Genomic DNA, 56,696 nt, shown 5'->3' with positions numbered 1-56,696 from the left:
GCCGCCCTCCGCCATCCGGCCGGCCTCCAGCACCAGGCCGACCGCCTCCTCGATGGTCATGAAGAAGCGCGTCACGTCGGGGTGGGTGACGGTCACCGGCCCGCCGCTGCGCAGCTGCTCGGCGAGCACCGAGAGCAGCGAGCCGCGCGAGCCCAGCACGTTGCCGAACCGAACGGCGGAGAACACGCCGGTGCCGAGGTTGCGGGCGTCCCGGGCGTTGGCCTGGACGATCAGCTCGGCGAGCCGCTTGGACGCGCCGAGCACCGAGGTCGGGTCGGCCGCCTTGTCGGTGGAGATCAGCACGAACCGCTCGACGCCGGTGGCCAGCGCCGCCTCGACCAGGTTGTCGGTGCCCAGCACGTTGGACTTCACCGCCTCGCTGGGGTGGCGCTCCAGCAGCGGCAGGTGCTTGTGCGCCGCCGCGTGGAAGACCACCTCGGGCTTGAGGTCGCGGAAGATCTGCTGGATCCGCGGCCGGTCCCGGATGTCGGCGATCACCAGCGAGTCGTCGGTGAGCAGCGCCTCGCCCCAGATCTCCAGCTGGAGGCGGTGCAGATTCGATTCGTCGTGGTCCAGCATGTAGAGCTCGGACGGGCCGAAGGCGTGGACCTGACGGCAGAGTTCACTGCCGATCGAGCCGCCGGCGCCGGTCACCAGGACTCTCCGCCCCTCGATCACCGCGCGGACGTCCGGGGAGACCACGTGCACCTCGTGCCGGCCGATCAACCGGTTCACGTCCAGGGTGCGCATGTCGGAGCCGACCACCTCGCGGCGGAGCGCCGACAGGAAGGACGGCAGGTAGCGGACGGCCACCCCGGCGGCGGCCGCCGAGGTCGCCAGCTCCCGCACCTGCTGGTGCGGGAGGCCGGGGATGGCGAGCACCACGACCTGGGCGCGGTGCGCGACGGCCAGGTCGGTGAGCTCGGCCAGCCGGCCGAGGACGGGTACGCCGGCGATCTCCAGGCCGGCCTTGACGGGGTCGTCGTCCAGGACACCGATCGGGCGCAGCCCGAACTCCGGTGTTCGGCCCAGGTCGCGGACGAGGGCGGACCCGGCGGCGCCGGCCCCGATCACCAGGGTGCGCAGGCCGGTCGGGCCGTCCGGCTGTCCGGGAATCCGTGTACTGATCGAATTCAGGCGTGCGGCAGTGCTGTTCGGCGACATCTGTCCTCCGGTATCCCTGACCTCACGGATTCGGTACCCGGCCGGCGCGCGGACTCAGCCGACGCCCGGGCCCGCGGTCGAGGCGACGGTCGATGGGGCGGTTGAGGCGACGGTGGAGCCCGCGGCCGGGGAAGCGGAAGCGGGAGAGGGTTCGGGTGTGGTGGTAGGGGGGTCGGAGGGGGCGATCCCCGCCCGGCGGGCCACGGCGACGGCCGCGAGGGTGGAGTGCACCCCCAGCTTGCCCAGGACGTTCTGCATGTGGGTGCGGACGGTGTGCGGCGAGAGGTAGAGCCGCTCGGCGACGGCCTGCCGGCCGAGGCCGGCGACCATGCACCGCAGCACCTCCTCCTCGCGCGGGGTGAGTGCCGCGACCAGCCGCTCGCTCTCCGAGCGGTCCCGTCGGGCGGAGGTCAACTCCCGCACCACGCCGGTGAGCAGGGCGGGCGGCAGGTGGGTCTCGTCGCGCAGCACGCCGCGGACGACGGCCATCAGTGCGGTGAGCGAGCTGTCCTTCGCCACCCAGCCGCAGGCGCCGGCCTGGAGTGCGCGGACGGCGCGCTGCGGGTCGTCCGCGGCCGCGAGCACCACGGCGCGCAGCGCCGGGTGGGCACGGCAGACCCGGGCGAGCGCGGCGATGCCGTCGACGGCGGAGTGGATCCGGGCCGCCGGGACGGGCCCCGCGGCGGGCGGCGGCGGGGTCGGGCCGACGGGCGGGGCCGCGCGGCGGGGCTGCGGGACCGTGAAGGCGGTGCGGCGGGGCTCCGGTACGAGGGGCCGGCGGTGCGGCGGGACGGGGCCGGCGCCGAGGTCGGCGTCGATCAGCACCACGTCGTACGGGCGGTGTTCGGCGGCGGCGCGGTCCAGGGCGCGTTCGGCCGCGACCGCACTGCCCGCGGCACCGACGTCCACATCGGGCTCGGCGGCGAGCGCCGTGGCCAGTGCCTCGGCGAAGATCCGGTGGCCGTCGACCACCAGGACGCGAATCCGCCCCATCGTCACTTCCCCCCTGCTACGGCCCGACCCCCACCGGTGCCGGACTCAGCGTACGGGCGGACGGGGCGACGGCGTGGGGGATTCGTGAAGTTCCCGCAAGCGACAAATGGTTCGAGCAACCACAACAGGGGCGCGTGGGGGATCGTCCCCACGCGCCCCTGGCGAAGGCCGACTTGGACCTACAGGCGGCGTGCTCCGGCCGCCGGCGTGGCCGCGAAGGTGCGGGGCGCGGCGTAGCCGGCCCCGGCGAAGGCCGCGGTGACGGCGTCGGCCACGGTGTCGAGCAGGTCGGCGGCGACCAGGGCGATGACGGAGCCGCCGAAGCCGCCGCCGGTCATCCGGGCGCCGAGGGCGCCGGCCGCCACGGCGGTGTCCGCCGCGAGGTCGGTCTCCGGGCAGGAGACCCGGTAGTCGTCCCGCAGCGAGGCGTGCCCGGCGGTGAGGATCGGCCCGATCCCAGCCAGGTCGCCCGCGTCCAGCAGCCGGATCGCCTGCTGGACCCGCCTGTCCTCGGCGACCACGTGCCGCACCAGCGGACGCAGTTCGGCCGGCAGCCGGCCGAGCGCGGCGTCCAGGCCGTCGGCCGGCAGGTCCCGCAGGGCGGGCAGCCCGAGCAGTTCGGCGGCCCGCTCGCAGCCGGCCCGCAGCTCGGCGTACGCCCCGTCGGCGAGGTCGTGCTTGACCCGGGTGTCGATCACCAGCAGGCGCAGGCCAGCGCCGGCCAGGTCGATCGGCACCTGGCGCTGCCCCAGGTCACGGGTGTCGAGCAGCAGGGCCGACCCCTCGGCGCAGCACATCGAGGCCATCTGGTCCATCACCCCGCAGGGCACGCCGACGAAGTCGTTCTCCGCCTTCTGCGCGAGCAGCGCCAGCTCGGGCGCCGAGAGCCCCAGCCCGTACAGGTCGTTGTACGCGACGCCGACCGCGCACTCCAGGGCGGCGGAGGAGGACAGGCCGGCGCCGGTCGGCACGTCGCTGTCGAACCACAGGTCGGCGCCGCCGACCCGGTGGCCGGCCTGCCGGAGCGTCCAGACCACGGCGGCCGGGTACTTGGCCCAGCCCGCGACCGTGCCGGGGGCGAGCCCGTCGAGGCGCAGCTCGACGACCTCGCCGTCGCCCTGGGCGCTCCACAGGCGCAGCACGCCGTCGTCGCGGCGCCGGGCCTCGGCCCGGACGTGGTGCGGGAGGGCGATCGGGAGCACGAACCCGTCGTTGTAGTCGGTGTGCTCGCCGATCAGGTTGACCCGGCCGGGCGCCGCCCAGGCCCCTTCCGGGGCGGCGCCGTACACGGTCTGGAAGTCGTTCATCAGGCTCGGTGCTCCAGGGTGAAGTTCCAGGCGTCGGCGACGATGTCGTCGAGCGAGGGGCGGCTGGGCTGCCAGCCGAGCGCCTGGTGGGCGCGGGCGGCGGAGGCGACCAGGACGGCGGGGTCGCCGGGGCGGCGCTCGGAGACCACCACGGGGATCTCGCGGCCGGTGACCCGCTTGACGGACTCGATCACCTCGCGGACCGAGAAGCCGCTGCCGTTGCCGAGGTTGCAGATCAGGTGCTCGCCGGGCTTGGCGGCCTTCAGGGCGAGCAGGTGCGCCTCGGCGAGGTCGGCGACGTGGATGTAGTCGCGGACGCAGGTGCCGTCGGGGGTCGGGTAGTCGTCGCCGTAGACGGCGATGTGCGGGCGCTGCCCGAGGGCGGCCTGGAAGACCAGCGGGATCAGGTGCGACTCGGGCTCGTGCCGCTCGCCCCAGGTCTTGTACGCGCCGGCCACGTTGAAGTAGCGCAGCGAGACGGCGGCCAGGCCGTGGGCGACGGCCTCGCTGGTGATCAGGTGGTCGACGGCCAGCTTGGTGGCGCCGTAGGTGTTGGTCGGCGCGGTGCGCGCGGTCTCCGCGATCGGGACCTCCTCCGGCTCGCCGTAGGTGGCGGCGGTGGAGGAGAACACCAGCTTGCGGACGCCGGCCTTGCGCATCGCGGAGATCAGCTCCAGCGAGCCGGCCACGTTGTTGCGCCAGTACTTCTCCGGGTCGGCGACCGACTCGCCGACCTGCGAGGAGGCGGCGAAGTGCAGCACCGCCTCGTAGGAGGAGTCGAGGACCTCGGCGGCGTCCTGGATCCGGCCGCGGACGAACTCGGCGCCGGCCGGGACGCCCTCCAGGAAGCCGGTCGACAGGTCGTCGAGCACGGTGACCTGGTGCCCCGCCTCGAGCAGGTGGGCGGCGACGACGCTGCCGACGTAGCCGGCACCGCCGGTGACCAGGTACTTGCTCATGATGCAACCTCCCGCAGGCGCTGTGCCGCCGCCTCCGGCGACACATCGTTGACGAACGCGTCCATGCCGGACTCCACGCCGGCCAGGAACTTCAGCTTGCCGACCGTCCGCCGGATCGTGAACAGCTCCAGGTGCAGGGCCAGTTCCTCACCGTGGAGGGTGGGTGCCTGGTGCCATGCGGCGATGTACGGCGTCGGGGCGACGGGAGTATTGTCCCCCGGCTCCGTGAAGAGCCGGTCAAAGCGGCGGAGAAGTTCCAGGTAGACCTCGGGGAACTCGGCCCGTTCGGCCTCGTCCAGGCCGGTCAGGTCGGCCACCCGGCGGTTGGGGTAGAGGTGGACCTCGTACGGCCAGCGGGCGGCGAAGGGCACGAAGGCCGTCCAGTGCTCGCCCGCCAGGACCACCCGGACGGGGTCGCGGCGCTCGGCGGCCAGCAGGTCCTCGAAGAGGTTGCCGCCGGTCCGCCGCCGGTGCTCGGCGGCGGCGGTGATCATCTTCGCGGTGCGCGGGGTGGTGAACGGGAAGGCGTAGATCTGGCCGTGCGGGTGGGCCAGGGTGACGCCGATCTCGGCGCCCCGGTTCTCGAAGGCGTAGACCTGCTCGATGCCGGGCAGCGCGGAGAGCTCGGCCGTCCGGTCGGTCCAGGCGTCCAGCACCAGGCGGGCCTTGGCCGGGGTGAGGTCGGCGAAGGAGGCGCCGTGGTCGGCGGTGAAGCAGACCACCTCGCAGCGCCCGGCGCCGGCCGCGATCACGTGCAGCGGGTCGCCGTCCCCGACCGGGGCCGGGGCGCCGGGCGCGAGCGAGGGGAAGCGGTTCTCGAACACCGCCACGTCGTACGCGTCGGCCGGGATCTCGCTGAGCCGGCCGTCGGCCGACGGGCAGAGCGGGCACTCGTCGGCCGGCGGGTGGTAGGTGCGGCCCTGGCGGTGGGCGGCCACCGTGACCCAATCGCCGGTCGCCGGGTCCCGGCGGATCTCGGACAGGCTCGCGGTGGGCTCCAGCGGGCGCAGGTCGGCGGAGTCCCGGACGGCGGACTCGTCACGGTCGAAGTAGATGAGTTCGCGGCCGTCCGCGAGCTTGGTCACGGTCCTCTTCATGTCCGACAGTTTCAAACACACCCACACAATAGTCAACACTCCCGGACATGGCGGCGCTCCCGGAGGACGGCGGGGGCGCCGCTGGATCCGTGCGGGGGCGGTCAGCCCCGGCGCCAGCCCGGGTCGCGGCCGGTCAGCGCGATCAACCGCTCGAACGGCGGGGCGTCCGGCCCGGTCGGGACGGGCTCCGCGAACATCCCCATCTCCCGGCCGGTCGGCGCCAGCTCCGTCGTCAGCGGCACCAGGTGCCCGACCGCCGCCGGATCCGGGGCGAACGCCACGCCGAGCGCCGCCGCCAGGTCCCAGATGTGCACCGTCAGGTCGAGCAGCACCATCCCGCCGACCCGGTCCGCCGGCATCCCCATCCCGCCGGTCACCCCCTCGACCGCGGCCGGCTCCGACCACGCCGCCGCCAGCCGCTCGCCCTCCCGCACGAACCGCTCCCGCCAGTCCCCCGCCAGCCAGTCCCGGCTCTCGGCCCAGTCCACCGGCCGCTTCTCGGCCAACTCCTGGAAGTTGACCACCACCTGCATCAGGTGCCCGAGCAACTCCCGCACCGTGTAGTCGCTGCACGGCGTCGGCAGCTCCAACTGCTCCTCCGCCACCCCGCGCACCACCGGCGCCGCCTGCCGCAGCGCCCCGTCGATCAACCCGCCGATCATCGTCGTCATACCGGCCACGCTAGGCAGCGCGCCGCCCCCGGGGCTTGAAGAAACGCGACAGTACGATCGGGCCATGGCACCCAGGCGGGACACCCGCGGCATCCTCGACGCCGCCGGGCTGCTCTCCCTGGTCCGGTTCCGCCGCCGCGAGGCCGCCGAGCCGCTGCGCCGGTACGTCGAGCACTACTGGCTGATCGACTGGGACCTCCCCCGGCCGTACACCACCCGGGTGCTGCCCCACCCCTCGGTCAACCTGGTGCTCCAGCGGTACGGCGACGCGCCCGCGTACGGCGAGCTCACCGGGATCGCCCCCGGCGTCTTCCGGCAGCGGCTGACCGGCACCGGCCGGGTCTGCGGCGTCCAGTTCCGGCCCGGCGGCTTCGGCCCGTTCGCCCCCGGCCGGCCGGTCTCCCACTGGACCGGCCGGCGCGTCCCGCTGCCCGAGGCACTGCCCGGCACCCCGCCCGCCGCCGCCGTCACCGGGCCCGCGGACGAGGACGACCGGGTCGCCGCGCTGGACGCCCTGCTGCTGGGCCTGCGGCCCGAACCGGACCCGGACACCGACCTCGCCGTCGCGCTCGCCGAGCGGATCCGCACCGACCGGGCCCTGCGCCGGGTCGCCGACCTCGCGGCGGACGCCGGGCTGTCGGTCCGCGCCCTGCAACGGCTGTTCGCCCGGCAGGTCGGCGTCGGCCCGAAGTGGGTGATCCTGCGCCACCGGATCCACGAGGCGATCGAACGCGCCGAGACCGGCACCGCCGTCGACTGGGCCGCCCTCGCCCACGAACTCGGCTACAGCGACCAGGCCCACCTCACCCGCGACTTCACCGCCACCCTCGGCGTCCCGCCCACCGCCTACGCCACCGGCTGACCGACGGCTAGCGCAGGCGGTCCAGCAGGCCGGTGCGGGCGGCCACCGCCGCCGCCTCCAGGCGGGAGCGGGCGCCCAGCTTCATCAGGACCCGCTGCACGTGGGTGCGTGCGGTGCTCGACGCGATCGCCATCCCGGCGGCGATCGCCGCGGTGTCCTCGCCCTCGGCGATCCGCACCAGCACCTGCACCTCCCGCCGGGTCAGCACCCGCAGCAGCCGCAGCGCCTCGTCGTCCGGCTCCGCCGCCGGCCACAGCAGGTGCTCGAACGCCGTCCGCAGCACGTCCACCGCGACCGCCGCCTCCCCGGCCCGGACCCGGCCGATCGCCCGGTCCACCAGGTCGATCCGCTCGTCGCCCCGGACGTAGCCGGACGCCCCGGCCGCGAACGCGCCGGCCACCCGGCCCGGCACCCCGAGCGGGCCGAGCACCACCACCGCGACCTCAGGCCGCTCCCGGCGCAGCCGCCGCAGCGGCGCGTACGGGTCCTGGTCCGGCGGGTGCCCGCCGACCCCGAACAGGCAGACGTCCGGCCGGCGGCCGGCCATCAGCTCCACCGCCGCACCCGACGGCGCGCCCACCGCCAGCACCCGGTGGCCGCGCTGCTGCAACGCGGCCGCCAACGCCTCGGCGAGCAGCCGGTGGTCGTCCACCACCACGAGTCGCGCACTCAACGCCCAGCAACCCCCGTCCCCGGCTCCGCGACCGGCTGACGCACCATCACAGCGCATCCCCACCGCTCCCGCCAGAGCCCGGACAGCACGAAGGCCCCCCGCCAGTGGCGGGGGGCCTTCGGTCCTCTGAGCCCCCATGCGGAATCGAACCGCAGACCTTCTCCTTACCATGGAGACGCTCTACCGACTGAGCTATAGGGGCCGGCTCCGGGCTTTCGTCTTTCCTGCCCGTCGCAACGAGGAAGACATTACATGGTCAGCGAGCCGGTTGGGAAATCGTCGCGGCACCGCTCCTCGGGGTCAGGTCGCCGCCGCGGGTCTCGGGCAGCGCGGCGAGGCAGGCCAGCGAGACCAGGCCCAGGGCGGCGAGGTACCAGCCGACCGGCTGGGCGGTGCCGTAGTGCGCGGTGAGCCGGGTCGCGGCGATCGGCGCGGTCGCCCCGCCGACCACACCACCGAGGTTGTAGGCGAGCGCCGCGCCGGTGTACCGCACGGGGGTGGGGAACAGCTCCGGCAGGTGCGCGGCGATCGGCCCGAAGAGGGCCCCGAGCACCGCCATCGACCCGATCAGGGCGAGCGCCGCCCAGCCGGTCCGCCGGGTCTCCAGCAGCGGGAAGAGCAGCACCGCCCAGCCGGCGGCCGCGGCCGCGGCGGCCTGCAGGGTGCGCCGCCGCCCGTACCGGTCGGCCGCCCCGGCGCCGGTCCAGCCGGTCGCGGCCATCACCACCGACCCGGCCATCAGCAGTCCGAGCACCGGGCCGCGTCCCAGCCCCAGCTCCCCGGTGGCGTAGGCGAGGGCGTAGGTGGTGGTCACGTAGAACAGCCCGTACCCGACCACCAGCGTGCCCGCCCCGAGCAGCACCGCCCGCAGGTGCCGCCGCAGCACCTCGGCGAGCGGCACCCGCACCGGTTCGCCGGCCGAGCGGAACAGCGGCGTCTCGGCCACCCGCAGCCGGACGAACAGCCCGACCGCGACCAGGGCCAGCGAGGCCAGGAACGGCAGCCGCCAGCCCCAGCCGCGGAAGTCCGCCTCGCCGAGCGTCCGGGCGAGCAGCAGGTAGGCGCCGGTGGCGAGGAAGAAGCCCGTGCAGGGGCCGAGTTGGAGGTACCCGCCGTACCGGCCGCGCCGCCCGGGCGGGGCGTACTCGGCGAGCAGCAGCGCCGCCCCGCCCCACTCGCCGCCCAGGCCGAGGCCCTGGCAGAAGCGCAGCGCGGTGAGCACCGCCGGCGCCCACAGGCCCCACTCCCGGTAGCCGGGCAGCACTCCGACCGCCGCCGTGGACAGGCCCATCAGCAGCAGCGACGCCACCAGGGTGGCCCGGCGGCCGAGCCGGTCGCCGAAGTGCCCGAAGAGCACCGCGCCGAGCGGCCGGGCGAGGAAGGCCACCGCGTACACCGAGAAGGCGGCGAGCAGCGCCCCGGCGCCGCCCAGGTCGGGGAAGTACACGGCGGGGAAGACCAGGGCGGCGGCGGTGCCGTAGATGAAGAAGTCGTAGAACTCGATGGCGGTACCGGTGAGCGCGGCCGCGGCCACCCGGCGCAGGTCCGTCGCCGACGGGGTGTCAGGGGTCATGCCGCCCACGATGTCCGGTCGCTGACCTGCGCGGACAGCAGGCGGCAGGGTGATTCGGGAGCGTACCGATCCGGGTGCGCCGCGGGTGGTGCGTCCGGGCGCCGGCGGCGGTATGGTGACCGCTCCCGGCGCGGAAGGGGCGGACGCATGAGGGATCTCTTCGACGAGAACGGGGTGTTCGACCGGGTCGTCGCGGTCGCCTGTCTCGGCCTCAGCCTGCTGCTGCTCGACCTCGGTGTCGGCCAGGTCCGGCAGGGCGGCTCACCGGCCTGGGCGATCACCGGCGGCGCCCTGGTCCTGGCCTCCGGGTGGGAGACCTTCCGGCGCTTCCGCCGGCCCCGCTGAGCAGGGGCCCGCTGACTAGACTGGGCCGCAGCACTCCCGTCCAGATCGGCGCGTGATCCCTTGTCAGCCCCCGGCCGTCCGACCGCCTGGTGGGCGCGCGCCGCCCGGCCGGCCCGGCCGCCGCTGCCGCGGGCGCTGATGGTGCGCGGGGCGCTCGGCATGGCCGTCCCGCTCGGCCTGGGGCTGCTGCTGGACCGTCTGGACCTCGCCACCTTCGCCGCGCTCGGCGCGATGCACGCCACCATGAACGACCGGGTCGAGCCGTTCCGGCTGCGGGCACCGCGGATCGCGCTCGCGCTGGCCGCCTCCGCGGCCGGCATGCTGATCGGCTCGGCCCTGCAGCACCACGGCGCCGCCACGCTGACCGCCGCGCTGGTGCTGACCGCCGTGGCGTTCGCCTCCGGCGCGCTCAGCGCGACCGGTCCGCGCGGGTCCTCCGCCGGGATGCTGCTGCTGGTCTCCGCCTCGCTCGGCGGCGGGATGGCGCTGCCCGACCCCTGGTGGGCGGCCGCGCCGATGCTGCCGGCCGGCGCCGCGCTGGTGCTGCTGCTCGGCGTCCCGTACCGGCCGAGCCCGAGCACCGACCCGCGCACCCGGGCGCTGGCCGCCGCGTACCGGGCGCTGGGCGGGATGCTCGCCGCGCTCGGCACCCCGCGGGGCGCCGAGGCCCGGCGGCTGCTGACCGCCCGGCTCAACCAGGTGCAGGACCTGCTGCCGCACCCGCGCCCCGGCCGGCCCGAACCGGCCCGGCTGCGGCGGCTGCGCCGACAGTACGAGGCCGCGCTGGCCGCCACCGAGGCGGCCAGCGGCCTGCTCTGGGCCTGGCGCCCGGTGCCGCCCGAGGTCGCCGAGGTGCCCGCGGCGCTGGCCCGCGCGATCACCGGCGGCCCGCCCGTCGACTACCCCGACTGGCGGCCCGACACCCCGTCCCGGCAGGCCTTCGACGCGGCGCTGCGGGCCGCCGCCGACACCGTCGCCGGACGGGAGGCGGCGCTCGGCACCGCGACCGCCCCGCCGCCCGACCCGTGGCGGCTGCGCGCCCGGCTGCTCTCCCCGGCCTCGGTCCGGTACGGCCTGCGGGTCGCGCTGTGCATCGCCGTCGCCGGGGCCGCCACCGCCGGGCTGCCGCTGAGCCGCAGCTACTGGGTGCCGATGACGGTGGCGTTCGTGCTCAAGCCGGACCTCGGCTCGGTCTTCCTGCGCGCGGTCAGCCGGGCGGTCGGCACGGTGCTGGGCATCGTGGTGACCGCCGGGCTGCTGCTCGCCACCACGGACCCGTGGGTGCTGTCCGCGGCGGCCGCGCTGGGCGTGGCGCTGCTGCCGTACTCGACCGCCGCGCACTACGGGCTGAACACCCTGGTGATGACGCCGGTCGCGCTGATCCTGGTCCAACTCGGCGGGGAGAGCGGCACGTCGGTGTTCTGGCCACGGCTGCTGGACACCGTGCTGGCCGGCGCCATCGTGCTGGTCTTCGGCTACCTGCTGTGGCCGGAGCGCCCGCCGCACCGGATCGAGCCGCGGATCGTCGCCGCGGCCGGCGCGCTGCGCGCGTACCTCGCCTCGGTGGTGGCGGAGCGGCCCGCGCCGGTGGCGGAGGTGTGGCTGCGGCGCACCGCGTACCGGGCGCTGGCGGACGCCCGGGACGAGGTCCGCCAGGGCCTCGCCGAGCCGCCGCCGGCCGGCCGGCTGGCCGAGCAGTGGCTGCCCGCGACGGCCGCGCTGGAGCGCCTCAGCGGCGCCGTCGCCGCGTACGCCGCGCAGCTCCGGTACGGCACGGTGGCGCCCGAACCCGGCGACGTGGAGCGGGTCCTCGGCTCCCTGGACCGGCTGACCGGCGCGGCCCGGGCGCACCGGCCGCCGTCCGGCCGGGTGGACCGGCCCACCGGCCCGCACGACCCGGCCCGCAGCGCGATCACCCGGGCCGCCGACGAGCTGGACGCCCTGCTGGGCTGACTCGGGGACACCGGCGGTACGGCAAAAGGCGGTTGTTGTCGTCAGTGGCGGGTGCCACACTCCTTCTCGGCTCGGCGGCGACCCCGCCGTCGGCCGTCCGGTCACCACTTCTTGGGGGAAGAAGCATGACGTTCAGCCTGCCCACCCGCCCGCTCGCCCGGTCCGCCGCGGGTGTCGGCCTCGCCCTGGCGCTCGCCGCCGGGACGACCCTGCTCACCGGATCCGCCGCGCACGCCCAGACCGTCACCAGCGGGTCGCTCGCCTTCTCCGGCGACCCGGGCGACTGGATCAGCGGGGGCCAGTCCTACAGCTACTCCACCGCCGACCAGGACCGCCTCGACGTCACGGCGAACCCGGAGCACACGGCGATCAGCGTCTCGCTGAGCGGCGCCCACGGCGACTGGTGGTACCTCGACCTGGCCGCGCCGGAAGGCCAGACCCTGCACGCCGGCACCTACACCGGCGCCACCCGCTCGCCCTTCAACGGCCCCGCCGAGCCCGGCCTGAGCCTGTCCGGCGACGGCCGCGGCTGCAACACCCTGACCGGCTCCTTCACCATCACCGACGTGGTGTACGGCCCGAACGGCTACGTCCAGACCCTGGACGCCTCCTTCGAGCAGCACTGCGAGGGCTGGTCCGCGGCCGCCCGCGGCGAGGTCCACCTCAGCAACCCGGCGCCGCCGGCCGAGCTGGCCCTGGGCGTCGGCGTCGCGGTGGACGGCAAGGCGAGCACACTCAACGGCAACGCCACCGTGCACGGCACCGTCACCTGCAACAAGCCCGTCGCGGTGAACGTCAGCAACCGGGTGACCCAGGTCAGCCACCGCACGCTGATCCGCGGCAGCTACGGCACCACCGTCAACTGCACCCCGGGCGCGCCGGTCGCGTGGAGCGCCTCGGTCACGCCGGAGGGCACGGTGCCGTTCCAGAAGGGCGACGTGGAGGTGGCCTCGACGGCGACCGCCCTCGACCCCGACTACCAGGTGAACGTGACCGCGACGAAGACCGTCGCGGTCCACCTCACCAAGGGCTGAGCCGCGCCGCGGGCCCGGGACGGCGTCCCGGGCCCGCGGGGGCGGCTCAGACCTCCTCGGCCAGCTCCAGCCAGGCCATCTCCAGCTCCTCCTTCTCCTCCTTGACCTTGCGCAGCTGGGCGTCCAGCTCCGCGACCTTGGAGAAGTCGGCGGCGTTCTCGGCGAGCTTGGCGTGCAGCTTGGACTCCTGGTCGTCCAGCTTGGCGATCTGCCGCTCCAGCTTCTGCATCTCCTTCTTCGCCGCGCGGGTGTCCGCCGCGGGCTTGGCGGCGGCCGCGGGGGCGGGCGCCTGCGGGGCGGCGGCCTCGGCCATCGCGGCGCGACGCTCCAGGTACTCGTCGACGCCGTTCGGCAGCATCCGCATCCGGCAGTCGCCGAGCAGCGCCTGCACGGTGTCGGTGGTGCGCTCGATGAAGAAGCGGTCGTGGCTGATCACGATCATCGAGCCGGGCCAGCCGTCGAGCAGGTCCTCCAGCTGGTTGAGGGTCTCGATGTCGAGGTCGTTGGTCGGCTCGTCCAGGAAGAGCACGTTCGGCTCGTCCATCAGCAGGCGCAGCAGCTGCAGCCGCCGCCGCTCGCCGCCGGACAGGTCGCCGACCGGCGTCCACTGCTTGTCCTTGCCGAAGCCGAACTGCTCGCAGAGCTGACCGGCGCTCATCTCCCGGCCCTTGCCGAGGTCGACCCGGCCGCGCACCTGCTCCACGGCCTGCAGTACCCGGGTGGCCGGGTCCAGCTCCGCCACCTCCTGGGAGAGGTAGGCCAGGCGGACCGTCTTGCCGACCTTGATCACACCGGACGCGGGCTGCACGTCGCCCTCGGTGGCGAACGCCGCCTGCATCGCCCGCAGCAGCGAGGTCTTGCCGGCGCCGTTCACGCCCAGCAGGCCGATCCGGTCGCCCGGGCCGAGCTGCCAGGTGAGGTTCTCCAGCAGCAGCTTCGGACCGGCCTTGACGGTCACGTTCTCCAGGTCGAAGACCGTGCGGCCGAGGCGGGCGTTGGCGAACTTCATCAGCTCGGACTTGTCGCGCGGCTCCGGCACGTCCGCGATCAGGGCGTTGGCCGCCTCGATCCGGTAGCGCGGCTTGGAGGTACGGGCCGGGGCGCCGCGGCGCAGCCAGGCCAGCTCCTTGCGGGCCAGGTTCTGCCGCTTCTGCTCCTCGGTGGCCTCGATCCGGGAGCGCTCGGCGCGGGCGAAGACGTAGTCCGAGTAGCCGCCCTCGTACTCGCGGACCTCGCCGCGCTGGACGTCCCACATCCGGGTGCAGACCTGGTCCAGGAACCACCGGTCGTGGGTCACGCAGACCAGCGCGGAGCGGCGGTTCTGCAGGTGCTTGGCGAGCCAGGCGATGCCCTCGACGTCGAGGTGGTTGGTGGGCTCGTCCAGGACGACCAGGTCGGGCTCGCCGAGCAGCAGCTTGGCCAGCGCGATCCGGCGGCGCTCGCCGCCGGAGAGCGGGCCGATCACGGTGTCCAGGCCGTCCGCGAAGCCCGGCAGGTCCAGGCCGCCGAACAGACCCTGGATGATGTCGCGGATCCGGGCGTCGCCGAGCCACTCGTGGTCGGCCCGGTCGGCGATCACCTCGTGCCGGATGGTGGCCTTCGGGTCGAGCGAGTCGTGCTGGGTGAGGACGGCCATCTGCAGCCCGCCCGAGTGGGTGATCCGGCCGCTGTCCGGCTCCTCCAGCTTGGCGAGCATCCGGATCAGCGTGGTCTTGCCGTCGCCGTTGCGGCCGACCACGCCGATCCGGTCGCCCTCGCTGACGCCCAGGCTGACGGCGTCCAGCAGGGCCCTGGTGCCGTAGACCTTGCTGACGGACTCGATGGTGGCGAGGTTGACGGCCACTGCTGTGTTACTCCCTGACTGGACACCCGGGCTCCCCGCCCGGTACGTCCAGCCTAGTGGCCGCCGCCGTCGGGCCCGCTCAGCGCCGGGACTCGTAGGCGGAGACCGCGTCCTCGACAGCCCCGGCAAGCGGCCGCATCCGGTCCACCAGCCGCTGCGCTCCGGTGGCGCGCCCGTCGGCCCACTGACCGAGGCCGACCACCAGCGCCCGGCCGGAGGCGCCGAAGGCCTGGACCATGAAGCTGTCCGGGGGGAGCGTGCGAAGTCCCGATTCCGGCGGCGGGGCCTGCGCCCCGACCTGGAAGTCGTCGTAGGCCACCGACAGCCGGGAGATCAGGCGGACGGTGTCCACCGGGTCCGCCATGGTGAAGACGGCCACGTTGTACTGGTTGCCGTCGGCGTCCCGGTAGAGCGCGATCTGCTCGCCGACGCAGCCGTCGCTCCCCTCGATCATCTCGATCAGTCGGGGCCCGACCGAATCCGGCTCGGTGCAGGAGTCCATGGTGGCGGCGGCCACCTTGCTGAAGACCACGCCCGATTCCGCCCGGACCTCGGCCGGGAAGACCTGGTCCAGCGGGACCTGCGGCCGGTCCGGGTCCGCGACCCGCGTCGGCGTGGCGGACGGTGCCGGCGTGGCGGACGGTGCCGGCATGGCGGAGCGCGCCGCGGTGGGGACCGCCGGCCGGGCCCGGTCGGCCTTCTCGTACGTGGACGGCAGCACCGCCTTGACCACCACGAAGGCCAGCCCCACGGCCCCGAGCGTCAGCACGAGCTTGCGCTGCAGGGCCCGGGGGACCAGCGGCGGCCGGTACGGCTCCTCCTCGGCGAAGGGCTCGGGCGGGACGAAGCCGTCCTGGAGGCGGTCGTCCCACTGCTGGTAGCCGTCCGGCGGGCGCGGCCCGGAAGGCGAATCACCGTTGTGCATGCCGCCCAACCGTAGTGATCGCCACCGGACCGCTGAAGATCACCTGGTCACATCTCGATCACCTTTGCCGGTCAGCGGGCCTCGTCCAGCCGGGCGCGCTGCTCGGCGGTCAGCTCCAGGTCGACCGCGTCCAGCGACTCCTGCAACTGCCCGGTCGAGGATGCGCCGACCAGCGGGATCACCGGGACGGCGCCGCCGAGCAGCCAGGCCAGCACCACCTGGTTGGGCGTCGCGCCGCAGTCCTTCGCCACCTCGTGCAGCGCGGCCAGCCGGGCCGGCGTGCCCGCGTGGTCGAAGGACGGGCCGAGCGGCTTGTCCTGGCGCACGTACCCGCCGCCGAGCAGCGGCGAGTAGGCGATCAGCGCGAGCTCCGGGTTCTCCCGGACGTACGCCAGCAGGTCGCCCTGGACCGCCGCGTTGTCCCCGCCCTCGGAGACCAGCCCCGGCAGGTCCGCGCGGCGCCGCAGGTAGCTGTGCCCGTACTGGAGCACCTGGTACCCGGGCAGTCCGGCCCGCTCGGCGATGTTGCGGGCCCGCTCCACCCGCCACGACCAGTGGTTGCTGACCCCGAGCAGCCCCACCGTGCCCTGCTCCACCAGCTCGCCGAAGGCGTGCACGGTCTCCTCCAGCGGCACCTTCGGGTCCTCGATGTGCGCGTACAGCAGGTCGAGCTTCTCCACCCCGAGCCGCTTGCGGCTGGCCTCCGACTGCTCCCGGATCACCTCCGCGGAGAGCCCCTCGCCGTTCTCCACGAAGCCCGTCCCCGGTGCCTTCGGCCGCGCGCCGAGCTTGGTGGCCACCACCACCTCGTCGGTGATCCCCCGGCTGCGCCGCCAGCGGCCGATCACCTCTTCGCTGATCCCGCCCTGGCTGTCGTCCAGCCAGTACGCGTAGTTGTTGGCGGTGTCGACGAAGGTCCCGCCCGCCTCGACGAACCGGTCGAGGATCGCGAACGAGGTCGCCTCGTCGGTCAGCGTCCCGAACAGCATGGCGCCCAGGCTCAGCACGCTGACCTCGCGGCGACCCCGCGCGTCGGTGCCGATGGTGCGGTACTTCATGGTGACTCCCCTCGTCAGCGGCCCGTCGGTTCCGGCCGCTGACAAGGAGTCTGGATTCTGGAGCGCACTCCAGGTCAACCGGTCCGGACCACCGCTCCCGGGACCGGGCCGTGGGTGGCGTGGGCGGTGCGGCAGGTGCCGGAGGCGCGGAGGGCGGCGGCGACGTGCGCGGCGGTCTCGGCGTCCTTGGTGAGGAAGGCGCAGGTCGGGCCGGAGCCGGAGACGAGGGCGGCGAGGGCGCCGGCGTCGGTGCCGGCCCGGAGGGTGTCGGCGAGGGCGGGGCGCAGCGAGAGGGCGGCGGCCTGCAGGTCGTTGGCGAGGGCGTCGGCGAGGGCGACCGGGTCGCCGTCGGCGAGGGCGGCGAGCAGGGCCGGGTCGGCGTCCGGGGTGGGGACGTCGGTGTCGGTGAAGCCGGTGCCGGCCTCGGAGCGCAGCCGGTCGCACTCGCGGAACACGGCCGGCGTGGACAGCCCGCCGTCGGCGACGGCGAACACCCAGTGGAAGGTGCCGGCCACCGGCAGCGGCTCCAGGATCTCGCCCCGGCCGCGGCCCAGCGCGACCCCGCCGAGCAGCGCGAAGGGCACGTCGGAGCCGAGTTCGGCGGCCAGCTCCAGCAGGACGGGGAGCGGCGTGTCCAGGCCCCACAGCGCGTCGCAGGCGACCAGCGCGGCGGCGCCGTCCGCGCTGCCGCCGGCCATGCCGCCGGCCACCGGGATCGCCTTGGTGATGTGCAGGTGGACGCCGGGGTCGGCGAGGCCGTGGTGGGCGGCGAGCAGCCGGGCGGCGCGGGCCGCGAGGTTGCTGTCGTCGAGCGGGACGACGTGCGCGTCGGGGCCCTCGCAGCTGAGCGTCACGCCTTCGCCGGGGGTGGCGGTCACCTCGTCGGCGAGCGCCACGGCGAAGAAGACGTTGGCCAGGTCGTGGAAGCCGTCGGCGCGCAGTCCGCCGACCCCGAGCTGGGCGTTGACCTTGGCGGGGACGCGGACGGTGACGCTCACTCGGAGTCCTTCGCGGGCTTGTGCTCGGCGATCGCGGCGAACTGCTCCACGGTCAGCATCTCGCCGCGCAGCTTGTGGTCGATGCCGGCGGCGGCGAGCGCCTGTTCGGCGGCGGCGGGCGAGCCGGCCCAGCCGGCCAGTGCGGCGCGCAGCGTCTTGCGGCGCTGGGCGAACGCGGCGTCGACCACCGCGAACACCTCGCGCCGGGTGGCCTTGGTGACCGGCGGCTCGCGGCGGATCAGCGAGACCAGGCCGGAGTCGACGTTCGGCGCGGGCCAGAAGACGTTCCGGCCGATCGCGCCGGCCCGCTTCACGTCGGCGTACCAGTTGGCCTTCACCGAGGGGACGCCGTACACCTTGTTGCCGGGCTTGGCGGCGAGCCGGTCGGCGACCTCGCTCTGCACCATGACCAGGGTGCGCTCGATGCTGGGGAAGGTCTCCAGCATGTGCAGCAGCACCGGCACGGCCACGTTGTACGGAAGGTTGGCGACCAGCGCGGTGGGCGGCGGCCCGGGCAGCTCGCGGACCTCCATGGCGTCGCTGAGCACCAGGTCGAAGGCGTCGGCCTTGGCGGGCATCCGGGCGGCGATGGTGGTCGGCAGGTGCTGCGCGAGCAGCGGGTCGATCTCGACGGCGGTGACGTGCCGGGCGACCTCCAGCAGTGCCAGGGTCAGCGAGCCGAGCCCGGGCCCGACCTCCACCACCGCGTCCTCGGCGGTCACGCCGCCGGCCCGGACGATCCGTCGCACGGTGTTGCCGTCGATGACGAAGTTCTGCCCGCGCTGCTTGGTCGGCTTCACGCCGAACGCGGCGGCGAGTTCGCGGATGTCCGCGGCGCCCAGCAGGTGGCTGTCAGTGGTGGGGTCGGTGCTGCTCACCCGCCCAGGATACGGGCCCCTCAGTAGCCGAAGGCGCGCGCCGTGTTGGCGGCGATCGCCGTGGCGAGCTCGTCCTCGGCGAGATCCAGGTGGGCGGCCATGGCCCGGACGGTGACCGGGATCAGGTACGGGGCGTTGGGCCGGCCGCGGAAGGGGTGCGGGGTGAGGAAGGGGGCGTCGGTCTCGACCAGGACGCGGTCGAGCGGGGTCGCCGACAGGGCCTCGCGCAGGACGTGGTTGGCCTTGTAGGTGACCGGGCCGGCGAAGGAGAGGTACCAGCCGTGCTCGGCGCAGGTCTTGGCCATCGCGGCGTCGCCGGAGTAGCAGTGGAAGATCGTCCGCTCGGGCGCGCCCTCTTCGAGGAGCAGGGCGATGACGTCCTCGTGGGCGTCGCGGTCGTGGATGACCAGGGCCTTGCCGTGCCGCTTGGCGATCTCGATGTGGCGGCGGAAGGACTCCTTCTGGATGTCCACGCCCTCGGGGCCGGTGCGGAAGTAGTCGAGGCCGGTCTCGCCGACGGCGAGCACCTGCGGGAGGGCGGCGAGCGCGTCGATCTCGGCGAGCGCCGCGTCGAGGGCGGCGGCGCCGCCGGGTGCCCGGTGCTGCCCGGACCAGCCGTCGGGGTCGCCGAGGAAGATCCGCGGGGCCTCGTTGGGGTGGAGCGCGACCGCGGCGTGCACCTGCTCGAACTCGGCGGCGAGGTCGGCCGCCCAGCGCGAGCCGGGCACGTCGCAGCCCACCTGGACGACGGTGGTGACCCCGACCGAGGCGGCCCTGGCGAGGCCTTCGGCGGGGGTGCCGGACTGCATGTCCAGGTGGGTGTGGCTGTCGGCCACCGCCACGGCCAGGGGTTCCGGCAGCGGCGGCGGCGTCGAGCGGTCTGCGTCCTTGGGAGCCATCAGCTCGCGGGCTTCTCTTCCAGGCGGGGGAACAGGATGTCGCCCTTGACGACGGTGGAGCCGGCGGGCAGCCGACCCCAGTCGGCGACGGTGGCGATCGTCTGCGAGGCGAGCGAGCCGAGCGAGGCCTCGGCGCCGAGCGACTCCCAGAGCTTCTCGGAGGTGCTGGGCATCACCGGGTTGAGCAGCACGGCGGTGGCCCGCAGTGCCTCGGCGGCGGTGTACAGGATGGTGGCGAGCCGCGCCTGGCCCTCGTCGGAGGTGTCCTTGGCGACCTTCCACGGCTCCTGCTCGGTGAGGTAGCCGTTGACCAGCTTGACGAACTCGAAGATCGCCGCGATGCCGCCGGCGAAGTCCAGCTCCTCGCCGATCTTGCGGTCTGCCTCGGACACCGCCTTCGCCAGGCCGTCGACGACGGCCTGCTCGGCCGGGCCGGCGGCGGTGGCGGCGGGCAGCGCGCCGTCGAAGTACTTGCCGACCATGGCGGCGACCCGGGAGGCCAGGTTGCCGTAGTCGTTGGCCAGCTCGGAGGTGTACCGGGCGGTGAAGTCCTCCCAGGAGAACGAGCCGTCGGTGCCGAACGGGATGGCCCGCAGGAAGTAGTAGCGGTACGCGTCCACGCCGAAGTGCGAGGTCAGGTCGGTGGGCGAGATGCCGGTCAGGTTGGACTTGGACATCTTCTCGCCGCCGACCATCAGCCAGCCGTTGGCGACGACCCGCTTGGGCAGCGGCAGCCCGGCGGCCATCAGCATCGCGGGCCAGATCACCGCGTGGAAGCGCAGGATGTCCTTGCCGACCAGGTGCACGGACGCGGGCCACAGCTCGGCGAAGCGCTCCGGGTCGGAGCCGTAGCCGGCGGCGGTGATGTAGTTCTGCAGCGCGTCCACCCACACGTAGAGCACGTGCTTCTCGTCCCAGGGCAGCGGGACGCCCCAGTTGAAGGTGGAGCGGGAGATCGACAGGTCCTTGAGGTCCTGCTCGACGAAGCGCAGCACCTCGTTGCGGGCCGAGGCGGGCTGGATGAAGTCCGGGTTCGCGGCGTAGAACTCCAGCAGCTTCGGGCCGTACGCGGAGAGGCGGAAGAAGTAGTTCTCCTCCTCCAGCCACTCGACCGGGCGCTTGTGCACCGGGCAGAGCTTCTCGTCGTCGGTGGCGCCGGGGAGCAGCTCACCGGGGAGCTTGTACTCCTCGCAGCCGACGCAGTACGGGCCCTCGTAGCCGCCCTTGTAGATCTCGCCCTTGTCGAACAGGTCCTGGACGAACTCCTGGACCCGGTCGGTGTGGCGCTTCTGGGTGGTGCGGATGAAGTCGTCGTTGGCGATCTCGAGGTGCTGCCAGAGCGGCTTCCACTCCTCCTCGACCAGCTTGTCGCACCACTGCTGCGGGGTGACGCCGTTGGCGTCGGCCGTGCGCATGATCTTCTGCCCGTGCTCGTCGGTACCGGTGAGGTACCAGACGTTCTCGCCGCGCTGGCGGTGCCAGCGGGTGAGCACGTCGCCGGCGACGGTCGTGTACGCGTGGCCCAGGTGCGGGCGGTCGTTCACGTAGTAGATCGGGGTGGTGACGTAGTACGCCGAGCGCTGCGCCTCGGTGCTGGTGTGGTCTTCAGTGGCCGCCATACGACCGAATCTTAGTCGCGCGAAGGAACCACCCTCGACCGTGTTTCACGGCGGGGGCGGTTCCCGCGCTCCGGCAGCGGCCCGGTCCGGGCGGCCCCGCGGTCCGATCGGCCCGGGTCGGTCGGCCCGGTCAGTCGGCCCGGCGGGAGAAGAAGCCGAACCAGCGTCGGCGGGTCGGTGCCGGCACCACGCCGGGCCCGGTCAGGTCGGCCGGCTCGGCGTGCGCCGGGTACCCGGGGGCGTGGTGCCAGAGCTCCTCCGCCGACGCCACCCGGCCCGCCCGCATGATCCGCACCTTGTGCCCGCCGCACCCGGGGCAGGTCGGTTCCTTCAGCGGGGACGGCACCCGGACGCCGTTCGCCTTGTACTCGAAGAGGATGTGGCCGTCGCGGGCCACGTGGTGCTCGATGTCGTAGGCCTGCTCCCAGCCGTAGCCGCAGCTCAGGCAGGCGAACGAGTAGGCCTCCCGGACCGTCTCGACCGCGGAGCGCGGCCGCGAGGTCACCCCGAGGCCGCTCGGTGCGTTGCCACTCGGAGAGCTACCGATCGTGTCACTCATAGCCGGCTCCCAGCGCCCGCCGGACGTCCGTCCGGCACGGGTCTTTCCATCCCAGGGAATGCCCGGGGACACCACCCCCGCCACCCGGCTTGCCAAGTCTTGGGCCCGAATTGGTGAGGCCTGGAGGAATCCGAGGCCGAAGCTTCGCCGACCCCGGGTTTACGGAGTGCTTCTCTCCAACGTACGCGCGCCGGGGCCGGGCGGCACGCGCGGTCACCCTGCGTGCTTGGCCGCCACCACGGCGTCGAACACCTCGCGCTTGGGCAGGCCGAGTTCGGTCGCGACGGCGGCGATCGCCTCCTTGCGGCGCTCCCCCGCCTCCTCGCGGACGGCGACCAGCCGGGCCAGTTCGGCCGGGGTGAAGTCCTGCGGCGCGGCCGGCGGGGCGCCCGCCACCACCACGGTGATCTCGCCCTTCACGCCGTCCGCCGCCCAGGCGGCCAGCTCGGCGAGCGGGCCGCGCCGGACCTCCTCGTAGGTCTTGGTCAGCTCGCGGCAGACCGCGGCCGGGCGGTCCGCGCCGAACGCCTCGGCCATCGCGGCCAGCGTCTCGGCGATCCGGTGCGGCGCCTCGAAGAACACCATGGTGCGGGGCTCGGCGGCGATCTCGGCCAGCTGCCGGGAGCGGTCGCCCGCCTTGCGGGGCAGGAAGCCCTCGAAGGTGAAGCGGTCCACCGGCAGCGCGGACAGCGCCAGCGCGGTGAGCACCGCGGACGGGCCGGGGACGGCGGTGACCTTGAGGCCCTTGGCCACGGCGGCGTCGACCAGGCGGTATCCGGGGTCGGAGACCGAGGGCATGCCGGCGTCGGTGACCAGCAGCACCCGCGCGCCGCCCTCCAGGGCCTCGACCAGCTCGGGCGTCCGGGCCACTTCGTTGCCCTCGAAGTAGGACACCACCCGCCCGGCCGGGGTCACCCCCAGCGCCTGGGTCAGTCGGCGCAGCCGGCGGGTGTCCTCCGCGGCGATCACGTCCGCGGCGGCCAGCTCCGTGAGCAGCCGCGGCGGCGCGTCCGCGACGTCGCCGATGGGGGTCCCTGCGAGTACGAGCACACCAGTCACCCCCACATCCTCCCCCACGACCGGGGGCGGCCGCGCAAGGGCGTCCGGCGGGAGCAGATCCCCGCTCCCCTGTCGGCGCCGCGGGTTGCGCCCCTACGATGTGGCGCGTGAGCGGCGACCTGGAACGCATGGACAGTGGTATGGACCACCCCGAGCAGGGCGGTGTGTCCGTGCTCGACCCGGCCAAGGGCCGGGCGGCGGTGGTGCCGGCGCAGCGGCTGGTGCCGCCGATGCCGGACGGCCCCGGGGTGACGCCCGAGGACGTCCCGGCCTCGCCCGCGCTGGCCCGGCTGGGCATCATGCTGCCCGCCCCGCTGTGGGCCTGGCTGTGCCGCTGGTCCGGCTGGCTGGGCCCGGTCGCGGTGGCGGTCTTCGCCGGCGTGCTGCGCTTCTCCGGGCTGGGCACGCCGAACGCGCTGATCTTCGACGAGACGTACTACGCCAAGGACGCGTACTCGCTCTGGCGCGGCGGCTACGAGACCTCCTGGCCGGACGACGCCAACGGCCAGATCATCGCGCCGAACCCGAACATCCCGTTCCGCACCGACCCGGCGTACATCGTGCATCCGCCGGTCGGAAAGTGGATCATCGGTCTGGGCGAGCAGCTGTACGGCATGAACCCGTTCGGCTGGCGGTTCATGACGGCGGTGCTCGGCACCCTGTCGGTGCTGATGATCGCCCGGATCGGGCGGCGGCTGTTCCGCTCCACCCTGCTGGGCTGCGTGGCGGGCCTGCTGCTCGCGGTGGACGGCCTGCACTTCGTGATGAGCCGGGCGGCGCTGCTGGACCTGGTGGTGATGTTCTGGTTCCTGGCCGCGTTCGGCTTCATGCTGCTGGACCGCGACCGGACCCGGGCGCTGCTGGCGAAGCGGCTGGCGGACGGGATGACCGGCGACTGGCTGTTCCTCGGCTGGCGCCCCTACCGCCTGGCGGCGGCCGCCTCCCTCGGCCTGATGACCGCCACCAAGTGGAGCGGCCTGTACGGGCTGCTGGCCTTCGCGCTGCTCGCCGCGTGCTGGGACGCCTCGGCCCGGCGGCTGGCGGGCAGCCGCAACTGGCTGCTGTGGGGCCTGTGGGACGCGTTCCTGGCCGGCCTGGTGATGGGCGTGGTCACGCTCGGCGTGTACCTCTCCTCCTGGACCGGCTGGATCCTCAGCTCGACCGCGCCGGGCAAGGGCGGCTACTACCGGGACTGGGGTCTGACCCACCCGGGCTTCGGCCCGGACTGGCTGCGCTCGCTGTGGCACTACCACGTGACGATGGAGGAGTTCCACGTCAACCTGCACAGCCCGCACACCTACCAGTCCAACCCGTGGAGCTGGCTGCTGCAGGGCCGGCCGGTGTCGTTCTTCTACGAGTCGCCGAAGAACGGCCAGGCGGGCTGCCACGTCGCCGAGTGCGCCCGCGAGGTGCTGGGCATCGGCACGCCGCTGCTGTGGTGGGCGGGCATCGTCGCGCTCGGGTACTGCCTCTACCGCTGGCTGATGCGCCGGGACTGGCGGGCCGGCGCGATCCTGTGCGGCCTGGCCGCCGGGTACCTGCCCTGGTTCTTCTTCCAGGACCGGACCATCTTCCTCTTCTACACCGTGGCGTTCGTGCCGTTCGTGGCACTCGCGGTGGCGATGATGATCGGCGCGATGATCGGGCCGGCCGGGGCGACCCAGGACCGCCGCTCGGTGGGCGGAGTCGGAGCGGGTCTGCTGATTCTCGCCGTCATGTGGAACTTTCTGTACTTCTACCCCCTCTATACAGGGCAGACGATTCCGATGGAGGACTGGCGGGCCAGGATGTGGTTCACCAGTTGGATCTGATGCCCTTGGTCTACCGTGGGCTGGCCGGATCCGTCGGCATACAGACCCATGGGGGATGACAGCGTGAACAAGGGCGCGAAGATCGGTGTCGCCGCCGTCGCCACGGCCATGCTGGCCGTGGCCGGCTACGGCGCGTACAACATCGCCGGTGCGTTGACCGGCTCGGACGAGGCGAGCGCGGCCAAGCCGCGGACGGTGGTGGCCGAGCCGCCGACCGCCGAGCAGGCGGCGGCGGCCGCCAAGGACTTCCTGGACGCCTGGGCCAAGGGCGACGTGATGGCAGCCGGCAAGCTGACCGACGCGCCGGACGCGGCGACCGCCGCGCTGACCGCCTTCCAGGACAAGGTGAAGCCGAGCGCGGTCCACCTGACCGCGGGCGGACCGACCAGCTTCCCCTCGCCCTCGGCGTCGGCCGGCGCCAAGTCCTCCGCCCCCGCCTCCCCCTCGGCAGCGTCCCCGACGGCCGCCGCGCCGACCGGGGTGCCGCTGTCCTTCAAGGCCAGCATGGAGTTCGCCGAGAGCGGCACCCCGTGGGCCTACGACGGCGTGCTCGGCCTGGTGAAGATGAGCGACGGCAAGGCCGCCGTGCACTGGACGCCAGCCGTGATCCACCCGCACCTCGGCGCGGGCGAGACCATCGCCGTGAAGCCGGTCTACGGCACGCCCGGCACGGTGACCGACCGCAAGGGCAAGCCGCTCGGCAGCTTCCCGTCGCTCACCGCCGCCATGGAGCGGTTCAAGACCCAGGCCCCGCAGGGCGGCTCCCCGGAGGACGCCGGTTCGGGCGTGCTGATCAGCCCCGACTCGGGCAGCGGGACGCCGGAGAAGCTCTTCACCATCAAGGAGCCCAAGCCGGTCCCCGCGCTGAAGCTCACCCTGGACGCCACCCTCCAGGCCGCCGCCGAGGCCGCCGTCGCCGAACAGTCCAAGGGCGGCACCCGACCCGCCTCACTGGTCGCCATCGAGCCCAGCACCGGCTACATCCTGGCCTTCGCCTTCTCCCCCTCCACCGGCCAGAACCGGGCCTTCTCCGGCGCCACCGCCCCCGGCTCCACCATGAAGGTGGTCACCACCGCCGCGCTGCTGGAGGCCGGCGTCACCCCCTCCACCCCGGTGGCCTGCCCCTCCACCACCATGGTCACCGGCCGCCCGGTCGCCAACGACTTCCCCGACGCCCACCCGAACAACACCTTCGCCGACGACTTCACCGAGTCCTGCAACACCGCCTTCATCGAGAAGGGCGCCGCGGTCCTCAAGCCCGACACCCTCCCGAAGATCGCCAAGGACGTCTTCGGCCTCGGCCTGGAGTGGAAGACCGGCCTGTCCAACTTCGACACCAAGATCCCCACCGAGTCGAACATGGCCGGCGCCGCCACCGAGTTCATCGGCCAGGGCAAGGTGCAGACCAACCCGCTCGGCATGGCCTCGGTCGCCGCCACCGTCCAGAGCGGCGTCTTCAAGATGCCGATCCTGGTCCCCGGCATGGAACAGAAGCCCGCCGCCCGCCAGCTCTCCAACGACGTCCTGACCAACCTGCGCGCCCTGATGACCCAGACCGCGAAGAGCGGCACCGCCGCCGAGCCGATGGCCGGCATCCCCGGCGCCGCCGCCAAGACCGGCACCGCCGAGGTCGACGGCGGCAAGCCCACCAACAGCTGGTTCACCGCCTACCGCGGCAACCTCGCCGTGGCCGCCGAGGTCGAGGGCGGCCTGCACGGCGCCCAGTCCGCCGGCCCGGCGGTCGCCAAGCTGCTGCGGATCGGCAACGGCTGATCCGACGGCCGGGCGTCAGCCCTTGCCGTAGACCGCCTGGACGTTGTCGGCGGCCGGGTGCGCCCGGCCGCACGGGCCGGCGGCGAACGCCCGCAGCAGGTTCTCGGTGACCCTGCGGGTGAAGTCCCCGGCCCGGCCGTCCAGCCCGTGGTTGCCGTTGCCGCCCGGCCCGGTGGCGTCCAGCGACTCCACCCAGCGCATCGTCCCGGTCGCGAACAGGCCCGCCCCGCCGGGCGCCGAGTGGTACGCGGTGTCCGCGAAGCTCTTCCGGCCGTCGCAGACCACCGGCGAGTGGGAGAGCACCTCGATCGGCCGCGGCGTCGGGAAGGCGGTGTTCACCCGGTCGTACTCGACGCCGACCAGGTGCGCGAAGGAGTCGCCCGCCTTCGCGCCGGTCCCCTCGTACAGCCAGTGGCCGGGTTCGGTCACCACGTACGGCGCGTCGACCGGGTAGCCGTCGTAGATCACGCCGAGCAGCGAGCTCTCCGGGTCGGCACCCGGCGGGGAGCGGAAGTCGGTGGTGGCGGGCTTGCCCTGCTTGTACCCGGGGTCCTCCTGCCAGGCGCCCTTGTAGCAGACCACGATCCGGTCCGGCCCGAGCTCGCTCGGCTCGTAGCGCACCCGGCGGTAGCAGCAGTTGGCGCCGAGGACGGCCAGGTTGGTGCCGGCGTCCCGGGCGGCGGCGACGTGCGCGCGCTGCTCCGGCGACCAGTACTCGTCGTGCCCGGGCGAGAGCACCGCCGTCGCCCCCGCCAGCAGCCCGGGGTCGGCGGCCAGGTCCACGCCGGTGGTGTACGCCAGCGGGATGCCGAGCCGTTCGGCCAGCGCGATCAGCGGCGCCTCGTACACCAGGAACAGCCCGGCGCCGTCGGCGTAGGCGTACGGCCGGTCGAAGGTCACCTGGAGCGACCGGGTCGGCAGGCCGCCGGTCGGGCCGTTGTAGAGGTTGTGACCGCCCCACTCGTTGTAGGCCTGCCAGGTGGCGACGGCGTTCACCACCACCGTGCGGCCGGCGGTGGAGCGGGAGCGCACGGTGATCGGGACGTAGCGCTGGCCGGCGCCGCCGTCGGCGTCCAGCCGCAGCAGGTAGCTGCCCTCGGGCCAGCCGGCGGTGTCCACGGCGGTGGTCCGGGGCCAGTCGGTGCGGACCATCCGGGTGCCGGGGTCGACCGTCGGCGCCTTCTGCCGGACGCCGGCCAGCGGACCGGACTGCCAGACCAGGCGGGCCCGGGCACCGCCGTACCAGCCCATCCGGTACGCGGAGACCCGGAAGCCGGGCGCGGTGGTCGACACGTGCAGCCCGAACGACTCGCCCGGCAGCACGCTCACCCGGTCGGCGAAGCCCTCGATCGCACCCGAAGGACCGGCGTTCGTCACCCGCCAGTCGGCGTTGCCGGGCCGGGAGCCCTCGTCCCGGGCGGCGCTCGGGGACGGGCTCGGGCTCGCCGTCCCGGACGGGTGGTCAGTGTTCGGCGGCGGATCAGTCCGGGCCGGGCCACACCCCGTCAGACCGGCCGCCGTGCCGACCGCCAACCCCAGAAACCGCCGCCGCCCGTTCACCGCTCGATCCTACGGTCCGGTGCTCGGGGGAGGCGCTGCGCCGGGCGAGCCGCGGCCAGATCACCAGAACGGTCGGCAGCGCGAGGTAGCCGAACCGGCCGGCCGGGGCGAGCGTGAAGGCGACGGTGAGCCCGGCGGCGAGCAGGTCGCAGGCGGCCACCGCGGAGGTCGGCGGGTAGGCGAGCAGCCAGAGCGCGACGGCCAGGCCGCCGACGCAGAGCAGGCTGAGCGAGATGGTGTGCCCGATCGGCCCGAGCCCGGCCAGCACCTTGCCGGGCAGCGGGCTGCCCGCCGGGGTGTGCACGGCCGTCATGCCGAGCGGGAAGCGCACCACCTGCTCGCGCAGCTGCCGCAGGTGGCCGGCCGCGATCGGGAGGATCACCGCCAGGCTCACGCCGACCCCGATCAGCGCCGCCTCGGCCGCCCGCCGGCGGCCGTACAGCCGCCAGAGCATCAGCACCGCGACCGGCATCGCCGGCCACGCGGTCCACTTGAGCGTGCAGGCGAAGGCGAGGACCAGCCCGGCGCCGGTGGCGCGGCCGCGCGCGGCAAGCGCCATGGCCAGGCAGCAGACGCCGATCAGCGGCAGGTCGACCCCGCCGACCACCAGGGCCATCGCGATCAGCGGCGAGCTGGTGAGCACCGCGAGCGGCAGCACCGGGGTGCGGGCCAGGGTCGGCTGCAGCAGCCGCCAGCCGGCCAGCAGGCAGACCAGGAAGGTGAGGGCGAACCAGATCCGGGCGTCCCCGAGCACCCGGCTGACCGGCCCGGCGCTGCCGAGCACGGCCCGGGGCAGCCCGAAGACCGCCATCGCGGGCAGGTAGGGGTTGTAGTCGGTGACCTGGGCCGGGTCGGGCAGGTACGGGCTGCCGGTGCGCAGCAGCAGGCCGGCGGCGCGTTCGACGACCATCACCTCGGACTGGTGCTGCCCGTGCAGGGCCAGCCGGGCGAGCGGCGCGACGACCGCGCCGAGCGCGGCGGTGGCGGCGGCCAGCCGGGGCGCGATCCGGGGCGGCAGGGTGAGGCACAGGACGCCGGCCAGCAGGTAGGCGGGGGCGGCGACGGTGCCCCAGAAGACCTGGTTGCGCAGGTCGGAGACGAGCGGGAAGGCGGCGGCCCAGCCGGCCGCGACCAGGCAGCCGGCCGCCTGGACGACCGGGTTGGCGGCCCACCGGGCGGCGGCGGGGCGGGGCCCGCGCTGGCGTGGGACACCGCCGCCGGCCGTTCGTCCCGGGTGCCCCTGCACGGCGCATACCGCCTGCTCGGTGCGGTGCTGGGGTCGGGTGCTCGCCATGCCTGGAAGGTTAGGCGTGGGGAGCGTGTGCTGTCCCGGGACTCGGCGTGCTTGTTCTGTGGAGCTTCCTGACACCCCGTCTCACAAGGGCTTTCGTGGAACGGGGTGTTCCGGGAAGTTCCGGGCGTCTCAGACCTTGGTCACGTCGGCCTGCGGCTGCGCCAGTCGGGAGTGCTTGATGCTGTAGCCGAAGTACACCAGCACGGCCACCGCCAGGCTGACACCGAAGGCGATGAAGGTGTCCCGGTGCAGGCCGGTGATCAGGTAGATGCAGAAGCCGACGCTGGCCAGCGGGACGACCGGGTACAGCGGGACCTTGAAGCCGCGCTCCAGGTCGGGCCGGGTCCGGCGGAGGATGATCACGCCGACGCTGACCACGGTGAAGGCGACCAGGGTGCCCAGCGAGGTCATGTCGGCGAGCAGCTTCAGCGGGAAGAACGCGGCGAGCAGCGCGACGGCCGCGCCGACCACCCAGGTGTTCCAGACCGGCGTGCCGGTGCGCGGGGAGAGCCGGGCGAAGCGCTCGGGCAGCATGCCGTCGCGGCCCATCGAGTAGAGGATCCGGGTCTGGCCGTAGATCACCACCAGGGTGATCGAGAAGATCGACACGATGGCGCCGAGCGCGAAGACGATGGCCGGCCAGCTCTGCCCGGTGACGTTCTGCAGGATCTGCGCGAGGCCCGCCTCCTGGCCCTCGAACTGCTCCCAGGGCTGGGCGCCGACGGCGGTGATCGCGACCGCGACGTAGAGCAGGGTGACCACGACCAGCGAGATCACGATCGCCAGCGGCATGGTGCGACGCGGGTTCCGGACCTCCTCGCCGGCGGTGGAGACCGCGTCCAGGCCGATGAAGGAGAAGAAGATCGAGGAGGCCGCGACCTGGACGCCGGCCATGCCGAGCGGCATGAACGGGGTCAGGTTGCCGGAGGAGAAGCCGGTCAGGCCGACCACGACGAAAAGCACCAGGATGGCCAGCTTGATCGCCACCATCACGGCGTTCACCTTCGCCGACTCGCTGACGCCACGGACCAGCAGCACCACGCACAGGGCCACCAGGACCACCGCGGGCAGGTTGACGTAGCCGCCGTCGCCGGGCGGCGCGGTGACCGCCGCCGGCAGGGTGAAGCCGAAGGCCAGGTCGAAGAACTGGTTGAGGTACTGCCCCCAGCTGACCGCGATCGCGGAGGCCGAGACGCCGTACTCCATCAGCAGGCACACGCCGACGCCGAAGGCGACGACCTCGCCCATGGTGGCGTACGCGTAGGAGTACGAGGAGCCGGAGACCGGGATGGCGGAGGCCATCTCGGCGTAGCAGAGCGCGGTCAGGCCGGCGGTGACCGCGGCCAGCACGAAGGACAGGATGACGGCCGGTCCGGCCTCCGGGACGGAGGTGGAGAGCACGAAGAAGATGCCGGTGCCGACGGTGGCGCCGATGCCGATGGCGGAGAGCTGTCCGAGGCCGATGGAGCGGCGCAGGTGCCCCTGGCCCGTCCCCTCCTCGGCCGCGCCGCTCTCGGCGATCAGGGTGTCGACGGGCTTGCGCCTCAGCAGCCGCGCGCCGAGGGACTGGGTGGTGCTCACGAGGGTGGTTCTTTCTTGGTGAGGGTTGATCAAGCACGGACAGTACCAAACCTGCAGATGACTACTGATCAGCCGCCGAGCACGGCCTGCATCACCGACCGGGCGATCGGCGCGGCCAGGCCTCCGCCGGTGACGTCGGTGGCGTCGCTGTCGGCGATCACCACGGCCACCGCCACCGGGGGGACGTCGTTCGACCCGGCGGGCTTCGCCCAGGAGATGAACCAGGCGTACGGGACGCCGCTGTTGTCCACCCCGTGCTGGGCGGTGCCGGTCTTGCCGCCGACGGTGGCGCCGGCGATCCGCGCGTTGCGGCCGGTCCCGTTCTGCACCACGTCCACCATCAGCTGCTGGACCTGCCCGGCGACCGAGGGGCTGAGCGCCTGCCGGTAGGTGGCCGGGTGCATCACCTGGACGCTGGTGCCGTCGCTCTTGGTGAGCCTGTCCACGAGCTGTGGGTGCATCACCTTGCCGTTGTTGGCGACGCCCGCCGCGACCATCGCCATCACCAGCGGGGTGGCGGCGGTGTCGTACTGGCCGATCGAGGAGAGCGCCACCTGCGACTGGTTCATCGAGGTGTCGAAGTTGGACCGGGCGGCGCGCACCGGGACGTCCAGCCGGGCGTCGTTGAAGCCGAAGCTCTCGGCCGTCGAGACCATCCGCTCCAGTCCGACCTGCACGCCCAGGTAGCCCATGACGCTGTTGCAGGAGTTGACCATCGCCGCCTCCAGCGACTGGTTCGGCTCGTTGCAGGCCGAGGTGTCGTTGTTCAGCGGCGTGGTGGTGCCCGGCATCACGTACGGGTACGGGGCGCCGGTCGGCGCGTCGACGTCGGTGACCACGCCGCTCGCCAGCGCGGCGGCGGCCGTCACCACCTTGAAGGTGGAGCCCGGCGGGTAGATCTGGCGCAGCGCCCGGTTGAGCATCGGCTGGTTGGTGTCGGCCTGCAGCCTGTCCCAGGCCTGCTGGTCGGCGGCCGAGGAGCCGGCGAAGGTGCCGGGGTCGTAGGACGGCGTCGAGGCCAGCGCCAGGATCCGCCCGGTGGCCGGCTCGATCGCCGCGACCGCGCCCTGCTGGCCGCCCAGTCCCTTGATCGCGGCCTGCTGGGCGGCCCTGTCGATGGTGGTGTACACGTCGCCGCCGGGCTGCTGCCGGCGGGCGACCTCGTCCCACACCGCCCAGCTCGCCAGCCGGGGGTCGGTGCCGGAGAGCAGGTCGTCGTAGATGCCCTCCAGCTGGGTGTTGCCGTAGGTCTGCGAGGAGTACCCGGTGACCGCCGCGTAGGTGGGGCCCGCGGTGTAGGTGCGCTTGTACGCGTACTTGCCGCCGGTCGGGGCGGAGCCGGTGATCGGCTCGCCCGCCACCATGATGTTGCCGCGCGGCTGGGAGTAGCGCTCGATGGTGAGGCGCTGGTTGGCGCTGTTGTGGTCCAGCGCCTTCTTCTGGAAGACCTGCACCCGGGTGGCCTGCGCGGCCAGCACGACGATCAGCACCAGGCAGAAGGTGCCGGCCCGCCGCCCGGTGGTGGAGATGCCCGGCAGGTCCTGCGGCCCGCCGTCGGCGGACCGTTCGCGGGTACGGCGCCTCATGACCCCTCCGGTACGGCCTGGGCCGGCACCTCCGGCGCGGGCCGGCGCGCGCTGTCGCTCATCCGCACCAGCAGCGCCACGATGATCCAGTTGGTCACCACCGACGAGCCGCCCTGGGCGACGAAGGGCAGCGCCATGCCGGTCAGCGGGATCAGGTCGAGCACCCCGCCGGCCACCACGAAGACCTGCAGGCCGACGATCGAGGCCAGGCCGATCGCCAGCAGCCGGCCGAACGGGTCGCGCAGCGCGATCCCGGTCCTGAACCCCCGCGAGACCAGCAGCGCGTACAGCATCAGCACCGAGACCAGGCCGACCAGGCCGAGCTCCTCGCCGATGGTGGCCAGGATGAAGTCGGACTTGGCGGCGAAGCCGATCAGGATCGAGTGGCCGAGCCCGAGGCCGGTGCCGAGCAGGCCGCCCCAGGCGAAGGCGAACAGCGACTGGGCGATCTGGTTGGGCCCCTGGCCGGCGGCGATCGAGCCGAGCGGGTCCAGCCAGTCGGTGACCCGGCTGTGCACGTGCGGGGAGAGCCAGCCCACCCCGACGGCGGCGACCGCCGCCAGGAAGAGGCCGATGGCGATCCAGCCGCTGCGCGCGGTGGCCACGTACAGCATGATCACGAAGAGGCCGAAGAACAGCAGCGAGGTGCCGAGGTCGGTCTCCAGCACCAGCACGCCGACGAACGCCGCCCAGATCAGCAGCACCGGTCCGAGCACCCGCCCGTGCGGCAGCTGGAACCGCCAGATCCGCCGCCCGGTGAGCGCCAGCGCGTCCCGGCGGACCGCCAGGTACTCGGCGAAGAAGATCGCCAGCAGGATCTTGGCCAGCTCGCCCGGCTGGAAGGAGAGCGGGCCGAGCTGGATCCAGATCCGCGAGCCGTACACCGGCGGGAAGAAGATCGGCAGGATCAGCAGCACCAGCGCCACCAGGGCGCCGATGTACGCGTACCGCCGCAGCACCCGGTGGTCGCGCAGCAGCACCACCACCGCGATGAACAGCGCGACGCCGAGCGTCGACCAGAGCAGCTGGGTGGGCGCCGCGGAACTGCCCGGGGTGGCCAGGTCGAGGCGGTAGATGACGACCAGTCCGATGCCGTTCAGCAGCACCGCGATCGGCAGCGGCAGCGGGTCGGCGTACGGGGCGCGCCAGCGGACCACGCCGTGCGCGACCAGCGCCAGCGCACCGAGCGCGGCACCGTACCACGCCGTGTCGGGCGGTACGGTGCCGTCGGTGTTGACGCCGACCTCGATGTAGCCGAAGACCGCGATCAGGACGGCGGCCAGGACCAGGGCAAGTTCGGTGTTGCGCCGGGTCCTGACCGGCCGCCGGGCGGGCGCGCCCGCCCTGACGGTCGCCGAGGAATTGGCCACTGAGGGTGGCGCTCGGTCAGACGCCGGCCGGCTGGGCGGCCTTGGCGATCTCCTTGAGGTGCTCCTCCTCCTCGTGGCTCAGCGAGGTCTGGATCAGCCGGCCGCCGAAGGCCGCCACCGCCGGGACCACCTTGTCCGCGGTGGCCCTGCGGACCAGCGCGAAGACCGCGGCGCTGCCCGGTTCGAGCTGCTCGCCGACCTGGCGCATGAAGTTGTCGTCGACACCGGTGTCGGTGGACGCGCCGATCGCGGCGCCGGTCGCGCCGCCGACCGCCGCGCCCAGGAACGGCATGAAGAACAGCAGGCCGATCACCCCGCCCCAGAGCGCGCCCGAGGCAGCGCCGACACCGGTCGTGGACACCGCCTGGTGCAGCTTGATCTTCCCGTCCTCGCGGCGCTCGACCACGACGACGTCCTCCAGCTCGATCAGCTTCTGCTTCTGCAGGCCGACCAGCTCGTCGCGTACCTTCTGCGCGGTGGGGAGATCCGGGTAGGAGATGGCGAACAGGTTGCTCACGGCGGGGTCCTTCCGACTCTGCGGGCGTGGCGGTCTTCCAGCACCCTAGCCATGGTTTGCCATATTTATTCTTGTTCGTGTCGGTGTGTCCGATTTTTTGGCGCTTAAGGGATGATCTGCCGGTCGGACAGGCGTGTTGCCGAAGGATTTTCGGCATACCGCTGGAAAACCCGAAAGTTCTGCCCTCTTCTCAGCGGGGCCGGCATACGGCATGATCCCCGGCGGTGCCCCTCGACCCCCCAGGAGGAGTCTTGCCCAGGCTCGCCCTCGCCGCCGCCGCCGCGCTCACCGCGCTGGCCGGCCTCGCCACCCCGGCGCTCGCCAAGCCCGCCCCCGGCGGACCCGTGACGCCGGTCGGCAGCGTCTTCATGGTCAACCCGGTGCAGTCCACCGGAAACGAGTCCCTCACCGACACCAAGGACGCCGCGACCGACGTCCCCGCCTCCGCCTACGCCGCGGTCGCCCTGCGCGGCCTCGACGGCAGCGGCCACCTGACCGGCCGGTGGGCCGCCGTCCGTTCCGAGACCGGCGCTCCCGCGTACTCGGCCACCGGCGACTACCGGTACACCCGCGACGACGACCGCTTCGAGCAGGTGATGGCCTACTTCTGGGTCAACGAGGCCCAGGAGTACCTGCAGTCGCTCGGCTTCGGCAGCGAGCTGCCCGGTGCCAACAACCGGGTGCAGAACGTCCGGCTCAACCAGTGGGGCTCCGACAACTCCTTCTTCACCGACAAGAAGGACGAGATCCGCTTCGGCAAGGGCGGGGTCGACGACGCCGAGGACGCCGAGGTGATCGTCCACGAGTACGGCCACGCCGTGCACGAGGCCCAGGTGCCCGGGTTCGGCAGCTCGCCCGAGGCCGGCGCGATCGGCGAGGCCTTCGGCGACTACCTCGCCGTCGAGGTCTCCAATGCCGCCGACGCGCGGTACGGTTGGCCGCGTCTGACCCCCGACGCCTGTGTGGCCGACTGGGACTCCACCGGCTACACCGCCGGCCCGGTCCACTGCCTGCGCCGCCTCGACACCGGCAAGACCTACGCCGACGTGGTCGGCGAGGTCCACGCCGACGGCGAGATCTGGTCCCAGGCCCTGTACGACATCCGCAAGGCGCTCGGTGCCCGCACCGCCGACCGGATCATCGTCAACGCCCAGTTCTCCTTCGCCCCGGACACCACCTTCAGCGCCGCGGCGCTGAAGACCGTGGCGACGGCCCGGCAGATGTACGGCGACGGCGCGGCCGAAACGGTCCGCCACGCCTTCACGGACCGCCGGATCCCGGGCCTGTAGGGGCCCGGAACCCCAGGGGTCTGTGCACGCCCCCCTGCCTGCGCAGGCCCTACTCCTGGCGGCGGCCGACGAGCAGTGCGGCCGCCGCCAGGGCAGCACCCGCGACCAGCAGCGCCTCCGGCAGCGCCAGGACGGGCAGGTGCAGGCCCTCACGGCGCGAGGCGCCGATCAGCGCCCGCAGCACCAGGTTGGCCGGGGTGCCCGTGGTGACCAGCGCCAGCGTCGCCGCCGCCAGACCCAGCGGGATCCCGTACTGCGCGCCCAGCACCACCGGACGGTTGAACAGCGTGCCGACCGCCGCGCCCGTCAGCACGCAGACCGCGGTGACCAGCAGGCCCGCCGGCGCCGTCCACGCCTTGTCCGACCGCGCGTCCCCGGACATCAGCAGCACCGCCGCCAGCCCCAGCGCCCCGAGCGCCGAGGAGACCAGCAGCGCCGCCAGCAGCGCCCCCAGGTGCGTCCGCACCGGGCCCGCCGCCGCCACCACGCAGGACCGCGCCGCCGCCGGCTCCGCCGTCACCGTGCAGCGCACCAGCCAGGCCGCCACCGGCACCAGCACCGCCCCCGAGAACGCCAGCGCCCCGAACGCCTCCTCCCCCGCGGACATCCCGACGACCAGCAGCAGCACGTACGCGAGGACCGGCGGCAGCCAGCGCTGCGACCGGAGCAGCAGTTCGACGTAGTAGGCGACCAGGGCGCCGAGCGGGGCGCGCGACCCCGCCGCGGCGACGCCCGCCGGTGAGGCCGGCCCCGGGTCGAAGGACGCGGCCCCTGGGGCTTCCGCCGCCGACCACACCGGCCCCGGGCCGCCGTCCGACTCCCCCACCGCGCGGATGTGCGCGGGCGGATCGATCGTCAGGAGCCGTCGCAGCAGCGCGTCCGAGTGGCGGGCGTCCACCTCCAGCAGCGTCGCGCCGTCCGCCAGCGGCTTGCGGGCCGGGGCCCCCGGCAGCCACTCGGGCACCGGGCCCTCGGCCTCGATCCGGACCAGCGGCCCGGCGGGCCCCTGCTCGGCGAGCTCGGCGGCCCGCAGCGCGCCGTCGACGACCGCGTACGCCGCGGTGGTCATCCCCGCGAGCCGGTTGGGGTCGTGGTCGACGAACAGCACCTGCCCGCCGCCGGCCGCCCGTTCGGCGACCGCGGTGTCGAGTTCGGCGCGGGCCACCCGGTCGAGGCCGGTCCAGGCCTCGTCGAGGAGCAGCACGTCCGCCTCGGCGAGCAGCGCCTGCGCGACGGCGACCTTCTGGCAGGTGCCCTTGGAGAGGTGGGCGATCGGCGTCCCGCTCCGCCCGGCGATGCCGAAGCGCTCCAGCCAGTAGCCGGCCCGCCGGTCGGCCTCGTCCTTGCGCAGCCCGTGGATCCGGCCCAGGTGCCGCAGGTAGCCGTGCGCGTGGAAGGGCAGCGCGGGCGGGAACCGCTCGGGCACGTACGCCCGCCGTCCGTCCACCACCACGTCACCGGTGTCGGCCCGCTCGATCCCGGCGACCAGCCTCAGCAGGGTCGACTTGCCACTGCCGTTCGGGCCCTCGATCCGGACCAGTTCACCCGCCCCGACGGCGAGTTCCGCGTCGCGCAGGATCCAGGGCGTGCCCCGGCCGTACCGCTTCCCCACCGCACCGAGCCGCATCCGTCCCCCTCGTCCCGTCCGGCCCCAGTGTGCCCCGGTGGCGGTAGGCCCGGAGTAAGGCGGTGGACTGATGCTCCATAGGATGCGGCCGTGATCACGACGAAACGACGATGGCCGGTCCGACCGGCGAGCCTGCTGGGAGCTCTGGCGATCACCGCCGGTGCCGTCCTCGCGGGCCTGCCGGCCCACGCCGACGAACCCGGCGCCCCGGCGGCAGCCGCCGAACCCCCCAAGGTCGACCTGGTCCTGGACGTCAGCGGCTCGATGCGGGCCACCGACATCCAGGGCAAGAGCCGCCTGGCGGTCGCCCAGCAGTCCCTGAACGAGGTGATCGACGCCCTGCCGGCGGAGACCGAGTTCGGCATCCGGACGCTGGGCGCGACCTACGCGGGCGACAACAAGACCGAGGGCTGCAAGGACACCAAGCAGCTGTACCCGGTGGGGAAGACCAACAAGGTCGAGGCGAAGACCGCCGTCGCCACCCTGCGGCCCAGCGGCTGGACGCCGATCGGCCTGGCCCTGCGCGGCGCCGCCCAGGACCTGGGCACCGGCCCGACCACCCGCCGGATCGTGCTGATCACCGACGGCGAGGACTCCTGCGCCCCGCCGGACCCGTGCGACGTGGCCCGCGAACTCGCCGCCCAGGGCATCCACCTGGTCGTCGACACGCTCGGCCTGGCGCACGACGACAAGACCCGCCAGCAGCTGCTGTGCATCGCCAACGCGACCGGCGGCACCTACACCGACGTCCGCACCCAGGAGCAGCTGACCCAGAAGGTCAAGCAGCTGGTCGGCCGGGCCGGCGAGACCCACACGGTGACGCCCGCCAAGACGACCGGCACCGACAAGTGCGAGACCGCCCCGCTGCTCGGCCCCGGCGTCTGGACCGACCGGGAGAAGTTCTCCGAGCACCGGGTCTACCGGGTGCCGGTGAAGCCCGGTCAGGAGCTGCGCGCCTCCGTCTCGGTCACCCCGGACCGGGCCGTCGCCCGGGACTACGGCGTGCTGCTGCAGGCCACCGACACGCACGGGCAGGAGCTGGTCCGCGGCACCGACGCGGGCAGCGGCCGCACCGACGTCGCCTCCACCGGTGTCCGCTGGTCCGCGGCGGACGACGACGGGGCCTCCGCCTCGCCGACCGGCACCGCGGCCGCCGGCACGACGGTCTGCCTGATCGTCTCCAACTCCTTCGCCGGCCAGGCCGGCGTCCAGGCCGACCCCGGTCTGCCGCTGGAGCTGACCGTGGACGTGGTCGCCGCCTCGCCCGCGCCGGACGGCCCGGCGATGGGCCTGGGCCGCGGCTGGATCCTGCTGCTGGTCCTCACCCTGGCCGGCCTGCTCACCGGCCTGCTCTTCGGCTGGGTGGCACGCTGGCGGATCGCCGTCTGGCGGGAGAACTGACGATGCGTACTTCTATCCGCGCCGCCCTGCCCGCCCTGGTGCTGGGTCTGACCGCGCTCACCGCCCCGGCCGCCGTCGCGGCCTCGCCCTCGCCGTCCCCCTCGGCCTCCGCCTCCGGCGGCTCCGCCGCCAAGGCGCCGCTGAACTCGGCCGGGACCAGCTTCCTGACCGCGACCACGCTGGCGCCCGGTCAGGACGCATCCGTCGCCGCCTCCACCGGTGACTACCTCTACTGGGCGTTCGCCGCCTCGGAGGGGCAGACCGACACCGTCCGGGTGGACGTGGAGCTCCCGCCGTCCGCCGACCGGCACGGCGCGCAGACCTGGACGGTGGAGCTGTTCGACGGCCTGCGCCGCCGGCAGTCCTGCACCGCCGGGCCGCAGAACGCCACCGCCGAGCAGAGCGCCGCCACGGTGACGGTCGCCTGCACCCTGCGGCAGATCCGCTCCTGGGCCGAACCGTGGTCCGGCGACCCGCTGCCGGGCACCTACTACGTCCGGCTCTCGGTGGGCGACGTGCCGCAGTCCGACCTCGGCCTCGCCGCGCAGGTGAAGCTGCACGTCGGCGCCAAGGGCGGCGCGGACGACGCGCAGCCCGAGGGCGGCTCGCTGAAGGCGCCGCTGGTCCCGCCGGTCAACCCCGGCTCCACCGCCGCCGCCTCCGCCCCCGCCACCGGCGCGTCCGCCGCCCCGTCGGCCGGCGCCTCGCACGCGGCGGCCCCGGCCGAGCCCGAGTCCCACTGGTACTCGGACCTGTTCTCCGGCTGGAACACCCGCTGGTGGTGGACGATCGCCGGCGGCGCCCTCGCCGCACTGGCCGGTGTCGCGGGCTACCGCCTCACCCGCCACCCGCGCGGCGGGCGGCCGACCGGCGCGCCGATCCCCCGCCAGGCCGCCCCGGCCCCCCAGCCGCCGGCCCCGGCGCCGTACGACCCGTACCGCAACTGACGGCCGACCCTTGACCGGCCCGGGAGCATCCCTGCTCCCGGGCCGGTGCCGTACCCGGGCTCAGCGCGCGGCGGCGGCCAGGTCCGCGAGGAGGCGGGCGGCGGAGGTGCCGAGGCCGGACGGGGCGCCGACGGCCGGGCGGGGCGGGGCCCCGGCGGAAGTGCGGTGGCCCTCCAGCTCGGCGTCCGGGTAGCGGAGGGTCTGCCGGTGCCAGGTCAGGACGGCGGCCATCCAGTCCTGCAGCTCGCCCAGGTAGTCGTCGAGGGCCTGCCGGGCCTCGGCGCCGAGCATGAAGTCGTCCTTGAGCAGCGGAAGCTCACCGCTGATCAGGTGCTCGAACTGGCGCATCCGGGAGTCGATCAGGTCGGTGACGATGTGCAGGGCCTGCGGCTGCTCGCAGCCGAAGAAGTTCTCCACCACCCGCACCAGATTGTGGAACTCGCCCTCGAACTCGACCTCCTTGCGGTACGAGAACACGTCGTTGACCAGCCCGCCGTGATCGGCAGCGGCGTGCTCCAGCGCCTCCACGGTGCCGCTGGCCAGGACCGCGTCCGGCAGGGCGTCGCCGTGGCCGAGCCGGGCCAGACCCATGGTGAGGTCGGCGCCGAAGGTCGCACGGCGCATCTCGATGTAGTCGACCGGGTCGGGAATGCGGTTCTGCGCCTGGTTGGCGAGCTCCCACAGCCAGCTGTCCAGCATCACCTCCACGGCCCGCCGGAACGTCCGCCGCCCGGCCGGGCCCAGCGGCCCGGCGGTGCGCTCCCAGAGGTCGGCGAGGCCGCGCTCCAGCGCGTTCAGCGGAGCGGTGGCCGCCGGGCCGTCCACCGGCATCAGCGCGCGCAGCCGCTCATTGGCCAGCCGGGCCCCGACCAGGTCGCGGCCGCGCCCGAACACCGCCGGATAGTAGTCGTCGGCGTAGGTGCCCCAGCTGAGCCAGGCGGAGCTCAGGTCGAGCTCCTCGGCGGTGGCGTCGGGGTCGATGCCCGCCGCGCAGAGCGCGAAGTCGAAGCCGGTCAGCTTCGGCTCGTCCCACAGGTCGGAGGCCGGCACGCCGGGCTGCGGCTCCAGCAGCCCGATCCGGGCCGACCACTCGACGACGCCGCGGCGGGCCGCGTCCAGGTGCGGGTTGAGCCTGACCGGGTACGGCATGTGCAGCTCGGGCGGCCGCCCGGTCGGCCCGACCTCCCGGTACGGGACGTGGGCGACGCCGCGCAGCCCGGGGAGGCCCGCCGCGAGACGGATGCCCGCCGCCGAGGTGCCGAGGCCGGTCGGGGCGAGCGCGGGCGTCCCGGCGCCGCCGCCGTTCATGTAGCGGCTGGAGCGCAGGTGCCACTCGTGCCCGCCGGACTGCCAGTCCTGCAGGCCCTTCACATAGCCGGCGACCCGCCCGCACTCCTCGGTGCTCAGGCCGAACTCCAGCATCAGCGGCGGCACTTCGGTCAGCGCGGTGTTCTCGAACTGCTGCAGCCGGGAGGTCAGCAGGTCGTTCACCGAGTCCGCCGCCTGCTGGGTCGAGCAGCCGAGGAAGGTCTCCAGGACCAGCACCCCGTTGCTCAACTCGCCCTCGTCGCCGATCTCCCGCTCGTACGAGAACAGGTCGTTGCGCAGGTGCACCGCGTCCGAGAAGGCGTCGCGCAGCACCCGCAGCGGCCGCGAGTGCGCCACCGACGCCGGGACCTCGGCCTGCGCCGCGAACTCCACCAGGCCCGCCGACCAGGGTGCGCCGCCGACCTTGCGGCGCATCTCGATGTACTCGACCGGGTTGGCGATCCGGCCCTCGTCGATGTTGGACAGCTCCCACAGCGACTCGTTCAGCAGGTGGCGGGTCGACTCGGCGAACCGGGCCCGCCAGTCGGCCGACATGTGCGGGACCGTCCGCCGCCAGAGGTCCGCCAGGCCCGCCTCGACCGGGTTGGTCGGCTCCGGGAAGCCGGCCGCGAGGTCCATCGGCATGAACGCCGGCAGCCGGTCCAGGTACGCCTTGCCGCCCTCGCGGTCCAGCGTCCGCTTGAACATCTCCAGGAAGTGGTCGTCGAAGAAGAACACCCAGGTGTACCAGTCGGTCACCAGGGACAGCGCCTCGGCGTCGCAGTCGGGGTGGGTGTAGGAGCAGAGCAGCGCGTAGTCGTGCGAGTCGAGGTCGTGCTCCTCCCAGACGCCCGAGCCCTCCAGCATCCCCAACCCCCGCGCCCACGCCTTGGTGTGCACCCGCGCCTGCTCGTAGTGCGGATTGATCCGCGCCGGGTACGGCACGTAGAAATCCGGAAGTTCGAACGGCTGCGCCACTGGTACCGCCCCATCGTCGAGTCCACCACGTCCCTGCCGCCCCGAGCCTGCACCGTCCGCCCTCCCCCAACACGCCTTCCACACGGGGAAACCACCCCATCGAGCGACACCCGGGGCGCCCGGGCCCCGCCCCGCCGACCGTGCGTCGCCACGCCGGGCGCCGAGCAGGTCGAACGGACCGCCGCCCTCAAGCCGCTGCTCGCCGACCTCGACGCCGGCCGGCTCACCTCGCTCACCACCGCCCACAGCCCGTACCCGTGGTGGCTGCGCGGACCCGGCATCGCGCTGTTCTCGATCGGCTTCGCCCCGCCGATGCAGGCCACCTGGTACGAGGTACGGACGACCGCCGTGCGGGCCGCCGTGAGCGCGGCACTCGCGATCGCCGCCGCCCCGGTGCTCGGCGCCGTCGCCACCGCGCCCGCCCGCCGGCGACTGACGGAATGCGCCGGACCGGCCTGACGGACGGTCGGGAAAAGCAGAAATCCCGCCCGGTCCAGTGGACCGAGCGGGATTTCCCGTTGGGTGGAGCTGAGGGGATTCGAACCCCTGACCCCCTCGATGCGAACGAGGTGCGCTACCGGACTGCGCCACAGCCCCAACGAGAAGAAACTCTATCACCTCCGCGGACCCGCTCGTGACCACCGCCGGACGCGGGTCGCCCCGCCGTCGGGCCGGTGGCCTGGGGCGGGGCGAGGGGCGGTCATTCGTTGGCGGCGCGGGGGCGGGGCGCGTAGTCCTCGGCGGCCGGCGGCGGGGCCGGGTCGGCGTACTGGTCGAAGAGCTGGGTGCCCGGCGCGGCGGCCTGGCGGCCGGAGTCCCAGGTGCCCGGGGCGCCGAGGTCGAGGTTGCGGGTGACCCGCGGGGCGACCGGGGCGGTCACGTAGGTGGGCAGCGGGACCGGGACGGGCTCCCAGGAGTCGGGGCCGGCGGCTCCGCGCTCGCGCATGCCGTCGACCCACTCCTCGTGCTCGGTGGCGTCCGCGACGGCCGAGGCCGGGTGCTCGGGCTCGGTGGCGAGCCGCAGGTGCGGCCGGGCCGGCTCGGCGGGCCCGGCGGGCTCGGGGTCGGCCGGCGCGGCCGGAGCCGCGGCGGTCCGGGCGGCCCGGGCGGTCGCGGGCTCGGCGTCCTGCCGCTCCCGGGCGCGGGCGCGGAACCGCTCGGCGGCCTGCGCGGCGCGGACCCGGTCGAGCTTGACCTCGTACCGCTGGCGTTCGAGCCGGCGCAGGTGGCCGATGTAGGCGGTGAGCAGGACGGCGGGCAGCGCGGGCACCCAGATGAAGGCGATCCCGGCCACCGCCGCGACGATCGCGCCGAGCGCGAAGGCGACGAACAGCAGGGTGACCATGCGGCGGCGCCGGGCGAGCAGCCGGGCGCGGCGCTCGGCGGACTGCCGGTGCTCGTCCTGCCGGGCGGCACGTTCGGCGCGTTCGGCCCGCTCCGCCCGTTCGGACCGCGGCTCGCGGGCGGCCGAGGCGGGCCGGTCGGCGCGGGCCGGCTCGGCGCCGGCCGCCTCGGCGCCGATCGCCTCGGTGACCGGCGGCGCGGGCACGGCCGCGGGCACGGCGTCCGGGCCCGTCGCAGCGGCGGTCGAGCCGGTCGGCGCGGGGGACGCCTCGGTCGCGCCCGGCTCCTCCGCCTCGGAGGGTTCGGACGCGTCCGCGGACGCGGGGTCGCTGTCGTCGTCGCGGTGCTGGTCGTCGAGGGCTCGGGCCGCGCGCCGCTCCATGGCCGACCGTCCGGCCAGCAGGCGGATCGCGGTGCTGAAGCGTTCCGTCGGACGGGACTCGTTGAGCTCGTCCTGCCTGCGGAGCCACATCGGCACCAGATAGGCAGCCCAGGCCCCTACGATGACCGCGTAGATAAGGCCGCTACTGCTCACCTTTCACACGGTACGGGCGCCGGGGAAGGGCTGGCAGCAATTTGGGGCGGCGTGTCGTTCGATCAAGCTGATTCTCCGACTATTTTGCCGGTATTTGTGGCGGCTCGCCCCGGGCGCGATGCCATATTGATATCTATTTCGAACATATATTCAATTTACCGGTCGGCGGCGGTTCCTGATGGCACGCCAGCGCGGCATCAGCCCCTCCGGGACCTCCTCGGCGGTCAGCGCGTACACCAGGTGGTCCCGCCAGTCGCCGTCGATGTGGAGGTAGCGGGGGCGCAGGCCCTCCTCGCGGAAGCCGAGCTTCTCGACCACGCGCCGGCTGGGCCGGTTCTCGGGGCGGATGCAGACCTCGATCCGGTGGAGTCCGAGGTCGAGGAAGCAGTGGTCGACGGCGAGGGCCACGGCGGTGGGCATGATGCCGAGTCCGGCGACGTCCTCGTCGATCCAGTAGCCGACGTTGGCGGAGCACATGGAGCCCCAGGTGATGCCGCCGACGGTGAGCTGGCCGACCAGGGTGCCGCGGTGCAGGACGACGAACGGGAGCATCCGGCCGGCGCCGGCCTCGCCGCGCAGGTAGCGGACCATCTGCCGGTAGGTGGGCCGCGGCATGGCGGACCGGCCGGCCGGGGCGGGCGGCACGGTGGCCTCCCAGCGCCGCAGCCAGTCGCGGTTGCGCCGGCTGACCTCCTGCCAGGAGCGCTGGTCGCGGGCCCGGATCGGGCGCAGCTCGACGTCGCCCTCGCGCAGATCGACCGGCCAGCCGGCGTTCAGCTCGTACTCCCCTCGTCCGCCCCGGCCCCGTCGGCCGGGCGCGGGTGGTCGCCGCCGCCGAGCTGGTCCACGGCGTGGGCGAGCAGCGGTTCGAGGACCGCCAGGCCGTCCTTGACGCCGCCGGTGGACCCGGGCAGGTTGACGATCAGGGTACGTCCGGCGAGGCCGGCGAGGCCGCGCGACAGGGCGGCGGTGGGCACCTTGTCGCGGCCGTACGCCCGGACGGCCTCGGCGATGCCGGGGATCTGCCGGTCGATGACCCGGGCGGTCATCTCGGGGGTGAGGTCCATCGGGGAGATGCCGGTGCCGCCGGTGGTGAGGACGACGTCGTACCCGGCGGCGACGGCCTCGCGCAGCGCCGCCTCGACGGGGGCGCCGTCCGGGACGACCCGGGGGCCGTCGACGGTGAAGCCCATCCCGCGCAGGCCGGCGACCAGCAGCGGGCCGCCCTTGTCCTGGTAGACGCCGGCGGAGGCCCGGTTGGAGACGGTGACGGCGAGCGCGCGCATCACGCCTCCCGCTGCCAGTCGCCGCTCTTGCCGCCGGTCTTGGTGAGCACCCGGACGTCCTCGATGCTCGCGGCCTTGTCGACGGCCTTGACCATGTCGACGACGGTGAGGCCGGCGACGGCCACGGCGGTGAGCGCCTCCATCTCGACGCCGGTGCGGTCGGCGGTCTTCACGGTGGCGGTGATCTCGACGGCCTCGTCGGTGACCGCGAGGTCGACCTTGACGCCGGAGATGGCGATCGGGTGGCAGAGCGGGATCAGGTCGGGGGTCTTCTTGGCGCCCATGATCCCGGCGATCCGGGCGACCGCGAGGGCGTCGCCCTTGGGGACGCCCTCGCCGCGCAGCAGTTCGACGACGCGCGCCGAGACCCGGACCCGCCCGGCGGCGACCGCGGTGCGCACGGTGGTGGCCTTCTCGGAGACGTCGACCATGCGGGCGGCGCCGGTGTCGTCGACGTGGGTGAGGCGGTCGCCGGGGGGTGTGTCGGTCACGGGGTGGCTCCATGCAGCGCGGGTCGAATACCGCGCTACCGTACAGCCCCGACCCGGTCAGTCCGTGAGAAGGACCACATCGAGGACGGTGCCCGCGTCGAGCGAGGTGGTCTCCTCGGGGACGGTGATCAGGCAGTTGGCCCGGGCGAGCGCGCCGACCAGGTGGGAGCCCTCGCCGCCGACCGGGGCGACCGTGCCGTCGGCGTCGTACCAGCCGCGCAGGAACTGGCGGCGCCCGGCGGGCGAGCGCAGCGCGGCGGTGCAGGTGGCCCGGACCACCGGGCGGTGCACGTCGGGGGCGCCGAGCATGGTGCGGATCACCGGGCGGACGAAGAGCTCGAAGGAGATGTACGCGCTGACCGGGTTGCCGGGCAGGGCGAGCAGCGGCACGCCGTCGGCGCCGCCGAGCCGACCGAAGCCCTGCGGCTTGCCGGGCTGCATCCGCAGCCGCCGGAAGTCGACGCCGCCGTAGGACTCGAAGACCTCCTTGACCACGTCGTACGCGCCGACGCTGACGCCGCCGCTGGTGACGATCAGGTCGGCGCGGCCGAGCTGGTCCTCCAGCACGGCGCGCAGGGTGGCCGCGTCGTCGGGGACGCCGCCGACCCGGTAGGCGATGGCGCCGGCGTCGCGGGCGGCGGCGGTGAGGGTGAAGGAGTTGGAGTCGGAGATCTGGCCGGGGCCGATCGGGTCGCCGGGCCGGACCAGTTCGCTGCCGGTGGAGAGCACGACCACGCGCGGGCGGGGCCGGACCCGGACGGTGCCGCGGCCGATCGCGGCGAGCAGGCCGAGCTGGGTGGGGCCGAGCACGGTGCCGGCCTCCAGCACCTCGTCGCCCTTGGTGATGTCGCTGCCGCGGCGGCGGACGTGGGCACCCTCGGAGACCGGTCGCAGCACCCGCACCTCGTCGCCGGTGCCGGTGCCGGAGGCGGCGCCCATCGAGTCGGCGGCCCGGCCGGTGCCGGTGCCGCCGTCGGTCCACTCGACCGGGGCGACGGCCTCGGCGCCGGGGGGCAGCGGGGCCCCGGTCATGATCCGGGCGGCCTGCCCGGGGCCGACCTTGGGGAGTTCGCCGGCGCCGGCGGCGATGTCGCCGACCACCGCGAGCACCGAGGGGTACTCCTCGGTGGCGCGGGCGGTGTCGGCGGTGCGGACCGCATAGCCGTCCATCGAGCTGTTGTCGAAGGGCGGCAGGTCGACGCCGGCGGTCACGTCCTCGGCGAGCCGGCAGCCCTGGGCGTCGAGCAGCTGGAGCTCGATCGCGGGCAGCGGGCCGACCGCGGAGAGGACGTCGGCGAGGTGCTCGTCGACGGTCCAGTAGCGGGGCGATGCCGGGGCCGGGGTGCCCTCGCAGCAGCTGTCGGTGGTCCCGGTCATCGCCTCACTCGCCTTCGTCGTGGGTCAGCCCTGCATCTCGCCGGCGACGAACTGGGTGAGCCAGCTCCGGAACTCCGGGCCCAGGTCCTCACGCTCGCACGCCAGTCGGACGATAGCGCGAAGGTAGTCGGCGCGGTCGCCCGTGTCGTAGCGGCGCCCCTTGAAGAGCACACCGTGGACGGGGCCGCCGGCGTCCTGGTCGCGGGTGGCGAGCTCGCGCAGCGCGTCGGTCAGCTGGATCTCGCCGCCGCGGCCGGGCGCGGTCTCGCGCAGCACGTCGAAGACGGCCGGGTCGAGCACGTACCGGCCGATGACGGCGTAGTTGGACGGCGCGTCGGCGGTGTCCGGCTTCTCGACCAGGTCGGTGATCCGGAAGACGTCCTCGCCGAGGCCGTTGGGCTTGACCGCGGCGCAGCCGTAGAGGTGGATCTGCGCGGGGTCGACCTCCATCAGCGCGACGACCGAGCCGCCGAGCTCCTGCTGGACCTCGATCATGCGGGAGAGCAGCGGGTCGCGCGGGTCGATCAGGTCGTCGCCGAGCAGGACCGCGAAGGGCTGGCCGGCGACGTGCTGCTCGGCGACCGAGACGGCGTGGCCGAGGCCCTTGGGGTCGCCCTGGCGGACGTAGTGCATGTTGGCCAGCTGGACGGACTCCTGCACCCGGCGGAGGCGGTCGTGGTCACCCTTGCGGGTGAGCAGCTCCTCCAGCTCGTACGCCCGGTCGAAGTGGTCCTCCAGGGCCCGCTTGTTGCGGCCGGTGACCATCAGTATGTCGGAGAGCCCGGCGGCGGCGGCCTCCTCGACGACGTACTGGATGGCCGGCTTGTCGACGACCGGCAGCATCTCCTTGGGGGTCGCCTTGGTCGCCGGGAGGAAGCGGGTCCCGAGGCCGGCGGCCGGGACGACGGCCTTGGTGACAGGGGTGCGGGCGTTCGTCTTCGTCATGCGTTGACCTTACTGAGGCATGGTTTCCGCCTGGCTGAGAGCGGAGTGAAGCGGCTGTGAGAGACCGCCTGACACCCTACCGGGCTTCTGCGGCGGATTTTCCGCGCGGTTGAGGGCTCCCCGCCAGCAGTCTCCGCCTTCCGCGCGGGCGGCGGCGAGGGCCCGGTCGGCGGCGCGCAGCAGCGGGGCGGCGTGCGAGCCGTCGCGGGGCAGCACGGCGACGCCGATGGCGGCGGTGAGGCCGCTGCGGGCGCCGGGGTCGGGCTCGGCGGGGGTGGCCGGCGTCCAGTCGAGCAGTCGGTGGCGCCGGACCGTCCAGCACAGCCGTTCGGCGACCTGGACGGCGCCCTCGACCCCGGTGTCGGGCAGCAGCACCAGGAACTCCTCGCCGCCGTACCGGCCGAGGGTGTCGGAGCGGCGGATCTCCAGGCCGAGCCGCTGGGCGAGGTCGCGCAGCACGGCGCCGGCCCGGGTGCGGCCGTGCTCGGCGACCACCGCGTCGAAGCCGGTGATCTGCAGCATCAGCACCGCGAGCGGGCGGGGTTCGGCGGCGGCCGCCTCGGCGCGGCGGGACCGCTCGATCTCGCGGTCCAGGGTGATCTGCAGGTGGCGGTAGTTCCAGACGCCGGTGAGCGGGTCGCAGGAGGCGGTGCGCCGGAGCTCGTCGCGCTCCTGCTCCAGCTCGCAGATCCGTTCCTGCAGCCCGGCCTCCCGGGTGCGCGCGGCCGCCGCGGTGCGGCGCAGCCGCAGCCCGTACCAGCCCGCGGCGGCCAGCGCGGGCGCGCTGAGCCCGGCGAACGCCTGGACCAGGAGCGGGGTGGACATAGCGCGGCCTCCGCGTGTCAGGCTCGTGTCAGCACCATCGACGGCGAGCAGGGGAGTTTCCGGTGACTGCCAATCCATTGCCCAACGACAAGGCGGCCCTGAGGTCACGGCTGCTGGAGCGGCGGCGGGCGCTGAGCGCGGAGGAGCGGGCGGCCGCGGCGACCGCGCTGGCCGGGCACGCGGCGGGCCTGGCCGCGCCGGGCACGGTGGTGGCGGCGTACGTGTCGGTGGGCGGCGAGCCGGGCACCCGGCCGCTGCTGGACGAGCTGCGCGGGCGCGGGGTGCGGGTGCTGCTGCCGGTGCTGCTGCCCGACAACGACCTGGACTGGGCCGAGTACGCGGGCGCCGGGGGGCTGGCCCCGGCCGCCCGCGGGCTGCTGGAGCCGACCGGGCCGCGGCTGGGCCCGGAGGCGGTGTGCGGGGCCGCCGCGGTGCTGCTGCCGGGCCTGGCGGTGGACGGCCGGGGCATCCGGCTCGGCCGCGGCGGCGGCTCCTACGACCGGGTGCTGGCCCGCCTCGCCCGGGCCGGCGCCCGCCCGCTGCTGGCCACCCTGCTGTACGAGCACGAACTGGTCGACCGGGTGCCCGCCGAGGACCACGACCTCCCGGTGGACGCCGTGGTCACCCCGACGGGCCTGCGCCGCCTGCCCTCCGCCGGCTAACCGGCGGTCAGCGAGAGGACGTGCTGGGCGGACTTGGAGACCGCGTCCGCCGAGTACGCCCAGGGCAGCAGCTCGCCCCGGGCCCAGAGCTCGGTCTGGTCGTTGTAGTTGGGGTGGAACGCGTGGCCGGAGGCACCGCCGACGTTGATCCAGCGCGAGGCGTCGAAGTTGCTGAGGTCCACGACCATCCGCATCGACGGGATCCAGTCCACCTCGTACCCGGCGGCGGCGTTCCAGCCGGCCGCGTCGACCGCCGCGGTGCCGCCGGCCAGCTGGTACGGGCCGCGGTTGAGCAGCCTGTGCACCAGGCCGGAGGCGACCGACGACTCGTCGGTGCCGAGGGTGGGCTCCTTGAGGGTCAGCGTGTGCAGCCGGCCCCAGGTCCAGGTGGAGATGTCCTTGCCGAGCTTGGCGGTGAGCTCCTGGCGGGCGTCCTTCATCGCCTCGGCGAGCAGCTTGTCCATGCCCTTCTGCGGCAGGTGGTTGGAGTCGATGTACTCCCACCAGCTGCTGTCCGGCTGGGTGAGCTGCTGGCGGACGACCTCCATCCAGCGGTCGCCGCCGTCCGGCTGGGCCTGCGAGGGCTTGCGGGTGCCGCACTCGGTGACCGCCTGGGCGGCGCCGCCGACGGCGTCGTCGGGCAGCGTCGAGTCGCGCTTCTGACGGACCAGCAGGCAGTCGCCCTCGGCCCGCAGGTCGGCCGGGAACTTCTGGCCGTAGGCCAGGGTGAGCAGGTTGCGCCAGACCCCGTTGTAGTACGCGGCGGCCGCCGAGTCGGCGTCCTGCCGGTAGTTCCAGTCCTTCAGCAGGTCCTGGGCCTCGCGCACGTACGGGTCGTCGATCTGCACCTTGAGCAGCAGCGGGACCAGGGTCTTGGCCATCACGCTGGTGTCGTCCAGCTGGATCGCCTGCATGTCGTCCGGCGAGATCTTGCCGCCGTTCTTCAGCTTGTCCTGGATCTGGTCGCCGATCTCCTTGGCCCGGGTGCCGTACTCCCAGTCGGTGGTGAGCAGGAACGGGTAGCTCGCGTCGGCCACGGCCTGGTTGGCGGTGACGATGTAGCCGGAGGCGGGGTTGTAGCTGTACGGCAGCGACTTGAAGTCGATCGTGCCGGTCCACTTCCAGCTGGAGTCCCAGCCCGGCGCGGGCCAGCGGCCGTCGCCCTTGGCCCGGACCGGGATCACGCCGGGCGCCTGGTAGCCGATGTTGTTCTTGGTGTCGGCGTAGATCAGGTTCTGCGCGGGGACGGCGAAGTCCTTCGCGGCGGCCCGGAACTCGTCGAAGTCGCTCGCCCGGTTCAGCTTGAAGACGGCCTCCATGGTGGAGCCCGGGGTGAGCGCGGTCCACTGCAGGGCCACGCCGTAGCCGGCCGCCCGGTCCGGGGCGGCGTTGCCGGCCGGCGCGTACGTGCCGACCTTCTGCTGCTCCTCGCTCTGGTCGGAGATCAGCGGCAGGCCCTCGCGGGTGGAGCGGACGGTGATGGTGCGGTCCTCGCCGCCGGCGACCTTGATGGTCTCCTTGCGGGTGGTGAACGGCACGTCCTTGCCGTCCACCTGGTAGGTGTCCGGGCCGGTGACCTTCTCCAGGTACAGGTCGGTGACGTCGGCGCCGAGGTTGGTGAAGCCCCAGGCGATGTCCTTGTTGTGGCCGATCACCACGCCCGGCATGCCGGAGAAGGTGTAGCCCGCGGTGTCGAAGGTGCAGGCCTTGTTCAGCGCCCGGCAGTGCAGGCCCATCTGGTACCAGATGGACGGCATGCCGGGGCCCAGGTGCGGGTCGTTGGCCAGCAGCGGCAGGCCGGTGGTGGTGTTGGTGCCGCGCACCACCCAGGAGTTGGAACCGATGCCCTGGCCCTGCGGGCCGAGCAGCTGCGGCACCGCGGCGATCCGGTCGGCGAGGCCCTTGAGCACGCCCTGGGTCGCGGCGGCGGCCTGGACGGTGGGCGGGGTGGCGGCCGCGGCGCCGTCGGCCGGCTTGTAGGTGCCGTCGGTGCCGACCTTGCCGGTCTTCACGATGGTGCCGTTGCGGTCGTACGGGTACGCCGGGTAGAGCTGCTCGATCTTCTCCTTGGAGAAGTCCTGGGTGAGCAGCGAGCGGTCGATCTCCTCCTGGAGGTTGCCGGAGAGGTTCCAGGCCATCGCCTTGAGCCAGGCGACCGAGTCGACCGGGTCCCACTTCTCCGGCTGGTAGCCGCTGTTCACCACGCCGAGCAGGGCGTACTCCAGCGAGGCGCCGGCCCCGCCGGGGTGCTCGGCGAGCCAGGCGTTGACGCCCTCGCTGTAGGCCTGCAGGTTCTTCTTGGTGGACTCGGAGAGCAGCGTCGGGGAGTCCCACTCCTGCTGCGCGACCCGGCGCCAGCCCATGGTGCGCAGGAAGGAGTCGGTCTCCACCTGGCCGGAGCCGAACATCTCGGAGAGCCGGCCGGCGGTGATGTGCCGGCGGACGTCCATCTCCCAGAACCGGTCCTGGGCCTGGACGTAGCCCTGGGCCCGGAACAGGTCGGCGTCGCTGTCGGCGTACAGCTGCGGGATGCCGTTGGCGTCGCGCTTCACGTCCACCGGGGCGGCCATGCCGGGTACCCGAACGGTCCCCTCGACGTCGGGGAAGGAGGAGCGCACCGTGTCGACGGCCCACCAGCTGCCGCCGGCCGCGCCGGCCACCAGCAGGACGGCCAGCACGATCACGATCAGACGAGCGCGCCGGAACTTCTTCGAGCGGGGCATCCGAATCCTTGTGGCGAGGGTGACTGCGGCCGTGACAGTGCACCACATTAGGACGACGGGCCTGCACGAGGGGCACGGGGGAACCCCCTAGTTCAAAGATCAGGTAAAATGTTAGACTGGGTAACGTTTCATCCCTCCGCCCCACCGCCGCCGCCGTCCCTCCCCTGCCGAGGTGCCCCTGCGTGACCGTTGACCACCTGAACCAGTTCCTGCTCGAGGTTTCCGTGATCCTCCTGGTCGCGGTGGTCGCGGTGCGCATCTCCACCCGCTCGGGGCTCCCCTCGCTGCTGATCTACCTCGGCATCGGCGTCGCCCTCGGCCAGAACGGCCTCGGCGTCACCTTCAACAACGCCGAGCTGACCCAGGTGCTCGGCTACGCGGCCCTGGTGGTGATCCTCGCCGAGGGCGGTCTGAAGACCAGCTGGCAGGCGATAAAGCCGGTCATGCCGGCCGCCACCGCGCTCGCCACCCTCGGCGTCGCGGTCTCCGTCTTCGTCACCGCCGCCGGCGCGCACTGGCTGGTCGGCCTGGACTGGCGCACCTCGCTGCTGCTCGGCGCGATCGTCTCCTCCACCGACGCCGCCGCGGTCTTCTCGGTGCTGCGGATGGTGCCGCTGCCCAAGCGGCTGACCGGCCTGCTGGAGGCCGAGTCGGGCTTCAACGACGCCCCCGTGGTCATCCTGGTGGTCGCCTTCGCCACCGTCGGCGAGGCCGACGCCTGGTACGTCCTGGTCGGCACGATCATCGCCGAGCTGGCCGTCGGCGCGGTGGTCGGCTACGCGGTCGGCCGGATCGGCGCGTACGGCGTGCGCCGGGTCGCCCTGCCCTCCTCCGGCCTGTACCCGATCGCGGTGCTGGCGCTGATCGTGCTCGCCTACGCGGGCGGCGCGCTGCTGCACGCCTCCGGCTTCCTCGCCGCGTACGTGGCCTCGGTGGTGCTCGGCAACGCCAAGCTGCCGCACGGCCCGGCGGTCCGCGGCTTCGCCGACGGCCTGGCCTGGATCGGCCAGATCGGCATGTTCGTGATGCTCGGCCTGCTCTGCACCCCCGCCACCATGGGCAGCGCCGTGGTGCCCGCGCTGGTGGTCGGCGCGGTGCTGGTCTTCCTCGCCCGGCCCGCCTCGGTGCTGCTCACCATGACCCCGTTCCGAATGCCCTGGCGCGAGCAGGCCCTGCTCAGCTGGGCCGGGCTGCGCGGCGCGGTGCCCATCGTGCTGGCCACCATCCCGGTGGTCTACGGGGCCGAGTCGGCCCAGCAGGTCTTCAACGTGGTCTTCATCCTGGTCGTGGTCTTCACCCTGCTCCAGGGCCCCACCCTGCCGCTGGTCGCCCGCTGGCTGCGGATCGGCGAGGGCGACCTGGGTCAGGACCTCGGCATCGAGTCGGCGCCGCTGGAGAAGCTGCACGGCCAGCTGCTCTCGGTCGCGCTCGCCCCCGGCTCCCGGATGGCCGGCGTCGAGGTCGGCGAGCTGCGGCTGCCCAAGGGCGCCGCCGTCACCCTGGTGGTGCGCGAGGGCTCCAGCTTCGTCCCGGACAAGACCACCGTGCTGCGGCCCGCCGACGAACTGCTCGTGGTCACCACCGACGAGGTCGCCGAGGCCGCCGAGAAGCGGCTGCGCGCGGTCGACCGCGGCGGCAAGCTGGCCGGGTGGCTGAACGGTCGGTGACGATGTTCACCTTGCATTGGCAGGACGTTTCGGGCAGCAGCCGGTATAATGAAGGTATACATCTGACGATTGCATCCGTACCACCTGCCTGATGCAGAGTCGGCGCGACCGCTCGGCGGCCCGGCCCGGTGACCTTCCCGGCCGAGGTATCTACCCCGGTCGACGCGCGAGAGGACGACTCTCGGCGCGCGTCCGGGCCCCACCCTCGGCCCCCGGTCCGCGCTACCAGGCGGCAGAGAGGACCGACCGTGGCGGCCCGCCGAACGGTCGACAACCCCACCCGCAACCGCGCCGGCTACGGCACGCTGCTGCGCACCCCCGGCGCCCGGACCTTCCTGGTCCCCGCCTTCGCCGCCCGCCTGCCCTACGCCATGCTGAGCCTCGGCATCGTGCTGTTGGTGCTGGACACCCACGGCTCCTACGGCCTGGCCGGCGCCGTCGCGGCGGCGTCCGCCGTCGCCCAGGCGCTGGTCGGCCCGCAGACCGGCCGGCTCGCCGACCGCTACGGGCAGTCCGCCGTGCTGGTCCCCGGCGTCCTGGTGCACGCCGTGTCGGTCGGTGCGCTGATCGCCCTGGCCCTCGGCCACGCCCCGACCTGGACGCTCTTCCTGGCCGCCGTCCCGGCCGGCGCCTCGGTGCCGCAGATCGGCGCCATGGTCCGCGCCCGCTGGGTGGCCAAGCTGGCCGACGACCCGGCCAGGCTCAACACCGCCTTCGCCTTCGAGTCGGTCACCGACGAGTTCACCTTCGTGATCGGCCCGGTGCTCGCCACCGCGATCGCCACCGGAATCTCCCCCGCCACCGGCCTGGTCGCCGAGGCCGTGCTCACCGTGGCCGGCGGCCTGGCCTTCGCCGCCCAGCGCTCCACCGCGCCCGCGCTGAAGCTCCCCGCGGCCGGCACCCGGCGCGAGTCCGCGCTGGCCGCCCCCGGCGTGCGGCTGCTGGTCGGAGCCTTCCTCGGCGTCGGCACCGTCTTCGGCGCGATGCAGGTCTCGGTCACCGCCTTCGCCGAGTCGGCCGGCCGGGCCGGGACGAGCGGCATCGTGTACGGCGTCTTCGCCGGCGGCTCGATGCTGGCCGGCGTGCTCTACGGCATGATCGCCTGGCGGCACTCGGCCCGGCAGCGGATGCTCGGCTGCTACGCGCTGCTGGTGCTCGGCTGCTCCACCCTGTGGGCGATGCCCAATCTGGTCGCCCTCGCGATCGCCGGACTCTTCTGCGGCCTCGCCATCGCGCCCACCCTGATCACCGGCTACACCCTGGTCGAGACCCTGGTCGGCGACGGCGCCAAGACCGAGGCCTTCACCTGGCTGACCGGCGCGATCGGCCTCGGCCTGGCGGCCGGCTCGACCGCCGCCGGCCAGCTGATCGACCACGGCGGGCCCTCGGCCGGCTTCCTGGTCCCGGTGGTCGGCTCCGGGCTCGGCCTGGTGGCGCTCGTCACGATGCGCCGTCTGCTGGTGGCCCCGGGCAGCTCGGGCCGTACCGTTGCCAGGAGCGTCCCGCTCAGGCCGCAGCCGGTCGGCGCCGCCTCGCGCGGCTGACCGCGCGATCGGGCGATCACGCGGCCGACGCTGGACTGACGCGGCGGAATGCCGCATCATGGACCGTTGTTAGCACTCATCAGGTGAGAGTGCCAGGGGGAGTGCAGGAGGAAGAGCAAGTGCCCACGTACCAGTACCAGTGCACCGAGTGCGGCAACGGCCTCGAGGCGGTGCAGAAGTTCAGCGACGACGCGCTGACCACGTGCCCCGACTGCCAGGGGAAGCTCCGCAAGGTCTTCTCGGCCGTGGGCGTGGTCTTCAAGGGCTCGGGCTTCTACCGCACCGACAGCCGCTCCTCGTCGAGCAGCTCGGTGGGCGCCTCGTCCTCCTCGACCGCCTCCACCCCCTCGTCGACGCCCTCCTCCTCGTCGTCGTCGACGTCCTCCGCTCCCGCCGCGAGCTGAGCAAAGCCTTTCCGGAACCCGGTGGTGCCTGCTGGCACCACCGGGTTCCGCGTTTTCTCCCCCCGCTCGCACCGTTCTCACCCGGGTGGGGGACTCCGGTTGTCCACAAGGCCGGTTTTTCCACAGGAAATCGGCGGGCCCTGGGCCGGGTCGACACCCGGCCGCACTCTGGTTCCGCGCCCCCGGCCGGGGGCGCTCCGACCGGAGAAATGCGGTGCCGCCATGACCATGTACCTCGTTCCCCCGCTGCCCGCGACCGCCGTGCCACCGCGCCGCGACATCCCGCCGTTCCCGCCGATCCGGCGCGGCGGTGGCGGCCGCCACCGGCTGCAGCACGCGGTCCGGCGCAGGCCCGGGGTGCTGGTCACCGGGCTGATCGCGGCCCTCACCGCGCTGGCGGCCGGCCCGCTGCGACCCGGCCCACCGCCCGCGGCGCCGCCCGCCGGCTGCGCCGCCGCGTCAACCGGAAAGATCGGATTTCACCCGTAACCTCACCGGGCTGACGCCGTTCAGCGCAGCATGAAGGGCTTCAAGGAATTCCTGCTCCGCGGCAATGTCATCGACCTGGCCGTGGCGGTCGTGATCGGCGCCGCATTCACCAACATCGTCAACGCCTTCGTCAAGGGCATCATCGACCCCCTGGTCGGCGCCTTCGGCAGCAAGGACCTGGCCGCGTACAGCTCCTGCATCAAGGGGCCGTGCGTGGTGGACCCCTCGGGGAACGTCACCTCGGGCATCCGGATCCTCTGGGGATCGGTGCTCAGCGCCGCGCTGAGCTTCCTGATCACCGCCGCGGTCGTCTACTTCCTGCTGATCCTGCCGATGAACCACTTCATGGCCAAGCGCAAGACCGTCGAGGAGGAGGCGCTGGAGGCCGAGGCCAAGGAGGTCGAGCTGCTCACCCAGATCCGCGACGCCCTGACCAGCAGCCGCTGAGGCCCCGTCCCCGCACCCGTCAGGCCCCCCGCGTCACTCCCCGCTCCCCCGTCAGTCCCCGTGGTGCGGGGGCCGCTGGCTCAGGTACCAGTCCAGCCCGCGCTCCCGCCCACCGTTCCCGCCGCCGCCCGCCGGGCCGCCCCAGCCCTGGTCGGTGTCGTCACTGGTCTGCCGCTCCAGCGGATCCCCGAAGACCAGCCTGGCCTTCGCGGCCCCGGCCGCAGCGGCCGCCTCGTCCGTCCGGGCCTTCTCGTCGTCCCGGTCCCCGGTCCGCTCACTCATCGCCAGTCCTCACTCGTTCCCGACCCTCTCCCCCAGCGTAGGCCCGCACGCCGCGGGGGGGGGGGGGGGGGGGGGGGGGGGGGGGGGGGGGGGGGGGGGGGGGGGGGGGCGGGCCCGCCCCCGGGGGCGGGGCCGCGGGGCGCGCGGGGGGGGCCCGGCGCGGG

50 protein-coding genes and 2 tRNA genes (1 of these 52 running past the window's edge) are annotated in these 56,696 nt (G+C 73.9%); 16 read left to right on the top strand and 36 right to left on the bottom strand.

The window, feature by feature from the left end; all coding sequences use genetic code 11:
* From ACGFX4_RS33790 to ACGFX4_RS33765, 6 genes are all read right to left on the bottom strand, one after another.
* Positions 1–1,164: the 5' portion of a polysaccharide biosynthesis protein gene (locus tag ACGFX4_RS33790; RefSeq protein ID WP_393082757.1), read on the bottom strand. It extends 381 nt beyond the left edge of the window; 1,164 of the gene's 1,545 nt are visible here — the first part of the coding sequence; the start codon lies at positions 1,162–1,164; its stop codon lies off the left edge, out of view.
* A gap of 54 nt (positions 1,165–1,218) precedes the next feature.
* Entirely contained in the window at positions 1,219–2,157 is a 939-nt protein-coding gene (locus ACGFX4_RS33785) for a LuxR C-terminal-related transcriptional regulator (RefSeq protein ID WP_393082754.1), read from the bottom strand.
* Positions 2,158–2,336: 179 nt separating this feature from the next.
* A complete protein-coding gene (gene galK, locus ACGFX4_RS33780) occupies positions 2,337–3,464 on the bottom strand; it encodes a galactokinase (protein ID WP_393082750.1) in 1,128 nt (375 codons plus the stop codon).
* Entirely contained in the window at positions 3,464–4,423 is a 960-nt protein-coding gene (gene galE / locus ACGFX4_RS33775) for a UDP-glucose 4-epimerase GalE (RefSeq protein ID WP_345698686.1), read from the bottom strand. Before galE ends, galK begins: the two co-directional genes overlap by 1 nt.
* Positions 4,420–5,520, bottom strand: coding sequence for a galactose-1-phosphate uridylyltransferase (galT, locus tag ACGFX4_RS33770; protein WP_393082746.1), 1,101 nt, complete (start codon positions 5,518–5,520; stop codon positions 4,420–4,422). The genes galE and galT overlap by 4 nt, the downstream gene beginning before the upstream one ends.
* Positions 5,521–5,621: 101 nt before the next feature.
* Positions 5,622–6,191 carry a TIGR03086 family metal-binding protein gene (locus ACGFX4_RS33765; protein ID WP_393082743.1) on the bottom strand — a complete coding sequence of 190 codons (570 nt, stop codon included), beginning with the start codon at positions 6,189–6,191 and terminating at the stop codon, positions 5,622–5,624.
* Positions 6,192–6,255: 64 nt separating this feature from the next.
* Here ACGFX4_RS33765 and ACGFX4_RS33760 point away from each other — a divergent pair, with 64 nt between their 5' ends.
* Entirely contained in the window at positions 6,256–7,053 is a 798-nt protein-coding gene (locus ACGFX4_RS33760; protein ID WP_393082740.1) for a DUF6597 domain-containing transcriptional factor, read from the top strand.
* 7 nt (positions 7,054–7,060) lie between these two features.
* Here ACGFX4_RS33760 and ACGFX4_RS33755 read toward each other — a convergent pair whose 3' ends face one another.
* The 3 genes from ACGFX4_RS33755 to ACGFX4_RS33745 all read right to left on the bottom strand — a co-directional run bounded on the left by ACGFX4_RS33755 (position 7,061) and on the right by ACGFX4_RS33745 (position 9,299).
* Entirely contained in the window at positions 7,061–7,726 is a 666-nt protein-coding gene (locus tag ACGFX4_RS33755; RefSeq protein WP_345698682.1) for a LuxR C-terminal-related transcriptional regulator, read from the bottom strand.
* Positions 7,727–7,855: 129 nt separating this feature from the next.
* Positions 7,856–7,928, bottom strand: a tRNA-Thr gene (locus ACGFX4_RS33750).
* Between the two features lie 54 nt (positions 7,929–7,982).
* On the bottom strand, positions 7,983–9,299 hold the full coding sequence (locus tag ACGFX4_RS33745; RefSeq protein WP_393082735.1) for an MFS transporter: 1,317 nt from the start codon (positions 9,297–9,299) through the stop codon (positions 7,983–7,985).
* 147 nt (positions 9,300–9,446) lie between these two features.
* Here ACGFX4_RS33745 and ACGFX4_RS33740 point away from each other — a divergent pair, with 147 nt between their 5' ends.
* From ACGFX4_RS33740 to ACGFX4_RS33730, 3 genes are all read left to right on the top strand, one after another.
* Complete coding sequence (locus tag ACGFX4_RS33740) at positions 9,447–9,644, top strand: hypothetical protein (RefSeq protein WP_393082733.1); 198 nt, start codon at positions 9,447–9,449, stop codon at positions 9,642–9,644.
* Between the two features lie 60 nt (positions 9,645–9,704).
* Positions 9,705–11,597 (top strand): FUSC family protein, encoded by a 1,893-nt coding sequence (locus tag ACGFX4_RS33735; RefSeq protein WP_393082730.1) that lies wholly within the window; start codon positions 9,705–9,707, stop codon positions 11,595–11,597.
* A 125-nt stretch (positions 11,598–11,722) separates the two neighbouring features.
* Complete coding sequence (locus tag ACGFX4_RS33730) at positions 11,723–12,631, top strand: hypothetical protein (protein ID WP_393082727.1); 909 nt, start codon at positions 11,723–11,725, stop codon at positions 12,629–12,631.
* A 46-nt stretch (positions 12,632–12,677) separates the two neighbouring features.
* On the opposite strand, the gene ACGFX4_RS33725 is transcribed toward ACGFX4_RS33730, so the two are convergent.
* The 9 genes from ACGFX4_RS33725 to rsmI all read right to left on the bottom strand — a co-directional run bounded on the left by ACGFX4_RS33725 (position 12,678) and on the right by rsmI (position 22,469).
* The gene (locus ACGFX4_RS33725; protein WP_393082724.1) at positions 12,678–14,474 is read right to left on the bottom strand and encodes an ABC-F family ATP-binding cassette domain-containing protein; all 1,797 of its coding nucleotides are present in this window, start codon (positions 14,472–14,474) and stop codon (positions 12,678–12,680) included.
* Between the two features lie 79 nt (positions 14,475–14,553).
* Positions 14,554–15,399: a hypothetical protein gene (locus ACGFX4_RS33720; protein WP_393082721.1), complete on the bottom strand. Its 846-nt coding sequence runs from the start codon at positions 15,397–15,399 to the stop codon at positions 14,554–14,556.
* A gap of 71 nt (positions 15,400–15,470) precedes the next feature.
* On the bottom strand, positions 15,471–16,457 hold the full coding sequence (locus tag ACGFX4_RS33715) for an aldo/keto reductase (RefSeq protein ID WP_393082718.1): 987 nt from the start codon (positions 16,455–16,457) through the stop codon (positions 15,471–15,473).
* Between the two features lie 74 nt (positions 16,458–16,531).
* A complete protein-coding gene (locus ACGFX4_RS33710; RefSeq protein WP_393082715.1) occupies positions 16,532–17,455 on the bottom strand; it encodes a 4-(cytidine 5'-diphospho)-2-C-methyl-D-erythritol kinase in 924 nt (307 codons plus the stop codon).
* Entirely contained in the window at positions 17,452–18,333 is an 882-nt protein-coding gene (gene rsmA, locus ACGFX4_RS33705) for a 16S rRNA (adenine(1518)-N(6)/adenine(1519)-N(6))-dimethyltransferase RsmA (RefSeq protein WP_393082713.1), read from the bottom strand. The genes ACGFX4_RS33710 and rsmA overlap by 4 nt, the downstream gene beginning before the upstream one ends.
* A 20-nt stretch (positions 18,334–18,353) precedes the next feature.
* Positions 18,354–19,232, bottom strand: coding sequence for a TatD family hydrolase (locus ACGFX4_RS33700; protein WP_393082710.1), 879 nt, complete (start codon positions 19,230–19,232; stop codon positions 18,354–18,356).
* Complete coding sequence (metG, locus tag ACGFX4_RS33695) at positions 19,232–20,851, bottom strand: methionine--tRNA ligase (protein ID WP_393082707.1); 1,620 nt, start codon at positions 20,849–20,851, stop codon at positions 19,232–19,234. The genes ACGFX4_RS33700 and metG overlap by 1 nt, the downstream gene beginning before the upstream one ends.
* Before the next feature lie 130 nt (positions 20,852–20,981).
* On the bottom strand, positions 20,982–21,410 hold the full coding sequence (locus ACGFX4_RS33690) for a hypothetical protein (protein ID WP_393082704.1): 429 nt from the start codon (positions 21,408–21,410) through the stop codon (positions 20,982–20,984).
* A 213-nt stretch (positions 21,411–21,623) separates the two neighbouring features.
* Complete coding sequence (gene rsmI, locus ACGFX4_RS33685) at positions 21,624–22,469, bottom strand: 16S rRNA (cytidine(1402)-2'-O)-methyltransferase (protein WP_345698670.1); 846 nt, start codon at positions 22,467–22,469, stop codon at positions 21,624–21,626.
* Between the two features lie 98 nt (positions 22,470–22,567).
* Here rsmI and ACGFX4_RS33680 point away from each other — a divergent pair, with 98 nt between their 5' ends.
* Both ACGFX4_RS33680 and ACGFX4_RS33675 read left to right on the top strand, forming a co-directional pair.
* Positions 22,568–24,280 carry a dolichyl-phosphate-mannose--protein mannosyltransferase gene (locus tag ACGFX4_RS33680; protein WP_393082701.1) on the top strand — a complete coding sequence of 571 codons (1,713 nt, stop codon included), beginning with the start codon at positions 22,568–22,570 and terminating at the stop codon, positions 24,278–24,280.
* A gap of 63 nt (positions 24,281–24,343) precedes the next feature.
* Entirely contained in the window at positions 24,344–26,053 is a 1,710-nt protein-coding gene (locus ACGFX4_RS33675) for a penicillin-binding transpeptidase domain-containing protein (RefSeq protein WP_393082698.1), read from the top strand.
* Between the two features lie 15 nt (positions 26,054–26,068).
* Here ACGFX4_RS33675 and ACGFX4_RS33670 read toward each other — a convergent pair whose 3' ends face one another.
* The 6 genes from ACGFX4_RS33670 to ACGFX4_RS33645 all read right to left on the bottom strand — a co-directional run bounded on the left by ACGFX4_RS33670 (position 26,069) and on the right by ACGFX4_RS33645 (position 33,961).
* Entirely contained in the window at positions 26,069–27,430 is a 1,362-nt protein-coding gene (locus ACGFX4_RS33670) for a N,N-dimethylformamidase beta subunit family domain-containing protein (RefSeq protein ID WP_393082695.1), read from the bottom strand.
* A 103-nt stretch (positions 27,431–27,533) separates the two neighbouring features.
* On the bottom strand, positions 27,534–28,907 hold the full coding sequence (locus ACGFX4_RS33665; protein WP_393082692.1) for a hypothetical protein: 1,374 nt from the start codon (positions 28,905–28,907) through the stop codon (positions 27,534–27,536).
* 129 nt (positions 28,908–29,036) lie between these two features.
* On the bottom strand, positions 29,037–30,488 hold the full coding sequence (locus ACGFX4_RS33660; RefSeq protein WP_393082689.1) for an APC family permease: 1,452 nt from the start codon (positions 30,486–30,488) through the stop codon (positions 29,037–29,039).
* Positions 30,489–30,556: 68 nt separating this feature from the next.
* Entirely contained in the window at positions 30,557–32,074 is a 1,518-nt protein-coding gene (locus tag ACGFX4_RS33655) for a penicillin-binding transpeptidase domain-containing protein (RefSeq protein ID WP_393082686.1), read from the bottom strand.
* On the bottom strand, positions 32,071–33,444 hold the full coding sequence (locus tag ACGFX4_RS33650; RefSeq protein ID WP_393082683.1) for an FtsW/RodA/SpoVE family cell cycle protein: 1,374 nt from the start codon (positions 33,442–33,444) through the stop codon (positions 32,071–32,073). The genes ACGFX4_RS33655 and ACGFX4_RS33650 overlap by 4 nt, the downstream gene beginning before the upstream one ends.
* 16 nt (positions 33,445–33,460) lie before the next feature.
* On the bottom strand, positions 33,461–33,961 hold the full coding sequence (locus ACGFX4_RS33645) for a DUF1269 domain-containing protein (protein ID WP_393082680.1): 501 nt from the start codon (positions 33,959–33,961) through the stop codon (positions 33,461–33,463).
* Positions 33,962–34,212: 251 nt separating this feature from the next.
* On the opposite strand from ACGFX4_RS33645, the gene ACGFX4_RS33640 reads away from it, so the two are divergent.
* Positions 34,213–35,250 (top strand): M4 family metallopeptidase, encoded by a 1,038-nt coding sequence (locus ACGFX4_RS33640; RefSeq protein ID WP_393082677.1) that lies wholly within the window; start codon positions 34,213–34,215, stop codon positions 35,248–35,250.
* Positions 35,251–35,299: 49 nt separating this feature from the next.
* Here ACGFX4_RS33640 and ACGFX4_RS33635 read toward each other — a convergent pair whose 3' ends face one another.
* Positions 35,300–36,877, bottom strand: a complete 1,578-nt coding sequence (locus ACGFX4_RS33635) for an ATP-binding cassette domain-containing protein (RefSeq protein ID WP_393082674.1) — start codon at positions 36,875–36,877, stop codon at positions 35,300–35,302.
* A 93-nt stretch (positions 36,878–36,970) separates the two neighbouring features.
* Here ACGFX4_RS33635 and ACGFX4_RS33630 point away from each other — a divergent pair, with 93 nt between their 5' ends.
* Together ACGFX4_RS33630 and ACGFX4_RS33625 are read left to right on the top strand one after the other, a co-directional pair.
* Complete coding sequence (locus ACGFX4_RS33630) at positions 36,971–38,278, top strand: VWA domain-containing protein (protein WP_393082797.1); 1,308 nt, start codon at positions 36,971–36,973, stop codon at positions 38,276–38,278.
* 2 nt (positions 38,279–38,280) lie between these two features.
* Complete coding sequence (locus tag ACGFX4_RS33625) at positions 38,281–39,225, top strand: peptidase (RefSeq protein ID WP_393082671.1); 945 nt, start codon at positions 38,281–38,283, stop codon at positions 39,223–39,225.
* A gap of 60 nt (positions 39,226–39,285) precedes the next feature.
* Here the strand turns inward: ACGFX4_RS33625 and ACGFX4_RS33620 are convergent, their stop codons facing one another.
* Positions 39,286–41,478 (bottom strand): germacradienol/geosmin synthase, encoded by a 2,193-nt coding sequence (locus tag ACGFX4_RS33620; protein ID WP_393082668.1) that lies wholly within the window; start codon positions 41,476–41,478, stop codon positions 39,286–39,288.
* Here ACGFX4_RS33620 and ACGFX4_RS33615 point away from each other — a divergent pair.
* On the top strand, positions 41,449–41,970 hold the full coding sequence (locus ACGFX4_RS33615) for a hypothetical protein (RefSeq protein ID WP_393082665.1): 522 nt from the start codon (positions 41,449–41,451) through the stop codon (positions 41,968–41,970). The genes ACGFX4_RS33620 and ACGFX4_RS33615 overlap by 30 nt on opposite strands.
* Before the next feature lie 64 nt (positions 41,971–42,034).
* Here the strand turns inward: ACGFX4_RS33615 and ACGFX4_RS33610 are convergent.
* From ACGFX4_RS33610 to ACGFX4_RS33575, 8 genes are all read right to left on the bottom strand, one after another.
* A tRNA-Ala gene (locus ACGFX4_RS33610) sits at positions 42,035–42,108 on the bottom strand.
* 103 nt (positions 42,109–42,211) lie between these two features.
* Complete coding sequence (glpR, locus tag ACGFX4_RS33605) at positions 42,212–43,390, bottom strand: gephyrin-like molybdotransferase receptor GlpR (protein WP_393082662.1); 1,179 nt, start codon at positions 43,388–43,390, stop codon at positions 42,212–42,214.
* Positions 43,391–43,540: 150 nt separating this feature from the next.
* Positions 43,541–44,167: a GNAT family N-acetyltransferase gene (locus ACGFX4_RS33600; RefSeq protein ID WP_393082794.1), complete on the bottom strand. Its 627-nt coding sequence runs from the start codon at positions 44,165–44,167 to the stop codon at positions 43,541–43,543.
* The gene (locus ACGFX4_RS33595; RefSeq protein WP_393082659.1) at positions 44,164–44,676 is read right to left on the bottom strand and encodes a molybdenum cofactor biosynthesis protein B; all 513 of its coding nucleotides are present in this window, start codon (positions 44,674–44,676) and stop codon (positions 44,164–44,166) included. Before ACGFX4_RS33595 ends, ACGFX4_RS33600 begins: the two co-directional genes overlap by 4 nt.
* The gene (gene moaC / locus ACGFX4_RS33590) at positions 44,676–45,107 is read right to left on the bottom strand and encodes a cyclic pyranopterin monophosphate synthase MoaC (RefSeq protein ID WP_393082792.1); all 432 of its coding nucleotides are present in this window, start codon (positions 45,105–45,107) and stop codon (positions 44,676–44,678) included. The genes ACGFX4_RS33595 and moaC overlap by 1 nt, the downstream gene beginning before the upstream one ends.
* A 117-nt stretch (positions 45,108–45,224) precedes the next feature.
* On the bottom strand, positions 45,225–46,544 hold the full coding sequence (gene glp, locus ACGFX4_RS33585) for a gephyrin-like molybdotransferase Glp (protein WP_393082656.1): 1,320 nt from the start codon (positions 46,542–46,544) through the stop codon (positions 45,225–45,227).
* Between the two features lie 24 nt (positions 46,545–46,568).
* Complete coding sequence (galU, locus tag ACGFX4_RS33580) at positions 46,569–47,489, bottom strand: UTP--glucose-1-phosphate uridylyltransferase GalU (protein ID WP_393082653.1); 921 nt, start codon at positions 47,487–47,489, stop codon at positions 46,569–46,571.
* A 9-nt stretch (positions 47,490–47,498) separates the two neighbouring features.
* Positions 47,499–48,314, bottom strand: a complete 816-nt coding sequence (locus ACGFX4_RS33575) for a GGDEF domain-containing protein (RefSeq protein WP_393082650.1) — start codon at positions 48,312–48,314, stop codon at positions 47,499–47,501.
* 62 nt (positions 48,315–48,376) lie between these two features.
* Here ACGFX4_RS33575 and ACGFX4_RS33570 point away from each other — a divergent pair, with 62 nt between their 5' ends.
* Positions 48,377–48,976, top strand: coding sequence for a 5-formyltetrahydrofolate cyclo-ligase (locus ACGFX4_RS33570; RefSeq protein ID WP_393082647.1), 600 nt, complete (start codon positions 48,377–48,379; stop codon positions 48,974–48,976).
* On the opposite strand, the gene ACGFX4_RS33565 is transcribed toward ACGFX4_RS33570, so the two are convergent.
* Positions 48,973–51,699, bottom strand: a complete 2,727-nt coding sequence (locus ACGFX4_RS33565) for a penicillin acylase family protein (RefSeq protein ID WP_393082645.1) — start codon at positions 51,697–51,699, stop codon at positions 48,973–48,975. The genes ACGFX4_RS33570 and ACGFX4_RS33565 overlap by 4 nt on opposite strands.
* Before the next feature lie 182 nt (positions 51,700–51,881).
* Here ACGFX4_RS33565 and ACGFX4_RS33560 point away from each other — a divergent pair, with 182 nt between their 5' ends.
* From ACGFX4_RS33560 to mscL, 5 genes are all read left to right on the top strand, one after another.
* Complete coding sequence (locus tag ACGFX4_RS33560; protein ID WP_393082642.1) at positions 51,882–53,366, top strand: potassium/proton antiporter; 1,485 nt, start codon at positions 51,882–51,884, stop codon at positions 53,364–53,366.
* A gap of 248 nt (positions 53,367–53,614) precedes the next feature.
* Positions 53,615–54,910: an MFS transporter gene (locus ACGFX4_RS33555; RefSeq protein ID WP_393082639.1), complete on the top strand. Its 1,296-nt coding sequence runs from the start codon at positions 53,615–53,617 to the stop codon at positions 54,908–54,910.
* Positions 54,911–55,029: 119 nt separating this feature from the next.
* Entirely contained in the window at positions 55,030–55,314 is a 285-nt protein-coding gene (locus ACGFX4_RS33550) for an FmdB family zinc ribbon protein (RefSeq protein ID WP_393082636.1), read from the top strand.
* A gap of 222 nt (positions 55,315–55,536) precedes the next feature.
* Positions 55,537–55,803, top strand: coding sequence for a hypothetical protein (locus ACGFX4_RS33545; protein WP_393082633.1), 267 nt, complete (start codon positions 55,537–55,539; stop codon positions 55,801–55,803).
* 30 nt (positions 55,804–55,833) lie between these two features.
* Complete coding sequence (mscL, locus tag ACGFX4_RS33540; protein WP_393082630.1) at positions 55,834–56,250, top strand: large conductance mechanosensitive channel protein MscL; 417 nt, start codon at positions 55,834–55,836, stop codon at positions 56,248–56,250.
* 51 nt (positions 56,251–56,301) lie between these two features.
* Here mscL and ACGFX4_RS33535 read toward each other — a convergent pair whose 3' ends face one another.
* Entirely contained in the window at positions 56,302–56,532 is a 231-nt protein-coding gene (locus tag ACGFX4_RS33535) for a hypothetical protein (RefSeq protein ID WP_393082627.1), read from the bottom strand.
* Positions 56,533–56,696 lie beyond the last annotated feature (164 nt).

This window comes from Kitasatospora sp. NPDC048365, assembly GCF_043200835.1.
GTDB classification, from domain to species: domain Bacteria; phylum Actinomycetota; class Actinomycetes; order Streptomycetales; family Streptomycetaceae; genus Kitasatospora; species Kitasatospora terrestris.
The sequence above is the reverse complement of the archived record's forward strand: the minus strand, read 5'-3'. Positions and strand labels throughout refer to the sequence as shown.

Coding starts and splice junctions, on each gene's coding strand:
- moaC (WP_393082792.1), bottom strand. CDS start 45,107: ATGGTCGACGTCTCCGAGAAGGCCACCACCGTGCGCACCGCGGTCGCC.
- ACGFX4_RS33655 (WP_393082686.1), bottom strand. CDS start 32,074: ATGAGGCGCCGTACCCGCGAACGGTCCGCCGACGGCGGGCCGCAGGAC.
- ACGFX4_RS33635 (WP_393082674.1), bottom strand. CDS start 36,877: ATGCGGCTCGGTGCGGTGGGGAAGCGGTACGGCCGGGGCACGCCCTGG.
- metG (WP_393082707.1), bottom strand. CDS start 20,851: ATGGCGGCCACTGAAGACCACACCAGCACCGAGGCGCAGCGCTCGGCG.
- ACGFX4_RS33700 (WP_393082710.1), bottom strand. CDS start 19,232: ATGGCTCCCAAGGACGCAGACCGCTCGACGCCGCCGCCGCTGCCGGAA.
- ACGFX4_RS33745 (WP_393082735.1), bottom strand. CDS start 9,299: ATGACCCCTGACACCCCGTCGGCGACGGACCTGCGCCGGGTGGCCGCG.
- ACGFX4_RS33665 (WP_393082692.1), bottom strand. CDS start 28,907: ATGGCGAGCACCCGACCCCAGCACCGCACCGAGCAGGCGGTATGCGCC.
- ACGFX4_RS33535 (WP_393082627.1), bottom strand. CDS start 56,532: ATGAGTGAGCGGACCGGGGACCGGGACGACGAGAAGGCCCGGACGGAC.
- ACGFX4_RS33575 (WP_393082650.1), bottom strand. CDS start 48,314: ATGTCCACCCCGCTCCTGGTCCAGGCGTTCGCCGGGCTCAGCGCGCCC.
- ACGFX4_RS33785 (WP_393082754.1), bottom strand. CDS start 2,157: ATGGGGCGGATTCGCGTCCTGGTGGTCGACGGCCACCGGATCTTCGCC.
- glp (WP_393082656.1), bottom strand. CDS start 46,544: ATGACCGGGACCACCGACAGCTGCTGCGAGGGCACCCCGGCCCCGGCA.
- ACGFX4_RS33690 (WP_393082704.1), bottom strand. CDS start 21,410: ATGAGTGACACGATCGGTAGCTCTCCGAGTGGCAACGCACCGAGCGGC.
- ACGFX4_RS33625 (WP_393082671.1), top strand. CDS start 38,281: ATGCGTACTTCTATCCGCGCCGCCCTGCCCGCCCTGGTGCTGGGTCTG.
- ACGFX4_RS33760 (WP_393082740.1), top strand. CDS start 6,256: ATGGCACCCAGGCGGGACACCCGCGGCATCCTCGACGCCGCCGGGCTG.
- mscL (WP_393082630.1), top strand. CDS start 55,834: ATGAAGGGCTTCAAGGAATTCCTGCTCCGCGGCAATGTCATCGACCTG.
- ACGFX4_RS33565 (WP_393082645.1), bottom strand. CDS start 51,699: ATGCCCCGCTCGAAGAAGTTCCGGCGCGCTCGTCTGATCGTGATCGTG.
- ACGFX4_RS33730 (WP_393082727.1), top strand. CDS start 11,723: ATGACGTTCAGCCTGCCCACCCGCCCGCTCGCCCGGTCCGCCGCGGGT.
- ACGFX4_RS33740 (WP_393082733.1), top strand. CDS start 9,447: ATGAGGGATCTCTTCGACGAGAACGGGGTGTTCGACCGGGTCGTCGCG.
- galU (WP_393082653.1), bottom strand. CDS start 47,489: ATGACGAAGACGAACGCCCGCACCCCTGTCACCAAGGCCGTCGTCCCG.
- ACGFX4_RS33595 (WP_393082659.1), bottom strand. CDS start 44,676: ATGCGCGCGCTCGCCGTCACCGTCTCCAACCGGGCCTCCGCCGGCGTC.
- galT (WP_393082746.1), bottom strand. CDS start 5,520: ATGAAGAGGACCGTGACCAAGCTCGCGGACGGCCGCGAACTCATCTAC.
- galE (WP_345698686.1), bottom strand. CDS start 4,423: ATGAGCAAGTACCTGGTCACCGGCGGTGCCGGCTACGTCGGCAGCGTC.
- galK (WP_393082750.1), bottom strand. CDS start 3,464: ATGAACGACTTCCAGACCGTGTACGGCGCCGCCCCGGAAGGGGCCTGG.
- ACGFX4_RS33680 (WP_393082701.1), top strand. CDS start 22,568: ATGTGGCGCGTGAGCGGCGACCTGGAACGCATGGACAGTGGTATGGAC.
- ACGFX4_RS33715 (WP_393082718.1), bottom strand. CDS start 16,457: ATGAAGTACCGCACCATCGGCACCGACGCGCGGGGTCGCCGCGAGGTC.
- ACGFX4_RS33765 (WP_393082743.1), bottom strand. CDS start 6,191: ATGACGACGATGATCGGCGGGTTGATCGACGGGGCGCTGCGGCAGGCG.
- ACGFX4_RS33545 (WP_393082633.1), top strand. CDS start 55,537: ATGACCATGTACCTCGTTCCCCCGCTGCCCGCGACCGCCGTGCCACCG.
- ACGFX4_RS33720 (WP_393082721.1), bottom strand. CDS start 15,399: ATGCACAACGGTGATTCGCCTTCCGGGCCGCGCCCGCCGGACGGCTAC.